Source organism: Pseudomonas sp. NA-150, from assembly GCF_044336365.1.
Taxonomy (GTDB): domain Bacteria; phylum Pseudomonadota; class Gammaproteobacteria; order Pseudomonadales; family Pseudomonadaceae; genus Aquipseudomonas.
This window is the reverse complement of sequence record NZ_CP172305.1, coordinates 5,933,187-5,982,500: the sequence shown is the minus strand read 5'-3', so window position 1 is coordinate 5,982,500 and position 49,314 is coordinate 5,933,187. Positions and strand designations below refer to the sequence as shown.

Below are 49,314 nucleotides of genomic sequence, written 5' to 3'. Positions count from 1 at the left end.
CGAAAGCGAGTCTTAATAGGGCGTCTAGTCGCTGGGAATAGACCCGAAACCGGGCGATCTATCCATGGGCAGGTTGAAGGTTGGGTAACACTAACTGGAGGACCGAACCGACTACCGTTGAAAAGTTAGCGGATGACCTGTGGATCGGAGTGAAAGGCTAATCAAGCTCGGAGATAGCTGGTTCTCCTCGAAAGCTATTTAGGTAGCGCCTCATGTATCACTGTAGGGGGTAGAGCACTGTTTCGGCTAGGGGGTCATCCCGACTTACCAACCCGATGCAAACTCCGAATACCTACAAGTGCCGAGCATGGGAGACACACGGCGGGTGCTAACGTCCGTCGTGAAAAGGGAAACAACCCAGACCGTCAGCTAAGGTCCCAAAGTCATGGTTAAGTGGGAAACGATGTGGGAAGGCTTAGACAGCTAGGAGGTTGGCTTAGAAGCAGCCACCCTTTAAAGAAAGCGTAATAGCTCACTAGTCGAGTCGGCCTGCGCGGAAGATGTAACGGGGCTCAAACCATGCACCGAAGCTACGGGTATCACTTAGGTGATGCGGTAGAGGAGCGTTCTGTAAGCCTGTGAAGGTGAGTTGAGAAGCTTGCTGGAGGTATCAGAAGTGCGAATGCTGACATGAGTAACGACAATGGGTGTGAAAAACACCCACGCCGAAAGACCAAGGTTTCCTGCGCAACGTTAATCGACGCAGGGTTAGTCGGTCCCTAAGGCGAGGCTGAAAAGCGTAGTCGATGGAAAACAGGTTAATATTCCTGTACTTCTGGTTATTGCGATGGAGGGACGGAGAAGGCTAGGCCAGCTTGGCGTTGGTTGTCCAAGTTTAAGGTGGTAGGCTGGACTCTTAGGTAAATCCGGGAGTCTAAGGCCGAGAGCTGATGACGAGTTGCCATTAGGCGACGAAGTGGTTGATGCCATGCTTCCAAGAAAAGCTTCTAAGCTTCAGGTAACCAGGAACCGTACCCCAAACCGACACAGGTGGTTGGGTAGAGAATACCAAGGCGCTTGAGAGAACTCGGGTGAAGGAACTAGGCAAAATGGCACCGTAACTTCGGGAGAAGGTGCGCCGGTGAGGGTGAAGCATTTACTGCGTAAGCCCATGCCGGTCGAAGATACCAGGCCGCTGCGACTGTTTATTAAAAACACAGCACTCTGCAAACACGAAAGTGGACGTATAGGGTGTGACGCCTGCCCGGTGCCGGAAGGTTAATTGATGGGGTTAGCTAACGCGAAGCTCTTGATCGAAGCCCCGGTAAACGGCGGCCGTAACTATAACGGTCCTAAGGTAGCGAAATTCCTTGTCGGGTAAGTTCCGACCTGCACGAATGGCGTAACGATGGCGGCGCTGTCTCCACCCGAGACTCAGTGAAATTGAAATCGCTGTGAAGATGCAGTGTATCCGCGGCTAGACGGAAAGACCCCGTGAACCTTTACTATAGCTTTGCACTGGACTTTGAATTTGCTTGTGTAGGATAGGTGGGAGGCTTTGAAGTGTGGACGCCAGTCTGCATGGAGCCAACCTTGAAATACCACCCTGGCAACTTTGAGGTTCTAACTCAGGTCCGTTATCCGGATCGAGGACAGTGTATGGTGGGTAGTTTGACTGGGGCGGTCTCCTCCTAAAGAGTAACGGAGGAGTACGAAGGTGCGCTCAGACCGGTCGGAAATCGGTCGTAGAGTATAAAGGCAAAAGCGCGCTTGACTGCGAGACAGACACGTCGAGCAGGTACGAAAGTAGGTCTTAGTGATCCGGTGGTTCTGTATGGAAGGGCCATCGCTCAACGGATAAAAGGTACTCCGGGGATAACAGGCTGATACCGCCCAAGAGTTCATATCGACGGCGGTGTTTGGCACCTCGATGTCGGCTCATCACATCCTGGGGCTGAAGCCGGTCCCAAGGGTATGGCTGTTCGCCATTTAAAGTGGTACGCGAGCTGGGTTTAGAACGTCGTGAGACAGTTCGGTCCCTATCTGCCGTGGACGTTTGAGATTTGAGAGGGGCTGCTCCTAGTACGAGAGGACCGGAGTGGACGAACCTCTGGTGTTCCGGTTGTCACGCCAGTGGCATTGCCGGGTAGCTATGTTCGGAATAGATAACCGCTGAAAGCATCTAAGCGGGAAACTAGCCTCAAGATGAGATCTCACTGGGACCTTGAGTCCCCTGAAGGGCCGTCGAAGACTACGACGTTGATAGGTGGGGTGTGTAAGTGCTGTGAGGCATTGAGCTAACCCATACTAATTGCCCGTGAGGCTTGACCATATAACACCCAAGCAATTTGCTTAGAGACAAGCAAATGCAGGTGTGAAGACGCAAACGACGAAAATTTGCAGCACACAGATTGCTATCACATACCCGATTTGCTGAAACGTTGAAAGACGTGTCAGTACCCGAATTTCTTGACGACCATAGAGCATTGGAACCACCTGATCCCATCCCGAACTCAGCAGTGAAACGATGCATCGCCGATGGTAGTGTGGGGTTTCCCCATGTGAGAGTAGGTCATCGTCAAGATTAAATTCCGAAACCCCTGTTTGCTAACGCGAACAGGGGTTTTGTTTTTGCGCGCGAAAAACCCTGAAATACCAAAATCCCTGTAGGCGCAACCGGTGCATTAGACCTGTAACATGTCGGCAATCAGTGTTCATTCATTTCATGAACCGTCTACACGCGACACGCTCTGACGGTATCGGTCAAGGAAGCAGCTATGCCGGCTACATCGACGCTCAGCGCTGGATTTATGGTGGTTCATGGCAATCGCCTGGACGAGTTGCGCAGTCTGGTGGTGTCCTGGATGCGGCGTTATCCGCTGGCGCCGCTGGAAAACGAAATCGCCCTGGTGCAGAGCAACGGCATCGCCCAGTGGCTGAAGATGGCCTTGGCCGAAGACCCTCAGGACGATGACCTCGGCGGCTGTGGCATCGCGGCGGCAGTAGATGTTCAGCTCCCCGGCAGTTTCATGTGGCAACTCTACAGAGTCGTGCTCGGCCGCGATGAGATCCCTGCAGCCTCGCTATTGGACAAAGCGCCGCTGACCTGGCGCTTGATGCGACTGCTGCCCTCGCTGATGGACCAGCCGCACTTCGAGCCACTGCAACGCTTTCTGACCGCCGACACCGATCTGCGCAAGCGTTATCAATTGTCCGAACGCCTCGCCGACCTGTTCGACCAATACCAGGTGTACCGTGCCGACTGGCTTGAAGACTGGGCTGCCGGTCGCCATCAACTGCGTAACGTCCGTGGCGAAGCCAAACCCCTGACCCCCGCCAATTGCTGGCAAGCAGAGTTATGGCGCGCCCTGCTGCTGGACGTCGGTGCCGAAGGCATGGCGCAGAGTCGGGCTGGGGTGCATCAGCGGTTTATCGAGCGCATCAATAATCTGACCGAAGCCCCGCAAGGTCTACCCTCTCGCGTCATCGTGTTTGGCATCTCGTCGCTCCCCGCTCAAGCGCTGGAAGCCTTGGCCGGGCTGGCTAAATTCAGTCAAGTATTACTCTGCGTACATAACCCGTGTCGTCACCACTGGGCCGATATCGTCGCCGATAAAGACCTGCTGCGGCACCAGTACAAACGCCAGGCGCGCAAGACCGGCATGCCCGTGGTCCTCGATCAGGATGCCTTGCACCAACATGCACATCCGCTGCTCGCCGCCTGGGGTAAACAAGGCCGCGACTACATCAACTTGCTGGACAGCTACGACGATCCCAGCAGTTATCGCGCCGCCTTCCGTGACGGGCGTATCGACCTGTTCAGCGACAGCGAACCGCACACGATTCTGAACCAGCTGCAGGACGATATCCTCGAACTGCGTCCGCTCAACGAAACGAGGGAGCGGTGGTCGGCTGTCGATCAAAACACAGATCGCTCGATCCGCTTCCACGTTGCCCACAGCGCGCAACGGGAAGTCGAGATCCTCCACGACCAATTGCTGGCTCGTTTCAGCGCAGACCCCCACTTGCGGCCTCGCGATGTCATCGTCATGGTTCCGGACATCGACAGTTACGCACCTCACATTCGCGCGGTGTTCGGCCAGCTAGAACGTGAAGACCGTCGCTTCATTCCGTTCACCCTGGCAGACCAGGGGCAGCGCGGTCGTGAGCCGTTGCTGATTGCCGTCGAGCATTTGCTGAAAATTCCTGACAGCCGTTTCCCGGTCAGTGAAATCCTCGACCTGCTGGACGTGCCCGCATTGCGCGCTCGCTTCGGCGTCGAGGAGCGCGACCTCGCCACCTTGCACCGCTGGATCGAAGGCGCCGGCGTGCGCTGGGGGTTGAACGCCGAGCAGCGTGCCGGTCTCGGTTTGCCCGATGAGCTGGAGCAGAACAGCTGGCACTTCGGTCTGCGGCGGATGTTGCTTGGTTACGCAGTGGGTGCTGGCGCCGCCTGTGATGGCATTGAACCCTACGATGAAATTGGCGGCCTCGACGCGGCGCTGATCGGTCCGCTGGTATCGCTGATTGACGCCCTGCAAGTGGCTCACACTGAACTCTCCCTTCCCGCCACGCCGCAGGTGTGGGGCGCGCGTTTGCAGGCGATATTGCAGTTGTTCTTCAAGGCCGACAGCGAGCATGACGACTACCTGTTGGGCCAGCTCGAACAGCTACGCGAAAATTGGCTGGAAACCTGTGAGTCAGTTGGCCTGCTCGACGAATTGCCACTCACCGTGGTTCGCGAGGCGTGGCTCGCCGGTCTCGATCAGGGGCGCTTATCGCAGCGCTTCCTCGCCGGCTCGGTGAATTTCTGCACCCTGATGCCGATGCGTGCAATCCCCTTCAAACTGGTGTGCCTGCTGGGCATGAACGACGGCGATTACCCACGGGCGCAACCGCCGCTGGACTTCGACCTGATGGGCAGTGACTACCGCCCCGGCGACCGCTCGCGGCGCGAGGATGATCGTTATCTACTGTTGGAAGCGGTGCTGTCCGCGCGCGATCAGCTGTACATCAGTTGGGTCGGTCGCAGCATTCGTGACAACAGTGATCGCCCGGCGTCGGTACTGATCGGTCAGTTGCGCGACCACCTTTCCAGCGGTTGGAAGCTGGCCGGCGCGGTCGAGCCCGAGGACGAGCATAAACACAATCCTGGCGAGCAACTGCTGGAAAAGCTCACCCTCGAACACCCGCTGCAACCCTTCAGTGCCCGCTATTTCCATGAAGGCACCGGCTATTTCAGCTTTGCCCGGGAATGGCAGATGCTGCACGATGTACAGGCTCCCACTGCCGAAGTCTCGGCGTTGTCGACCTACGAACAGGAAGAGCCTCTGAGCCTCGCGCAATTGCAGGACTTTCTGCGTAACCCCGTCCGGCATTTCTTCAGCCAGCGTCTGAAGATTTACTTCGAAGTGGCCGAAGCACCGCTGGCCGACGAAGAGCCTTTCGTTCTTGATGCACTTGAACGCTATAGCCTCAGTGACAGCCTATTGCACGCCGCTCTGGCGCGCCCCGACCAGGTCGACGAAGCCCTGCGGACCCAAGCCCGCCGCTTACAGGGCAGTGGCTTGTTGCCAATGGCTGGATTCGGCGCGCGCCTGCAGGAAGAGTTGATCGAGCCGTTGCCTGATCTACTCCAGCGTTACCACACGTTGCTGCAGCAGTGGCCGGAGCCATTGAACAGCGCGCTGCCGGTCAGCTTCAGCCACGGCAAGGTCAGTCTTGACGGTTGGCTCGGCGGTCTGCATAAAAATGCGCAAGGTGAGCTGCTAACCATAAGCGCGATTCCGAACGCCATCGGCTCGAAGAAAACCCGCAAATGGCATCGCCTTACGCGGCCGTGGGTCGACCATCTAGTCGCCTGCGCGTGCGGCATTCCGCTGAGCACCGCGGTGGTCGCCAGTGATGAAACGCTGTTCCTGGCTCCCCTGGGGAAAAGCACCGCCATCGACGTACTCAACAATCTGCTGATGACGTGGCAAATCGGCATGCAGCGCCCCTTGCCCGTCGCCGTCAAAACCGCCTTTGCCTGGCTCGGTCAAGGTGATGAAATCAAAGCCCAGGCTGCGGCCTGCAAAGCCTATGAAGGAGATGGTGTGAACACTGATGGCGAACGACGTGAAAGCACGGCCCTGGCCCGCCAGTTCCCGGACTTCGCCGCCTTGATCGACAGTGAAGAGTTCGTGGGTTGGTGCGATACCTTGTACCGACCGCTGTACGAAGCCGCCTGGCAATCCCTGTCCACCGAGGAGGCCGGCGCATGACTTCCCTTCCAAAAAATCAGCCGCTGGCCCTGAGTTTTCCGCTGCACGGCAGCCAGCTGATCGAGGCCAGCGCTGGCACCGGCAAGACCTTTACCATTTCTGCCCTGTACCTGCGCCTGGTGCTGGGGCATGGCGGTGACGCAGGTTTTGGTCGCGAACTGTTGCCGCCACAAATTCTGGTAGTGACCTTCACCGACGCGGCGACCAAAGAGCTGCGCGACCGAATTCGTACACGGCTGGCGGAAGCGGCGCGCTTCTTCCGTAGCGAAATCGCCGCACCGGATGACCTGATCAATCAATTGCGCGAGGAGTTCGGTCCCGAACAATGGGCCACCTGTGCCAGTCGCCTGGACATCGCCGCGCAGTGGATGGACGAAGCCGCCGTGTCGACTATTCACAGTTGGTGTCAGCGCATGTTGCGTGAGCACGCCTTCGACAGCGGCAGCCTGTTCACGCAAACCCTGGAAACCGACCACAGCGACTTGCTCAGTGAAGTGCTGCGCGATTACTGGCGCCGCTTTTGCTACCCGATGACCGACGACGTGCTGACCTGGGTCCGCTCCAACTGGGGTAGCCCGGCCTCTTTATTACCGAGGGTTCGCGCGTTGTTCGGCAGCGACCGAAGCCCGGCGACGCGGGAGCCGGCCGAGCTGATTACTGCCTCGTTGGCGGAGCGACGCGAAGCCTTGCAGGCCTTGAAAGCCCCTTGGCTCAACTGGGCTGCCGAGTTGCTGGCGATTTGCCTGGACGCCGTTGCCCTTAAAGCAGTCGATGGCCGCAAGATGCAGGAGCGCTACTTCAAGCCATGGTTTGAAAAGCTCAACGCGTGGGCGGCCGACGCCGAGCAAGAGCTGCTGGATCTTGGCACCGGCTTCACCCGCCTGACGCCTGACGGTTTCGCCGAAGCCTGGAAAGGTGACCCGCCATTCCACCCCGGGCTCGAAGCGATGCAGGCGCTCAAGGCCGCCCTCGACGCCTTGCCGACACCCGATGCTGCGGTGATCGAACACGCGGCGCAGTGGGTCGGTGCGCGCTTTGAAGAAGAGAAGCGTCGTCGCGCAGAAATGGGCTTCGACGACATGCTGCTTCGACTCGACGCAGCGCTGAAAAGCGCCGGCGGTGAACGCCTGGCAACGCTGATTCGCGAACAGTTTCCGGTGGCGCTGATCGATGAGTTCCAGGACACCGACCCGGTGCAGTATCGGATTTTCGACAGCATTTACCGCCTCGAACAAAGCAGCGACGACACCGGCCTGTTTCTGATCGGCGATCCCAAGCAGGCGATCTACGCCTTCCGTGGCGCCGACATTTTCACCTACCTGCGCGCCCGTCAGGCCACCACCGGCCGCTGGCACACACTGGGCACCAACTTCCGTTCCAGCCACGCGATGGTCAAAGCGGTCAACCACGTCTTCGAACGCGCCGAACAAAGCGCCACTGGACGTGGCGCGTTTCTGTTCCGCGAAGGCGAGAGCAATCCAGTGCCGTTCGTGTCAGTCAATTCCCAGGGACGCAAGGAAGTGTTCCAGGTCGACGGTCAGGTACTTCCCGCGCTGAACGTCTGGCAATTGCAAAGTGAGCAGCCGGTATCTGGAGCGATCTATCGCCAACAACTGGCCGCCGCGTGCGCCAGCGAGATCGTGCGTTTACTCAACGACGGCCAGCAAGGGCGTGCCGGCTTTGCCAAAGCGGGTGAACACCTTCGCGGCGTATTGCCGGCGGACATCGCGATTCTGGTCCGCGATGGCAAGGAGGCGCAGGCGATTCGGGGCGAGCTGTCGGCCCGTGGCGTGCGCAGTGTTTATCTGTCGGACAAGGACTCAGTGTTCGCTGCCCAGGAAGCCCACGACCTGCTGTCCTGGCTCAAAGCCTGCGCCGAACCGGACTCCGAGCGTACGCTGCGTGGCGCGCTGGCCTGCATCACCTTGAACCTGTCGCTGGCCGAACTGGAGCGTCTGAATCAGGACGAACTGGCGTGGGAAGCGCGCGTCATGCAGTTCCGTGGGTATCGCACGATCTGGCGCACCCAGGGCGTGTTACCTATGCTGCGTCGTCTGCTCCACGACTTCCATTTGCCGCAGGCGTTGATCAGTCGTAACGACGGCGAGCGGGTGCTGACCAACGTGTTGCACCTGTCCGAGTTGCTGCAGCAAGCCGCTGCCGAACTGGACGGCGAACAAGCCTTGATCCGCCACCTCAGCGAACACCTGGCGTTGTCCGGACAAGCGGGGGAAGAACAGATCCTGCGCCTGGAAAGCGACGAGCAACTGGTCAAAGTGGTGACCATTCACAAGTCCAAGGGGCTGGAATATCCCTTGGTGTTCCTGCCGTTCATTTGCTCGTCGAAACCGGTGGATGGCAGCCGACTGCCGCTGCATTTTCACGATGCCGATGGCACGGCGCAGATCAGTTTGAAGCCGACCGAAGCGCTGATCGAACAGGCGGACAATGAACGTCTCGCTGAAGACCTGCGTTTGCTCTACGTGGCGTTGACCCGTGCGCAGCACGCCTGCTGGCTGGGCGTGACCGACCTCAAACGCGGGCAGGGCAACAGCTCGGTACTGCACCGTTCGGCACTGGGTTACCTGCTCGGCGGCGGCGTGGCACTGGCTGAGTCAGTCGGGCTGGCCATCTGGCTGCGCGACCTCGCCGCCGGCTGCGAGGCAGTGAATGTTCTGACGCTGCCGGTGCCGACTACTGACACCTTCAGTCCGCCGCGCAACGAAGCCACCTTACTCAAGCCGCGTCAGCCGAAACGCCGTGCTGCCGAGAACTGGTGGATTGCGTCCTACAGCGCCTTGCGCATTGGTGACAGGCTGACTGATGGTGACGAATCGCCCGACAGCCCACAGGCGCAAAAACTGTTCGATGACGAACGCCTCGATCCCGACGCGCCGCGCGAAGTATTGGTCAGTGGTGGCGATATCCATCGATTCCCGCGCGGGCCGAATCCCGGCACCTTCCTCCACGGCTTGCTGGAATGGGCCGGTCGCGAGGGCTTTGCAGCTGCCGCCGCCGACCCGCTGAAGCTGGAAAAAGCCGTCGGCAGCCGTTGCAACCGACGCGGCTGGCAGGGCTGGATTCCGACGCTGACCGGCTGGATGCAGCACCTGCTCAACGTACCGATGCAATTAGCTGCCGATGAGCCGCCGATGTCGCTCAGTCACTTGGGCCAGTATCAGATCGAGATGGAGTTCTGGTTCGCCTGCCATAAAGTCGATGTTGCGCGCATGGACACCCTGGTGCGACGCCATACCCACGGTGGCATAGCGCGAGCGCCTGCCGAAGCGGCTTCGCTGAACGGCATGTTCAAAGGCTTCATCGACCTGACGTTCGAGTACCAGGGCCGCTATTACGTGGCGGACTACAAGTCCAACTGGCTGGGCGCAGACGATGAGTCCTACACCGAACAGGCAATGGTTACCTCAATTCTGGATAACCGCTACGACCTGCAATATGTGTTGTACCTGCTCGCCTTGCATCGTCAATTGAAGGCGCGACTGGCCGATTACGATTACGACCAACACATCGGCGGCGCGCTCTACCTGTTCCTGCGCGGCAGTCGTGCGTCGAGTCACGGCACGTATTTCACCCGCCCACCACGAGAGCTGATCGAAAGCCTCGACCAACTGTTCCAGGGCCAAGACGTGCCGCAGGATGATCTATTGCCAGGAGAGCTCGCATGATCCGCTCATTTGCCGAACTGTTGCCCACCCCATTGGATGCGCAAAGCCTGAGCGATCTGACGCCGCTGACCCGGGTCGACGACTTGCTGTTATTGCTGGAACGATGGGTCGAGCGTGGCTGGTTGCGCGCGCTGGATCGGGCGTTTGTGGCCTTTCTCAGTGAGCTGGACCCACGCGCCGATTCGCTGGTGTTGGTTGCTGCCGCCCTGACCAGCCACCAACTGGGGCACGGGCATGTCTGCCTTGATCTCTACGAAACCCTCAAAGAACCCGACTTTGCTTTGTCCCTGCCGCCGGAAGGTGACGTGCAGGCCGGACCGATGTTGCTGCCTTCGCAATTGCTCGAAGCGCTGAGCGGCGAGGACTGGTGCCGAGCGCTGGCGGCCAGTTCATTGGTGGCGCAGGCTGAAGATCACAGCGAAGCGGCAGGACAGAAACCCTTGGTATTGTCGGATCGGCGCCTGTACCTGCGTCGATACTGGACTTACGAGCGAAGAATCGACAGCGCGTTGCGTCAGCGCCTGGCCCTACAGGACGCCGCGCCCAACGATCTGGCGCAGCGTCTCGACGCCTTGTTCGGCAAGGCTGACTCGGCTCCGGATGCACTGATCGACTGGCAAAAACTGGCCTGCGCCCTGGCCACTCGCGGTGCGTTCAGCATCATCACCGGCGGTCCGGGCACCGGCAAAACCACCACCGTGGTGCGCTTGTTGGCTTTGTTGCAGGCACCGGCCGTGGAGAGCGGTCAACCGTTGCGTATTCGTCTGGCAGCTCCGACCGGTAAGGCCGCAGCGCGCTTGACCGAATCCATCAGCGCACAGGTGAAAAACCTGACAGTGCCTGAAGACGTCCGACAGAAAATTCCCAGCGACGTGACCACGGTGCACCGATTGTTGGGTAGCCGTCCGGGCACCCGACACTTCCGCCATCACGCGGGCAACTTGTTGCCGCTGGACGTGCTGGTGGTCGATGAAGCGTCGATGATCGACCTGGAAATGATGGCCAACCTGCTGGATGCCTTGCCGCCCCATGCACGCTTGATTTTGCTTGGCGACAAAGATCAGTTGGCCTCGGTGGAAGCGGGCGCGGTGTTGGGCGATCTGTGTCGCGATGCCGAAGCCGGTCGTTACAGCCCGCACACCCAAGCCTGGCTGCAGGCCGTCAGTGGTGAGGACCTTGGTAAAGGCGGGCTGCTGGCGGGTAACGAGAGCAATTTCCCGTTGGCGCAACAAGTGGTGATGTTGCGTTACTCCCGGCGATTTGTAGAGGGCAGCGGTATTGGCCATCTGTCCCGGCTGGTCAACCAGCAGCAGGTCGAAGAGGCCCGCGCCTTACTGAACGCCCGCAACTACAAGGATGTGCACGCACTGTCGCTCAAGGGTGAGCAAGACCGATCCCTCGAGCGTTTGTTGCTGGAAGGACTGGGCGATGGACCACAGGGCTATCGGCATTATCTGGGCGTATTGGCGCAGCAGCGTCCTGCTGATGAAACGGCGTTGGAGGACAGTCAATGGACCCAATGGGCACACGCCGTGCTTCAGGCTTTCGACGCGTTCCAGTTACTCTGCGCTGTGCGAAAAGGCCCGTGGGGTGTCGAGGCATTGAACCAGCGCATCACCCATGCGTTGTTCAATGCGCGGCTGATCGACAGCGATCAGCAGTGGTATGAAGGCCGCCCGGTGCTGATGACGCGCAACGACTATGGTCTGGGTCTGATGAACGGCGACATCGGCATCGCCCTGCGTCTGCCTGAAGTGGGTGAAACCGGGCGCTCTGTGCTGCGGGTAGCTTTCCCTCGCAACGATGGCAGCGGTGGGGTGCGTTTCGTCCTGCCAAGCCGTCTGAATGATGTGGAGACCGTGTATGCAATGACCGTGCATAAATCCCAAGGCTCGGAATTTGCCCACACCGCGTTGATCCTGCCGGATGTGTTGAATCCGGTGCTGACCAAGGAGTTGATCTACACCGGCATCACTCGCGCCAAGAGTTGGTTCAGCCTGATCGAACCGCGCCAGGGCGTGTTCGAGGATGCGCTGCGGCGCAAGGTCAAACGTCTGAGCGGGTTGATGTTGGGGCTGTAACAGCAACACATCCCACTGTAGGAGCCGCCGGGTTCGCAGCCTTCGGCAGCTCCTACAAGGTCAGGCGATTTGTATGACACCCCACATCAAGCCACCAACCCCATAAACTGCCGCACCCGATCTCCGGCATCGTGAGCTCGGATCACTTGTGGGGTGGCGTCGACCTGAATATTGCCGTCTTCCATGAAAATTACCCGGTCGGAAATCGACATGGCGAAGTCCATTTCATGGGTGACGATCAGCATGGTCATGCCTTCTTTCGCCAGGTCGCGAATCACATTCAACACGTCGCCCACCAACTCCGGGTCCAGCGCCGACGTTGGTTCATCGAACAACATGATCTGCGGGTCCATCGCCAAGGCACGGGCAATGGCGACGCGCTGCTGCTGACCCCCCGACAACTGATGCGGATACTTGTGGGCGTGGGCCAGCAGGCCAACTTTGTCCAGCAGCGCATAGGCGCGCTGTTCGCTCAATTGCTGAGTGCGACCGTGGTAACGCGGCGCCAGGGTCACGTTGTCGACGATGGTGCGGTGCGGGAACAGGTTGAAGTTCTGGAACACCATGCCAATGCGCTGCACGCCCCGGCGGATCTGTGCACTGTTGGGGGTTTCGCTGGCATGGATAAAGCTCTCGCCGAACAAAATGATTTCACCCTGGTCGATGCTTTCCAGTCCGTTGATGGTGCGAATCAATGAGGTCTTGCCCGAGCCTGACGGACCGATGATGGAAATCACCTGGCCGGAATTGATGTCCAGATCGATGCCTTTGAGCACGTCGTGCTGGCCGTAGCTCTTGTAGATATTGCTCAGTTGCAAGGCAGGCGCTGCACCCGGCCCTACGTGCTTTTGGGGTTGAGGTGTCGGCGGAGCCAGAGTGGCGCGCAGTTTGCGCATACCCAAGTCGTCGAGGGTTTGCGGCTTGCGGTTGTTCATCTCCAGATACTGTTCCAAACGCTGCAACAGCCAGCCAAACACACTGACGATCAGCACGTAATACACCGCCACCGCCGACAGGGTTTCCATCACCAGGAAGTTGGTCGCGTACAAGCGCTGACCCACCGTGAGGATTTCGGTCAGCGAGATCACCGATACCAGCGAGGTGAGTTTGACCACAGTGATGTATTCGTTGATCAGGGTTGGCAGGGAAATCCGAAAGGCTTGTGGGATGACGATCAGGCGCTGCATGCCGATCACGCCGACACCCAGCGCGCGGCCGGCTTCTTTCTGCCCCTTGGCCACCGAAATCAGACCGCCACGATGGATTTCCGCCATGTACGCCGCTTCGGTGACCACCAGGGCGAACAGCCCGGAATAGAAGGGGTTGGACAGCACATCGCGGGTCACCGGAAACAGTTGTGGCAGGTTATAGACGAACACCACCAGCACCAACAACGGCACGCTGCGGAAGAACCAGATATAAATTCCCGCCGGCACCCTCAACCAGCGCGAAGTCGAAAGTTTGGCCGACGCCAGCAGAAAACCCAGCACCATGCCGATGAACCAGCCCAAGGCGCTGAGCTCGATGACGGTGATGCAGGCTTCCCAGAAGTCCGACACGGAGAACAGAGAAAAAAAGTAGGACCAATCGAATAGCATGGACACCTCAAAACGCCGGCCTCGCAGGAAGCCGGCGGGTCAAACAGGGGATAAATCAGTTAGCGGTTGGTTCTTCGAGGTTGTACTTCTTCAAGAAGCGCTGCGTATTCGCCGCTTTTCTTGCTTTCGTCGAACGCTGTCAGCAGCGCCTTGTACAGCTCGTCATTACCTTTCTTGACGAAGATACCCAGGGTTTGCTGGTAGATCGAATGTTCAGTGCTGACCACCACGCGGCCTTTGGTGTGCTCGGCGATCATACCGGCGGCACCGTCGATTTCCACTTGCGCCTGGACGTTGCCCGACAGCAACGCTTGAGTCACCTCAGGGGCCGATGGGAATTCGCTGACAGCGATCGCGCCTTTATTGTTTGGCACGCAGTAGTCAGTCGACAGCTTGTTGAATTGGGCTACCCAGGTTGTGCCCTTTTCCAGGCCGACTTTCAGGCCGCAGAGGTCCTCCGGGACTTTCGGTTTTACCGGGCTGTCTTTGAGCACCATGATCGCAGCGCCGGTTTTGGCGTAAGCGATGGTCTGCGCCTGCGTCTGACGCTCGGGGGTGACGTACATGCCGGAAATGATCGCGTCGTAGTGGCCGGAGTTAAGGCCGAGGATCAGGCTCGGGAATTTGGTGTCAACGAATTCGGCCTTGTGCCCCATGTGCTTGGCCAGCAATGCCGACAGTTCAGGGTCGGAGCCGACCACGTTCTTGTCTTTGTCATAGGACTCGAAAGGCGGGTAGGTGATCTCCATGCCGACCTTGAGTTGGCCGGGTGTCACGGTAGTCGCCGCGTGCGCCAGAGTCGCGCCGAGGAGGGCGGTGGCCAGTACGGTCAAGCGGACTGCAGTGTTGTTTTTGTTGCGCATTGTCGGTGACTCCACGGTGGGGGAAAGACTGCATTGATCAATTGGAATGTTACGGCGCATCTGCAGCCTGGTTTTTCAGGTGGCCGAAGCTCGACGGTTTGCGGGCTTTTTCCGGCAAAGCGATCTCGCCGTTTTCCACGCGTTTGCGTAAGTACTGATAGGTCTGCAAGGCCTGGCCGAACATGTGCTCACCAATGGCGATCTCCTCGTAATCCGTGCCCGCTTGGGCGAACTGCGGCAGCGGCTTGATCTGAGTGTGGAAGTCGCAGGCGTAGAACAGCGGGAAGGAATAACGCTCTTCGCTCACCGTTCTGACCCGATGAGCAGTAGCAACGAACGTACCAGCGGTCATGACTTCGAGCATGTCGCCGATGTTGACCACGAAGGCGTCTGCCACGGGTGGCGCGTCGATCCATTGGCCTTGATCGTTCATAACTTCCAGGCCCGGTTTGTCGGCGAGCAAGATGGTGAAGCACTCGTAGTCAGTGTGTGCACCAATACCGGGCGCATCCTGGGCGGCGTCGTCGAATGGATAGTGGATCAAGCGCAATTTCGATGGCGGACGGGTGACCATCGCATCGAAATAGCCCTCTTCCAGGCCCAATGCCAGGGCAAAGCCGTCGAACAGGCGGCGACCCAGTGCGAAGATCGCCGCGTAATAGGCCTGCACCGATTCCTTGAAGCCCGGCAGCAATGGCCATTCGTTAGGGCCGAGCAACGGCGTGTTGGCCAGCACCAACGGGTCATTGGCGGGCACTTCGAAACCAACGTCGAAGGCTTCCTTGTGATCGGGTTTGCCCTTGGCGTAGACCTCTTCGCCCTCCGGCACGAAGCCTTTGTGGGTCTTCGAGGTGCCGATGTAATGCTGCATCTTGGTGTCGAACGACTGATCGAAGAAGTCCTTGGCTGCCTGATACAGGCCCTGGATCAAATGCGCTTCGATGCCGTGGTTCTTGATGTAGAGAAAGCCGACTTCGCGGGCGGCAGCGCCCAGTTCATTGGCGACTGCCTGACGCTGTGCCAGGTCGGCGCTGAACAGTCCCGCGATATCCACCACCGGAATGCTGTTGAAGTTAGCAGCGACTGGCGCGGCGGCTGTAGAGAGTTCGGACATGACGAAGCGCTCCTTAAGTGCGGGACGAATGAGTGAAGCGTTTGAAATGTTCGCGCTGAGCCTTGGCCATCCACACGTTCAATGACCACAGATCGGCCACCGGAACGTTGGTGAATGGTAGGTGATGCAAGTAACCGTCGGCGCCAAATTCAGGCGTCAGGGTGCTGACCTGGAAGCCGCGCGCCTGCTGCGAGCGCCAGATGGCTTCCCAGTGCTGCTGATGGAAAGCCAGCTCCTTGGCGTATTCCGGGGCAGCGGGGTGCGGGACTTGCGGACCTTGGTCATAGCCGACCCGAGCCTGGATGTGATGCACGCGATCAACGAAGGCGCTGAGGTCATCTTCGGGATCGTCGAGCAGGCGTTCGCAGGTGACGATCCAATGGCTAATGTCGCTGGTGAAGCGCAAGTCAGGCAGCTGCCGAATCAGTTCGAGGGTGACCCAGGGATTGAACAGCGAGCGTGAGCGATGGGTTTCAAAGCAGCAGGTTTGGCCGTGTTTTTGCGCCAGCTCCAGCGCCCGGCCAAAGAAGTCCACCTGTTGCGGCAACTGCCAGCGGTCATTGCCGGCCAGCACATTGACGAAACGCGGCGACAGCTCCGCGGCCCAGGCGAGCTTGTTATCGAGATCATCGAGGTGTTCGGCGACCGGAGCGGCCTGTTCGGGGAGGACGTTGTAGGCGGTGAAAACGGTACTGATGTAGGGCAGTCGGTTGCTGCGCAGAAAGGCGCCAAACTCCGCACGCTCACCACCTTCCAGCGGCAGACGCGCTTCCATGCCGTCGAAGCCGGCTTCGAGCAGCTCCTCCATCGCCTGGGTCTTGCTGGCGGTATAACCCCAAAGCGTACGAAAAATTTCCAGTTTCATCGGCGACCTCAATTCCTCTGGCTACGACACAGCACGACAACGGCCTAAGCCGGGTCGGGCAACAATGGGCAGCAGAAAAAGAAATCCGTGGGCCGATTCTCTGAGGATTCGGTCCCGTTATTGTTTGCTGATCTTAGGGGCGGCACGTCAGCGGGAAGAATAGGAAAGCTCAAATCGATAGTTCAGAGATTTCTGAAGTATTGAAACCGACGCACAAATCGCCTGTGTAGGCTGTATGAACTGCCATTACTCGGCAAACAGCATCTCCACCGAATTCCCTAACAAAAACGCCTGGTTCTGTTCCGTCACGCTGCGGATGTAATCCCACAACAGCGTAATCCGCTTCAGCTTGCGTAAGTCCTCCCGGCAGTACATCCAAAAATGCCGCGTTACATTCACTTCACTTTCCAGAACCGGCAGTAGCCTCAGATCCTGTGCCGCCAAAAAGCACGGCAATATCGCTAGCCCGCGCCCTTGCAACGCCGCCACGTACTGCGCGATCACGCTGGTACTGCGCAGGTTGGCGCTGGCGCCGGGTAATAAGTTGCTCAGGTACAGCAGCTCCGAACTGAAGGCCAGGTCGTCGACGTAGCTGATGAACTGATGATCGGCGAGGTCTGCACTGCGCTGAATGGGCGGGTGGCGGTCGAGGTATTCCTGGGTCGCGTACAGGCGCAGGTTGTAATCGCACAGCTTGCAGCACACGTACGGGCCATGTTCCGGGCGCTCCAGGGCGATGACGATATCCGCCTCGCGCTTGGACAGGCTGATGAAGTGCGGCAGCGGCAGGATGTCCACCGAAATTGCCGGGTAGGCCTCGAGAAAACGGGTGAGCTGCGGGGTGATGAAAAAAGTGCCGAAACCTTCGGTGCAGCCCATGCGCACATGCCCGGACAGCGCTACGCCCGAGCCCGACACCTGCTCGCACGCCAGGTGCAGGGTGCTTTCGATCGACTCGGCATACCCCAGTAAACGCTGGCCCTCGGCGGTGAGGATGAAACCGCTGTTACGCGATTTTTCGAACAGCAACGTACCCAGCGAAGCTTCCAGCGCATTGATCCGCCGCGATACGGTGGTGTAGTCCACTGCCAGGCGCTTGGCGGCGGTGCTGGCTTTGCGGGTGCGGGCGACTTCCAGGAAAAACTTCAGGTCGTCCCAGTTCAGCAGATTCAAAGAGGTGATGTTTTTTTGCATGTTGGTCCGGCTTTTATGTGCGTTCTTATTAGAAGTTTGCACACATATACTCCGATTCAGCCCATTGACCAACAGGCTTGCTCGCAACACCGAACACGAACGCTACATGCCATAACACCCTGCACAACAATAATAAGCGGAGGAGTTTATGAAGAACGCTACAACCGTGGACGCCGGTAATGTAAGTGCCAGCACCACTACCGCCACGCCAAAGAAAAGCAAATCCTATCGGCTCGCCGGCGCTGCCAGCATGGCCGGGACCACCATCGAGTGGTACGATTTTTTCCTCTACGGCACCGCAGCCGCGCTGATCTTCAACAAAATATTTTTCCCTGCCCTGGACCCGATCAGCGGTGTGTTGGCCGCGTTCGCCACCTATGCCGTGGGCTTTCTCGGTCGTCCGTTGGGCGGCATCATTTTCGGCCACTTTGGCGACAAGATCGGCCGCAAGTCGATGCTGTTGATGACGCTGATGATGATGGGGATACCGACCATCGTCATTGGCCTGATCCCGACCTATGACCAGATCGGTTATTGGGCCGCGCTGATTCTGGTGTTGATGCGCTTCCTGCAAGGCATGGCGGTCGGCGGCGAGTGGGGCGGGGCGGTGCTGATGGCCGTCGAACATGCGCCCGAAGGTAAGAAAGGTTTCTACGGCAGCCTGCCGCAAACCGGTGTTGGCGCAGGTTTGGTGCTGGCGTCGCTGGCCATGGGCCTGGTGGCCAAGCTGCCGGAAGCGGACATGTTGGCCTGGGGCTGGCGTCTGCCGTTTATCGCCAGCATCGTGTTGCTCGGTGTGGGTTGGCTGATCCGTCTGAAAGTCCCGGAATCACCAGACTTCGAGAAACTGAAGAAACAGAACATCGCCGTCAAAGTGCCGCTGTTCAAAGTTCTGCGCGAGCACCCACGGGAAACCCTGACCATCATCGGCGCCCGCACCGCGGAAAACGCCTGGTTCTACATGTCGGTGACCTTCGCCCTGGCCTACGCTGCCAACCAGCTGCAAATCCCGCGTGGCGACGTACTGAATGCCATCACTGCCGGTGCCGCGTTGTCGCTGATCACCATGCCGTTGTGTGGCCATCTGTCGGACAAAGTCGGTCAGCGTCGGTTGTATTTCGCTGGGCTATTGTTGCTGTGCGCTTTCGTTTATCCGTTCTTCGCCATGCTCGGCACCCGCGAGCCGCTGTTGGTCTGGTGGGCCATGGTGCTGGCGGTGGGCGTGGTGTTCCCGATTTTGTATGCGCCTGAGTCGTTACTGTTTGCCCGGCAATTCCCGGCGGAAATCCGCTACAGCGGGATCTCGGTCTCGGTGCAACTGGCCGGTGTGCTCGGCGGTGGCTTCGCACCAATGATCGCTACCCAATTGCTGGCCTACGCTCAAGGTAACCCGCATTACGTCATCGCTTATCTGATCGGCATGGCGGCGATTGCGCTGGTCTGCACCGCCTTGATGAAACCCGATCCGGCACGGCACCGCGCCGCCTGAGTGCGCACTAACCCTGAATTTTTCTGCCGCTTCTACCAAGAGCGCGCTCGAAACCTGGAGAACCGTAATGAACGCTTCACTCAATAAGAACAACACTGCTGTAGCCCGCGTGAAACTGCTGATCGGTGGTGAATGGATCGATTCGCAAACCAATGAATGGCGCGACATCGTCAACCCGGCGACCCAGGAAGTGCTGGCCCAAGTGCCTTTCGCCACCCCGTCCGAACTCGATGCCGCCGTGGCTGCCGCGCACACCGCGTTCCAGACCTGGCGCCACACCCCGATCGGTGCGCGGATGCGCATCATGCTCAAGCTGCAGGCGTTGATTCGTGAACACTCCAAGCGCATCGCCGTGGTGCTGAGCGCCGAGCAAGGCAAAACCATCGCCGACGCGGAAGGCGATATCTTCCGTGGTCTGGAAGTGGTCGAACACGCGTGCTCCATCGGCACGCTGCAGATGGGCGAATTCGCCGAAAACGTCGCGGGCGGGGTCGATACCTACACCTTGCGTCAGCCAATTGGTGTTTGTGCCGGGATCACGCCCTTCAACTTCCCGGCGATGATCCCGCTGTGGATGTTCCCGATGGCCATCGCCTGCGGTAACACCTTCGTCCTCAAACCGTCCGAGCAAGATCCGCTGTCGACCATGTTACTGGTGGAGCTGGCGGTGGAAGCGGGCGTGCCAGCCGGCGTACTGAACGTGGTCCATGGCGGCAAGGATGTGGTGGACGGCATCTGCACCCACAAAGACATCAAGGCGGTGTCGTTCGTCGGCTCGACGGCGGTCGGTACCCACGTCTACGACCTGGCGGGCAAACACGGCAAGCGCGTGCAATCGATGATGGGCGCGAAGAACCACGCCGTGGTGCTGCCGGATGCCAACCGTGAACAAACCCTGAATGCGCTGGTGGGTGCCGGTTTTGGTGCTGCCGGCCAGCGTTGCATGGCGACGTCGGTGGTGGTGTTGGTCGGTGCGTCGAAACAATGGCTGCCGGACCTCAAAGTGCTGGCGCAGAAACTCAAGGTCAATGCCGGCAGCGAGCCGGGTACGGATGTCGGACCACTGGTTTCCAAGCGCGCCAAGGAGCGTGTGCTGAGCCTGATCGAAAGCGGTGTCCAGGAAGGCGCCAAGCTGGAACTGGACGGCCGCGGGATCTCGGTTCCGGGTTTTGAAGACGGCAACTTCATTGGCCCGACCCTGTTTTCCGGGGTGACCACTGAGATGCAGATCTACACCCAGGAAATCTTCGGCCCGGTACTGGTGGTGTTGGAAGTCGACACCCTTGATCAAGCGATTGCGCTGGTCAACGCCAACCCCTATGGCAACGGCACCGGCCTGTTTACCCAAAGCGGCGCCGCAGCCCGCAAGTTTCAGAACGAGATCGATATCGGTCAGGTCGGCATCAATATTCCGATTCCAGTGCCAGTCCCGTTCTTCAGCTTTACTGGCTCTCGTGGTTCGAAACTCGGCGATCTGGGCCCGTACGGCAAGCAAGTGGTGCAGTTCTATACTCAGACCAAGACGGTCACCAGTCGTTGGTTCGATGACGACAGCGTCAACGATGGTGTGAACACCACAATCAATCTGCGCTGAGTTTTCAGGGAGAAACAACGATGAACATTGCATTTATCGGCCTGGGCAACATGGGCGCGCCGATGGCCCGTAACCTGATCAAGGCCGGTCATTCACTGAACCTGTTTGATCTCAACAAAACCGTGCTGGCCGAACTGGCTGCTTTGGGCGCCACTGCCAGCAGCTCGCCGAAGGACGCAGCACAAGGCGTCGAGCTGGTGATCACCATGCTGCCGGCCGCTGCCCATGTGCGCAGCGTGTACCTGAACGAAGACGGCGTACTGGCCGGCATCGGTCGCGGTGTTCCGGCGGTGGATTGCAGCACCATCGATCCGCAGACCATTCGTGACGTGGCGGCGGCGGCGGCCAAGCAAGGCGTCGTGCTGGGCGACGCGCCGGTGTCGGGCGGCACTGGCGGCGCGCAGGCGGGCACCCTGACCTTTATGGTCGGTGCCAGCGCCGAGCATTTCGAAGTGCTCAAGCCGGTGTTGTCGCAGATGGGCAAGAACATCGTCCACTGCGGCGATATCGGCACCGGGCAAATCGCCAAAATCTGCAACAACATGCTGTTGGGCATCTCGATGATCGGCGTCGCCGAAGCGATGGCGCTGGGCAACACCCTGGGCATCGATACCGGGGTGCTGGCCGGTATCATCAACAGCTCCACCGGACGTTGCTGGAGCTCGGAGATGTACAACCCGTGGCCGGGGATTGTTGAAACGGCACCGGCTTCGCGCGGTTACACCGGTGGTTTCGGTGCCGAACTGATGCTCAAGGACCTTGGCCTGGCCACCGAAGCGGCGCGGGTTGCGCACCAACCGGTGATCCTCGGGGCTGTCGCGCAGCAGTTGTATCAGGCCATGAGTTTGCGCGGGGAAGGCGGCAAAGATTTCTCGGCGATCATTGAGTCGTACCGCAAGCCGGAATAAACGCGGCAAACTGAAGGCCCCTCAATAGGCGGGATGATTGGTATCATCCCGCCTATTGGCATCACTCCGGCGCCTTCTTCGTACGTGCATACCCGAATGTCGTTGAAATTCTGGAAATCCATAGGCATCAAACACAGCCTCAAGCAGCGGATCGTTCTGGTCTTTGCGTTGATGAGCGTGTTGGTGGCCGGCTTTTTCGCGGTCGGTATCATTGCCACCGTGCACGTCGTCGAAAAAAAGCTGACCACGGCCAGTCTGGGTCGTGACCTGCGTCGGCTGCTGGTGATGGACTACGTCGATAACTGGAGCCATAAACCGGAGAAGGAAGAGCTGTTCTACGTCGAAGGCGGCAAGGGCGATTTGGCACTGGTCGACGACGTGAAAGACTTCGAACCCGGTTTCCATGAGCTGCACCGTGGCGAAACGGCGTACTACGTGATGGTCGAAGTGGTCTCAGGGCGCAAATATGTATTGCTGCGCGACCAGCGCAACTTCGAAGAGCGCGAACAGATTCTGTTCTCCATCGTGTTCGTCGGCTTCATTCTGAGCATCCTGCTGGCGATTCTGCTCGGGCGTTTGTTGGCGCGGCGAGTCATGGCGCCGGTGGTGACCCTGTCGCGTCAGGTGCGTTACCGCGATCAAATTCTGGAGATGGCCCCGGCGCTGTCGCCAAGCTATGCCAGCGATGAAGTGGGGGAGCTCGCGGTGTCGTTCGACGCCACCCTTGGTCGTCTGCACGCCGCCCTGGTCCGCGAAAAGATGTTCACCAGCGATGTCAGTCACGAGTTGCGGACGCCGTTGATGGTGCTCGCCAGTTCCTGCGAATTGCTCCTGGAAAACCCGGCCATCGATGAACGTTCGCGCAATCAGGTGCGAAGAATCTCACGCGCCAGTGCCGGCATGAGCCAATTGGTGGAAACCTTCCTGATGCTGGCGCGGGTTGAAGCCAACGAAGGGCGCAACGGGCCTCGCTCGACCCTGGCGGAGACCGCCGATGAGCTGATCGACCTGTGGAAAAAGCCCATCGCCGAGAAAGGCATTGAATTGATCTACGTGCGCGACGACAGCTCACCCACCCAATACAACGACACTTTGCTGCACTCGGTGATGGGCAACCTGTTGCGCAACGCCTGGCACTACACCGACACCGGCTTCATTCGCTTGACCTTGCACGCCAGCAGCTTCTCGGTTGAAGACAGCGGCATCGGGATTCCCGAAGAGATGCAACAAGCGATATTCAAACCGTTCGTCCGGGGCGATGAACAGCGTGGTGAAGGGCTCGGCCTGGGCTTGTCGCTGGTGCAGCGCATCTGTGAAAACCAGCACTGGCAGGTGTCGTTGCGCAGCCTTGAGCCGAATGGCTGCTGCTTCTCCGTGGAACTGGATCCTGCACCGACCCTGGCGCTGGCAAGTCCGCTTCGGGCTGAAGCCTGACGCGGACCATCAATTAGACTGCGAAGGCGGCGTCTCTGGCGCAGCGGATGCTGCTGTTTGGCTACCGAATACGGTGATGAAGATCCGGGAAGATGTCCTGTGCAAACCACACGGGGAAGCCTGGCATTACGGTCCGTGATTTTGGTGTTTCACTTTCGACCAGACCGATGTCGATCAGCTTGGTCAGTTGATCGATAGCGGGGCGGGGTGTCAGCCCCATGAACGACTTGAAGTCGTTGCGCGGGATTTTTCCCTGGAGAATAAGACTGTGGACTGCTTTCGCGGTTTCGGGGCGGATGCCTTGATCGAGAATGCGCTCATTGGTTTTGAATGCCCGGAGTACGCGGATGCTCAGCGACTCGGGATTGAGTGCCAACGTCATGTAGTCAATCTGGTCATTGCAGACATCGAGCATGAATTCGATGAACTCGAAGTAGTGCCTGCGCGACATTTGCCCGCGCCCATCCAGGTCGCCCCGACCTGGATCTCAGCTCCCCCGGTATCAGCAGTGTGCCGTCGCCAAGCTGACGGCCGGATCAAGGGGGCAAGTCGTCAGGCAGAATTGGATCAAGCCATGACTTGTGAGTGATGAGTGACATGCAATTGCCTTCCTGGGCGAAGCGCGAGATTGGAGCTTACACCTTCACATTTTTCTGCACATTTTAATTTTGCCGCTGACCTTCAAATACAGCGGTTTTAGGCGGGTTGTGCGCAAATTTTTTTATTATGTCTTCATATTTATTTACACAACTACCCCGCTATCGCTTCGTAGCAGATCTCGACTTCAGCCAACACAAACGCCCCCGCATTCGCCAAGGCTGTGTATCACAGTGTGTATCAGCACCCATGTGATACACGCGCGTGTTTTTCAGGTATGGGCAGGACACAGAGCAGATACACGCCTGCGTTTTACTTTGCTGACCGAATGGCGCTGCCGATTCCTCAGCACAACTTCTCAGGAAGGGCATTCACCGTCGGTTCATTCCTTTGTTCCCCAGGAGCTGACCATGAAAAGCAAATACGCCGCCCTCGCCGCCACTCTCGCACTGTCGCTGAGCGCCCTGGCTTCCACTGCCCACGCTGACGAAGCGCAGAAGCCGATGGAGAAGTGCTTCGGCGTTTCCCTCGCGGGCCAGAACGATTGCGCCGCTGGTGCTGGTACTTCTTGCGCCGCCACGTCTAAAGCCGACTACCAGGGTAACGCCTGGGTCCTGGTCGACAAGGGCACCTGCGTGCAGATCAAAACCCCCAAAGGCTACGGCTCGCTGATCGAAAAGTCGTAAGCAAACGCGTGTAACTCAGCGAATTTTTTCATTCACACCACCAGGTGCATAAGCCTGCGGAGATTCACCATGCGTTTTGTTCCGACCCTGGCCATGGCTGCCATGGCCTTTGCCGCGCCGATGTTCGCTTCGGCAGCCGACCTGCCGACACCGCCTGGCGCCAAGAATATTGTCATCGTTCCCGGTGAATTCACCGACGGCTCAGGCTGGCGCGTTGTGTCGGACATTCTGTATTGGAAGGGCTACAAGGTGACGGTCGTGCAGCCGTCGCACACCTCGCTGGAAGCAGACATCGCCGCCACCCAGAAAGAACTGTGGAAGCAAGTCGGCACCGTGGTGCTCGTCGGTCATGGCACCGGCGGTTCGGTGATCTCTAACGCCGGCACTCGCGGCAAGGTGAAGTCGCTGGTGTATGTCGCCGCTTTGCAGCCTGAAGTCGGCGAAACCTCGGGCCAGCTGTTGCGCTCGATGCCTCAGCCAAGCGATGACGTGAAGACTGACTTTGCCGGTTACAGCACCTTTGATCCGGCCAAATTCCATGACGATTTCGCCGCGGATCTGGAAGTTAATCGCACCAATTTCATGGCGCTGTCGCAGGTGCCGATCACCCAGGCCAACCTCGGCACGCCGAGCACCGCAGCGGTGTGGCGCAGCAAGCCAACCTACGGAATTGTTGCCACTGACGACCGCGCCATGAGTCCGGATTTGCAGCGCTGGATGTACACACGCGCCGGTTCGAAAGTGACCGAAATCAAGGCCAGCCACGCCGTGTACATCTCGCAGCCTGAGTTAGTCGCGAAAGTGATCGAAGAAGCTGCCATCAACGCTAAGTAAGCAATCCAAACCCTATAACTCTGGATAAAACACCATGACTATGTCGATGAAATCCCGTTTCAGCATCGCTGCCGCCGCTGGCCTGATCGCACTGGCTTCCGCGTCATTCGCCGCCTCTGCCAGCGCTGACGAAAAAGAAGCGCCAGGCCGTTGCTATGGCGTCAACAGCTGCAAAGGCCAAAGCCTGTGCGCCACCGCCAAAAACGACTGCAAAGGCCTCAACAGTTGCAAAGGCCAGGGCGTGATCGTCAAGACCAAGACCGAATGCCTGGGCGCTGGCGGTACTCTGACCGAGCCTAAGTAAGAACCCGGCTGCCGCTTTCATTGTAGGAGCGCGCTTGCTCGCGATCGGCTGCGCAGCAGTCGTAAACCCGGTTTTTCGGCTGTACCTGATATATCGCAATATCCGGTTTTGCTGCCGCTGTGCGGCAGATCGCGAGCAAGCTCGCTCCTACCGTTATTCCCCGCACCAAACCAAACAAAACGCCCCGCACTTGCGGGGCGTTTTGCTTTCCGCCCTCCCGTAAACCGGGTGTTTAAACGCTATGTATCACAGTGTGTACAGACACCCACGAGATACACGCGCTTGTTTTTTGGGGGAGGGCAGGACACAGAGCAGATACACGCCTGCGATTAACTCTGCATTACCGAATGGCGCTGCCGGTTCTCTGCACAACCGCTCAGACAGGGCGCTCACCTTCGGTTCAATTCTTTGTTAACTCGGAGCCGAACATGAAAAGCACATACGCCGCCCTTGCCGCCACCCTCGCATTGTCGCTGAGCGCACTGGCCTCGACTGCCCACGCTGACGAAGCACAAAAGCCGATGGAGAAGTGCTTCGGCGTTTCCCTCGCCGGCCAGAACGACTGCGCTGCTGGCGCCGGTACTTCTTGCGCCGCCACCTCGAAAGCCGACTACCAAGGCAACGCCTGGATCCTGGTTGAGAAGGGCACCTGCGTGCAGATCAAGACACCCAAGGGCTACGGCTCGCTGACGGAAAAATCGTGATGAGCCGCTTAGCTCTCGGAGTCAAAGCCGAGCGCCTGACCGGCTTGCTGCCCGACGCGCTGGTGCTGCTAGTCGCTCGAATCGGCATCGCTTCAGTGTTCTACCTCTCGGGCCGCACCAAGGTCTCAGGGCTGCTGACGATCAAGCCGACGACTTACGAATTGTTCCGTTCGGAGTACGCGCTGCCGCTGATCTCGTCTGATCTGGCTGCACATCTGGCGACCTACTCGGAGCATCTGTTCCCGATTCTGCTGGTGCTGGGCCTGCTGACCCGGCCCGCCGCGCTGGCCTTGTTGGGCATGACTGCGGTCATCGAGATCTTTGTGTACCCGGATGCGTGGTCGACGCACCTGAGCTGGGCCGGATTGCTGCTGCCGCTGATCGCGTATGGCGGTGGTACCTGGTCGCTGGATCACCTGCTGCGTCGCAAGCGTTCGTAACTGATACCGAATCTTTTCAACCACAACACCAGGCTGTTTGAGCCTGTGGAGAAGCACCATGCGTTTGATACCGACCTTTGCTCTGACTGCCCTGGCCCTTGCTGCACCGATGCTGGTGTCGGCCGCCGAACCTGCTGCGCCAGCCGGCGCCAAAAACATCGTGATCGTTCACGGTGCGTTCGTCGACGGCTCGGGCTGGCATGTCGTCCACGACATCCTGATTCACAAGGGCTACCACGTCAGCGTCGTGCAGCAACCGCACACCTCGCTGGACGCCGACGTCGCTGCGACCCGTGAAATCCTCGATCAGCAAGTCGGCCCAGTGGTACTGGTCGGCCACAGCTCGGGCGGCACCGTGATTTCCATCGCCGGTGTTCGCGACAAAGTGAAGGCGCTGGTCTACGTCGCCGGTCTGCAGCCGGAAGTGGGCGAGACCTCCGGCCAACTGCTGCGCTCCATGCCGTCGCCGAGCGATGACGTGAAGGCTACGCAGGATGGTCATCTGTTTTTCGACCGAGCCAAGTTCAACGCTGACTTCGCCGCCGACCTGACCACCAACCGCACCGACTTCATGGCCGCTTCCCAAGTGCCAGTCACGGCGTCCTCGTTCGCCACTCAGGTGTGGGCCGCAGCCTGGCACAACAAGCCGACCTACGGAATCGTCAGCACGGAAGACCGCGCCCTGAGCCCGGACTTGCAGCGTTGGATGTACAAGCGTGCCGGTTCGAAAGTGACCGAAATCAAGGCCAGCCACGCGGTGTACATGTCGCAGCCTGAAGAGGTCGCGAAAGTGATCGAAGAAGCGGCCCTGGCCGTTAAGTAAACACCCCAACTCCCTTTGCCACACCCCTTATCCATTCTGGAGAACACCATGACTATGTCGATGAAATCCCGTTTCAGCATCGCTGCCGCCGCTGGCCTGATCGCCCTGGCATCCGCTTCGTTCGCCGCTTCCGCCAGTGCTGACGAGAAAGAAGCGCCGGGCCGTTGCTACGGCGTCAACAGCTGCAAAGGCCAGAGCCTGTGCGCCACCGCCAAGAACGATTGCAAAGGCCTGAACAGCTGCAAAGGCCAAGGCGTGGTGGTCAAGACCAAGACCGAATGCCTGGGCGCCGGCGGCACCCTGACCGAACCTAAGTAATACCCGGCGACGGGTCTGATTTTGCGCAGGCCCGTCCCCCTTATTCCTTCAGCCGAGTACGCGCGATGACTGTTATCAATTCCGTTTTCTCCGGATATGGCCTTGGCCTGCGCAAGGAGCACTACCGCGACTTTCTCGAGACCACTGTCCCCGTCGATTTCGTTGAGGTCATCTCCGAGAACTTCATGGTCGAAGGCGGCCAACCCCGCCATATCCTGCGCCAGATCCGCGAGCGGCATCCGGTCGCGCTGCACGGTGTTTCCATGTCCATCGGCTCGGCCGATGGGCTTGATCGCGACTATCTGCGTCGCCTCAAATCGCTGGTCGATGAGGTCCAGCCACTGTTCGTCTCCGACCACCTGAGCTGGTCGCGGATCGACGGCTTCAACTCTCACGACTTGTTGCCTGTGCCCTACACCCAAGAGGCACTGGATATTGTCTGCGCCAACATCTCCATGGCTCAGGACATTCTTGGCCGGCCGATGTTGTTCGAGAATCCTTCCAGCTACCTGGCCTTCGCTGGCGCTTCGATGACCGAATGGGAGTTCATCGCGCAGATGGCCAAGCGCACCGGTTGCGACTTGATCCTCGACGTTAACAACGTCTTCGTTAGTGCGAGCAATCACGGTTTCGACGCGTTGGCGTTCCTCGACGGGATTCCGGCCGAGCGGGTGCGGCAAATCCACCTTGCCGGCCATAGCCAGGGCCGCGAGCTGCTGATCGATACCCATGACAGCCCGGTGTGCGCCGACGTATGGGCGCTGTACGCCAAGGCCATTTCCTTGCTCGGCCCGGTGGCGACCATGATCGAACGGGACGACGAAATCCCTCCGCTGGTCGACCTGCTCGACGAGCTGGCGATCGCGCGCAAGTTCGGTGCCATCGAAGCACAACTGCGTGTTGGGGAGGTCGCATGAGCCTCGCCGACATGCAGCGCGACTTTCAAGCCTGGCTGGTCAGTGCTTCGCACATCGCCGCTGTGCGTCTGGGCGCTACCACCATCGCCGGGCTCGAGGTTTATCAGAACAACTACCGGGCGCAGCTGATGGGCTGCCTAGAAGCGGCATTCCCGCAGGTGCGGGCGTGGATCGGCGAAGACGCGTTTCTCAGCGCCGCCGTGGCCCACATCGACAACCATCCACCGCATGCCTGGACACTGGACGCGTATCCCGAGGGCTTTCACCAGACCCTGCTCGAGGTGTTTCCGGACAACCCGGATGTACATGAGCTGGCGTGGATCGAGTCGGCGCTGAACGAATCGTTCGTCGCCGCCGATGCCGAGCCACTGACCGTGGAGGCGCTGGCGACCGTCGATTGGGACAACGCCAGACTGCACCTGACGCCGTCACTGCTGACCTGTGTCATCACCACCAACGCGGAAGACATCTGGTCGGCCTTGCAGGACGGCACGCAGCCGCCGGAAGGCCAAATGCTCGCGCAGCCCCATGGGCTGATCGTCTGGCGTCGCCAGTTGATGTCGCGCCTCAAGCAAGTGGATGCGCTGGAGCGTGAAGCCCTGGTGCATCTGCAACAGAACGGCAGTTTCGCCGAATTGTGCGACCTGCTCGTCGAGCGCCTTGGCGACGACGAAGGGGTGGCCCGGATTGGCGCGCTGCTCGCCAATTGGCTCAGCAGTGAGCTGATTACGGGTGTGGAACAAGCCTGACACATCGCCGCCCATCCACTGAGGACCATCCCCATGTTCGACCCTACGTTCAATCGCCGTCGCTTCCTGTTGTCCGCCGCCACCAGTGCCGCCGCCATTGCCCTTGCCGACATGACGCCTGCCGTTGCGGCCACCAGTTCCCCAGCTGAGGCGGCGAGTAACGGTGCATCGGGCAAGGTGCTTTCACGTTTCCCGATCCGTCAGGTCAGCACCGATCTGCTGGACATCGGTTATTACGAAGTCGGCCCGGAGGAGGGACGCCCGGTACTGCTGCTGCACGGTTTCCCGTATGACATTCACAGTTACGTCGAGGTCGCGCCGCTGTTGGCGGCCCAGGGCTATCGAGTGATCGTGCCGCATCTGCGCGGGCACGGCACCACCCGTTTTCTCGACAAGGCGACACCGCGTTCCGGCCAGCAAGCGGCGTTGGGCCAAGACATTTTCGACCTGATGAACGCGCTGCACATTCCCGAAGCGGTGCTTGCCGGCTATGACTGGGGTGGTCGCGCAGCGTGCGTCGCCGCAGCGTTGAAGCCAAGCCGTGTGGTGGGCCTGGTGTCTGTCAACAGCTACCTGATCCAGAACATCGCCAAGGCTGCCGAACCGCTGCCGGCGCACATTGAACATGGCCTTTGGTATCAGTACTACTTCCAGACCGAACGCGGCCGCGCCGGCCTCGAAGCCAACCGCCGCGACATCGCCAACATCCTCTGGAAGAACAACTCACCGACCTGGAACTTCGACGACACCACCTTCGAACGTGCCGCCGAAGCCTTCGACAACCCGGATTACGTCGACATCGTGATCCACAACTACCGCCATCGCCTGGGCCTGGCCGCAGGGGCTCCTGACTACGAAGAACAGGAGAAAAAGCTCGCGCTGATTCCACCGATCACAGTGCCAAGCATCACCCTCGACGGCATGGCCGACGGCGTGATTCCGGCCACCGATGGCTCCGGCCAGGCGGCCAAATTCACCGGCCCGCGCAGCCACCGACAGGTGCCGGGAGTCGGCCACAACCTGCCGCAGGAAGCGCCAAAAGTATTCGCCGACGCGGTCATCGAACTGGTGAACAACGGCAAGTGGCGGACCTGAAACGGCACGCCTTCCCACTTGGTTAGAGGAAAAAGACAATGACAACTTCTGTAATTACCCAAGCCACTGAACAGACTCCTGTGCAGCGTTTGCGCGTCGAAACCTACACCAACGGCATCGTCGGCCCGAGCCAGGCGATGCTCGGTCCGTTGGCCGACGGCGGCACCCTCATCACCGGTACTCCGCCAGGCTGCTGGGGCCCGATGATCACCCCGGCGTTTCAAGGCGGCCACGAAGTCACGCAACCAGTGGCCATCGTCGGCGCTGAAGTCGGTGATGCCGTGGCGATCAAAATCAAAAGCATGCGCGTGACGTCGTTAGCCACCTCTTCGGGGGTCATGAAGTTTGTCGAAGGCCGTTACCACGGCGATCCGTTCGTCTCCAAGTTCTGTTCGAAATGCGGCACCGAACACCCGGCCAGCCATGTCGAAGGCATTGGCGAAGAAGCGATCCGCTGCAACAACTGCGGTGCCGAGGTCAACGCGTTCCGCTTCGCCCATGGCTACGTCATCCTGCTGGACGCGGAGAATCAGGTCAGCCTCACCGTGAACCAGGAAGTCGCCAATCGCTTGGCCGGTAATGCTTCGGAAATGTCCGCGTTGCCGGAGTTCGCCGCCCAGCATTCGATCCTGTCCCTGGCCCGCGCCGACATGCCCGGCCTGGCGGCGCACATGCGCCCGTTCCTCGGCAACATCGGCACCACGCCCTCCCGCGATTTGCCGGATTCGCACAACTGCGCCGACTTCGGCCAATACCTGATCGACGCCCCGCACCGCTATGGCATGAGCCGCGAAGAACTGCACGCGCACAAAACCGACGGGCATATGGACACTAACTCCATACGCCAGGGCTGCATCCTGATTTGCCCGGTCAAAGTGCCAGGCGCCGGGGTGTACATGGGAGACATGCATGCGCAGCAAGGCAACGGCGAAATCGCTGGCCACGCTACCGATTGCTCCGGCGAAACCGAAGTGCAGGTCGAGGTCATCAAACACCTCACCCTCGAAGGCCCTATCCTTCTGCAAAACCTCGACGACCTGCCGCCGATGGCACGTCCGATGAGCGCTATACAACGGCAAAAAGTACGTGAACTGGGGGCGCTCTGGGGCCAGCACGAGATCGAAGAAAACGGTCCGATCACCTTTATCGGCAGCGGCGAGAACCTCAACCTCGCCACCGAAAACGGCCTTCGGCGTGCCGCCGAAGTGACCGGTCTGCCCTACGAAGAAGTGCTCAACCGCGCGACCATCGCCGGCTCCATCGAAATCAGCCGCCTGCCAGGCACCGTGCGCGTGACCATCCTCTGCCCGATGAACGTGCTTGACCGCATGGGCATTGGTCATCTGGTGCGTGAGAAATACGAGCTTTGATTCCCCTCAATTAACCCCCTCATAACGTGCCGCTCTTGGCGGCACTTTTCTTTACTGGAGCACCCCATGTCCCTTGAAAAAATTCTCTACACCGGCGAAACCATTGTCACAGGCGGTCGCGAAGGCCGCGCGGTTTCATCCGACGGAATGCTCGATGTGCAGCTCTCCAAACCTGTCGAACTTGGCGGTGAAGGCGGCATCGGCGCCAACCCGGAACAACTGTTCGCCGCAGGTTATTCGGCATGCTTCCTCAGCGCGCTGCAACTCGCCGCCGGTAAAGCCAAAATCGAGTTCCCGAAAGCGACCAGCATTACCGGCAGAGTCGCCATGGGCATGGGCCCGACGGGTTACGGCCTGGAAGTGGAATTGCGCATCTGCATGCCAGGCCTGTCCTATGAACAAGCAGAAACCCTGGCGGAACACGCGCACCAGATCTGCCCGTATTCCAATGCCATTCGTGGCAATGCGGATGTGGCGTTGGTGATTGTGGATTAAGAAGTGGTTCGCGATGGCGGTGTGTCTGGCACACCGCATCAAGCCATTCGCGCAATGCTGATGTCAGGCACACATCTTATGTAGGCGCTGCCGCAGGCTGCGATCAATCTATACCGCGAAGGCCGTTCCGGCCTTATCGCAGCCTTCGGAAGCTCCTACGGGAACGGGGGCAATTTCCGATTTCAGGCCACCGGCGGTCTATACCTCGCAGGTCAAACTGCCGGCGTCGAACCATTCCCCAGATTCAACTCCGCACACAACCCACCCGCCTCACGATTGCTCAAGGTCAGCGAACCGCCTATCGCCGAGGCCAGTTGTTGGGCGATGGCCAGGCCGAGGCCGGTGCCGCCGGTGCTGCGGTTGCGGGAGCTTTCTACGCGGTAGAAGGGTTTCATGACTTCGGCCAGTTCGGCGTCGGGAATGCCCGGGCCGCGGTCGAGGATCAGGATCGACAGGCTGCCGTTGGTTTTTTGTTCGACTTTCAGTTCTACCGCGCCGGCGAATTTCAGCGCGTTGTCGGTCAGGTTGACCAGTACCCGGCGCAGGGCGTGGGGGCGGGTGTCGATGACGGCGGCGTTTTTGCCGCTGAGCAGTACCTGTTTGTCCATGTCCTGGTAGTCGAACACCAGGCTGTCGAGGAAGGCGTCGAGGCTGATCCGTTGGCTGGCTTCGGTGGCGCCGTGGACGCTGCGCGCATAGGCCACGCCTTCGCGGACGAGGTGTTCGATTTCGCCGAGGTCTTGCCAGAGTTTGTCTTTTTCCAGGCAGTCGTCCATGAATTCGGCACGCAGTTTCATGCGGGTGATGGGGGTTTGCAGATCGTGGGAAATGGCCGCAAGGATCTGCATCCGTTCCTTCAAATAAGCGGCGATGCGGTCCTGCATGGCGTTGAAAGCGGCGGCCGCATGGGCGACTTCGGTGGGGCCGCTTTCGTCGAGGTGGACGCTATGGCCGTTGGGGTCGAGGGCTTCCACGGCGCGGGACAATCGTGTCAGTGGGCGCACGGCGATTCTCACGGCGAGCCAGGTGCAAATTAGTAGCACCGCCAGTTGCGCGAGCAACACCAGCCGCAGCCATGGCGACATCGGCATCAGTGCGGGCCGCACATCAATGGTGATCGGGCTGCCATCGGTGAGGGTCAGGTGGCCCTGAAAATGCGGCAGCGGACCAGCGATGCTGGTGAAGGTCATTGGATAGTCGTCGCCGATGGATTTGCTGATCGAACTCGCGGCGTCCGGTGCGTCATCCAAATTCAAGGGCGTGCCCGGCTGACCGGTGCCCAACTGATAGTTGTAGTTGCGCCGCTCGATGCGCGGCAGCCAGAGATGGCGTTCAGCGGCTGGCAAGCGGTTGAGGATGGCGATGGAGGTCGAGACGTCGAATTCCAGGTTACCGAGCATGGTCATTTTCGCGCTTTCGTAACGCTCGTAGGACTGCACGCCGAAGGACAGACCTTGCGCGATCAGCAGGCCGACTAGAAATATCATCGAGAGTTGCGAGGCCAGGGTTCGTGGCCATCCGAGTGAAAAGTTCATGCGTGTGCACCGAGTGTTTCGACCGGGAAGGAGAACACGTAGCCCTCACTGCGCACGGTCTTGATGTAGGCCGGGCTGCGCGAGTCATCCAGCAGTCGTTGGCGCAGACGGCTGACCAGCAGGTCGATGGAGCGGTCGAACAGGTCGGCGTCGCGGCCTTGGGTCAGGTTGAGCAATTGATCGCGGTTGAGCACGCGTTGCGGGTGGTCGAGAAACACCCGCAGCAGGCGATATTCGGCGCCACTGAGGGCGACCATGGTGCCGTCTTCGTCGAGCAAGTGCCGCGCGGTGGTGTCCAGGCGCCAGCGGCCGAAACTCACCAGCCGGCTGTGGTCACTGGCTTGCAGGTTGGGCGGCAGCATTCGCGTGCGGCGCAGCACGGCGTTGATCCGCGCCAGCAGCTCTCGGGCGGCGAAGGGTTTGATCAGGTAGTCGTCGGCGCCCATTTCCAGGCCGATGATGCGGTCGGTTTCGTCGTTGCGCGCGGTGAGCATCAAGATCGGGGTGTTCTTGTGTTTGCCGGCGCGCAGTTCGCGGCACAGGATCAAGCCATCGTCGCCGGGCATCATGATGTCCAGCACGATCAGGTCGACGGGCGTGGACTCAAGCAAGGAACGCATCTGACGGCCGTCAGCGGCAACGGTGGCGCGCAGACCGTTCTTCTTCAGGTAGTTGCCGACCAGTTCCCTGATCTCGCGATCGTCATCGACGACCAGAATGTGGTCCACATGTTCCATGGCTCAACCCTCGCAAACGTTGGATGTTCGCAGTCTATAGGGCTGAAACCGGGTTAATCGTAGCGCTTTGTATTGCACTGTATCTGACGGGATATGGACACACAGGCACACAAAAAAGCCGGTTTTTGCGGTGATAGGGATCGCCCCGGCTTGCTTCTGCCGAAGGCGTAGGCGCTGCCGAAGGCTGCGATCTGGCGCGTAGCGGCAGTAAAACCAGATCACGCGGAGTGTCAGGCATAACCGATTGCTTGGGTTTGCGACTGCTAGGCAGCCGATCGCGAGCAAGCTTGCTCCTACGCCCTCTGGGCAGGATCAAAAGCGGATTAGATCTCTAGCGACAATGTCGCTCCTCGTCAGAGGTGAGGGGCACTTAGCAGCGTTGGTCGATGCAATTGCAGTTCGGCACACAAGCCGCCACCCGAACGATTGCTCAGCCGCAGTGAACCGCCGAGGGCAGAGGCCAGTTGCTGGGCGATGGCCAATCCGAGCCCGGTGCCACCAGTGTTGCGATTGCGCGAGTTTTCCACGCGGTAGAAAGGCTTCACCACCTGCGCCAGTTCTTCTTCGGCGATGCCTGGGCCACGGTCCATGACCTTGATCGACAGGCCCGCGTCGGTCGTGGTGCTGATCTCGATTTCCGCCGCGCCGGCAAACTTCAGCGCGTTGTCGATCAGGTTGACCAGCACCCGGCGCAGCGCGTGAGGGCGGGTGTCGATCACCGCGCCATTGTGGCCGCTGAGTTGCACGTCCTTGCCCATGTCCTGGTAGTCGAACACAAGACTGTCGAGAAAGGCGTCGAGGCTGGTGCGTTGGGTGGCTTCGGTGTTGCCATGAACGCTGCGCGCATAAGCCACGCCTTCGCGGACCAGGTGCTCGATTTCACAGAGGTCTTGCCAGAGCTTGTCCTTTTCCTCGCAGTCGTCCATGAACTCGGCGCGCAGTTTCATACGGGTAATGGGGGTTTGCAGGTCGTGGGAAATCGCCGCGAGCATCTGCATCCGATCTTTCAAATAAGTGGCGATCCGCGCCTGCATGGCGTTGAAGGCGACGGCGGCATGAGCCACTTCGGTGGGGCCCGTTTCGTCCAGGGCAACGCTGTGGGCGTTGGGGTCGAGGGTCTCCACGGCGTGGGACAAACGGGTCAACGGGCGTACGGCAATTCGTACGGCCAGCCAGGTGCACGCGATCAGCACCACCATTTGCCCGAGCAGCACAAAGGGCAGCCATGGCGAAACAGGAATGCCGGTGGGCATGACATCGATGGTCACTGGGCGGCCATCGTCAAACTTCAGGTGTACTTGGAAATGAGCTTTCGGGCCGGGAAGGGTCGTGTAGGTCTGCGCGCGCTCGGGGCCGATGGCGTCCCTGATCGAGGCCGCTGCCATGGGCGCGTTACTCATGTCCATCGGTACGCCTGCGGAGCCTTCGCTTAACAGATAGCGATAGTTGCTGTGATCGAAGCGTGGCAGCCAGGCGGCGCGCTCGTCGGGCGGCAAGCGGTTGAGCACGGCGATGGTGGTGCTGACATCATTTTCCAGGTTGTCGAGCATCACCGCTTTAGCGCTTTCGTAGCGCTCGTAGAACTGCACGCCGAAGGACAAACCCTGGGCGAGGATCAAACCGATCAGAAAAATCAGCGACAGACGAGAGGCCAGCGTCCGTGGCCAGCGCAACGGAAAGATCATGACTCTGCGCCGAGGATTTCCACCGGGAACGAGAACACGTAGCCCTCGCTGCGCACCGTCTTGATGTAGGCCGGGTTGCGCGAGTCGTCCAGCAGGCGTTGGCGCAGACGGCTGACCAACAGGTCGATGGAGCGGTCGAACAGGTCGGCGTCGCGGCCTTGGGTCAGGTTGAGCAATTGGTCGCGGTTCAGCACCCGTTGCGGATGGTCGAGGAATACCCGCAACAGGCGGTATTCGGCGCCGCTGAGGGCAACCATGGTGCCGTCTTCATCCAGCAGATGACGCGCCGTGGTATCCAGACGCCAGCGGCCGAAGCCGACCAGACGTCCGCTTTCCATCACTTGCAGGTTGGGCGGCAGCATCCGGGTGCGACGCAGTACGGCGTTGATCCGTGCCAGCAGTTCACGGGCGGCGAAAGGTTTGGTCAGGTAATCGTCGGCGCCCATTTCCAGACCAATGATGCGGTCGGTTTCATCGTTGCGTGCGGTGAGCATCAGGATGGGAGTGGATTTGTGTTTGCCCGAGCGCAGTTCGCGACACAGCACCAGTCCGTCGTCGCCGGGCAGCATGATGTCCAGCACGATCAGGTCCACCGGGGTGGACTCGAGGAACGAGCGCATCTGCCGGCCATCGGCGACGACCGTGGTGCGCAGCCCGTTCTTCTTCAGGTAGTTGCCTACCAGCTCTCGGATCTCGCGGTCGTCGTCCACGATCAGAACGTGGTCTACGTGTTCCATGTGTAATACCCCTGAGTGTGCGGACGTCGCGCATTCTAACCAGCCGCTGCGTGCCTTCCGCGTGTCTTTGTATTCCAGTGTATCTGGAGATGCCCTGTATACATTAAGACACAGTACGGTGCTTTTTGCGGGGTCTTGTATCGCTCTGTATCCAGCCACCGATCCTACACATACGGATTCGATCAAGGCCGTTTTCGACACATTGGAGATACCTCACGGGCTTCAAATAGGTTCCATCGAGGCAACGCCACACCGCCTCACACCATTCTTGATGACGTACCTATTAACCCTTGAGGAAACCACCATGAAATCGAAAGCCATCTACGCTGCCGCTCTGTTTGCTGCCCTGAACATCTGCACCTTTGCTGCCCACGCTGACAGTCATGCCAACGCTGAAACCTACGCCTACGGCACCCATCTGGACATCAAGAAAGTGCTGTCGTCGGAACAGGACGAGGGGCCTAACTGCGGGGTGGTCATGGCTCGCTTGACTTACCTGGACTCGAAAGACCAGACCCGCGCGCTCGACTACTTGAAAGTTTCTGACGTCTGCCGCAGCCAAGGCAACTAAAAGGAACGCGTTATGAAAACCTTAAAAAGCTATCTGACGGCTGCGTTCCTGACCTTGGCGGGGGTTGCGGCGGATGCCGCTGCCTCAACAAAAAAGCTCAATTGCGACAACAGCGTGTGTTTTCAGTTGGCGCCTTTGGCGGACAACAACAACGCGAGCAAGCTGAGCCAAGTGTGATGCGATGCAGTGCATATGCCTGAAATGAATCATTTTTTCGCACTATCAATTTCAACGATATCCGCTAGCAATCCGATTAACTTCTTAATAATCGGGCGCGGCGTAGAATCAAACCCATACCCACTTACAACTTCTAAAACATTGCGGAGCACCAACATGAAAACTTCTAAACTCATCTTCGGTCTGGCGTTTTCGGTACTGGCTGGCGCTACTTTCTCAATTCCAGCGTTCGCAGAAAACGGTTCGGCTCATATTCACTCTGCTCATGTAGCGGCTGATGGTGCAGATCATGTTGGTGCGAACCGTGTAGCGGCTGACGGTGCAGATCACGTTGGCGCAAATCGTGTAGCGGCTGATGGTGCAGATCATGTTGGTGCGAACCGTGTAGCGGCTGATGGCGCAGACCACGTTGGTGCAAACCGCATCAGCTAAGACGTCCCCTGCTTCAAACCCAGCCCGGCCTTAGTCGGGCTTGATTTTGGGCGATACAAAAGCCGCAGATGCACGCGATCCCTGTAGGAGCTGCCGAAGGCTGCGATAAAGTCGGCACGACTTTCCAGCCATTTAATATTCACCACCGTTGCCAGCGCTCCGCACTGGATCGCAGCCTGCGGCAGCCCCTACAGGTGATGTGTCGTGCTCGCTTACAGCCGAAACTTCATCCCATCCACGGCAAACTTCAAATCCCCCTGGTAATGCTGACGAATCGACAGCGTCACGGCGTTGCGCGCTTCGTCGATGGTCGGCGACAGGTGGCTGAGCAGCAGGCTGGAGACTTTCGCCGCACCGGCGATCTTGCCGATGTCGCTGGGCGAGGTGTGCAGCGTGTACAGAATCGGCGGCGAGTTTGGTGGGTCGAGCACCACAGCGTTGAACACCAGTAGCTCCGAGCCTTGGGCGATCCGGCTCAGTGCCGCATGCGCGTGGGCGTCGATGTCGCCGCTGAAGGTGATGCTCTTGCCTTTGTAATCGACCCGATAAATGACCGATGGCGCATCCCGGTGGTGGCCCTTCACGGCACTGATTACCAGTCCATCCTGGCTAAGGATCACCTGAGGCGTGGCGTTGTCGCCATCCATCGCCCGGCTGACGAACAAGTCTGTGGTGTCGAATTTGACCGTGCCGGCGAAGTCCTGCAGGTAACTGAACGCACCGTCGCTGCCGAACAGCAGGTCGATGTAATGGCGGGTGGAGGGGAAGTGCGCGGCTGGTTTGCCGTCGTCGTCGGTATCCGCATTGCTGCCACCGGGGCCGAACACCTGAAAGTGAATATCCGTACGCGAGCTCACTGCTCGCGCCTTGATGATGCCTGGCAGTTCACCCACGTGATCCACATGCAGGTGCGTCAGCAGCACGATATCCAGCCCACGAATGTCCAGCTTCGCTTCGCCCATTCGCACAAAGGTCCCCGGGCCGGCATCCACCAGAATCCTGGGCTTGCCATCCAGCAGCAGGGCATAGCCAGCCCCCGCGCGGCCGGTGGCGCCTGGTCCGCCGGAGCCGAGCACCACCATCTCCAGCGCTGACACGTTGGTATCGGCGGCCTGGGCAAAACCAGCACTCACGCTCAGCAGCGCGGCGCACATCAGCCTCGCAGGATGTTGCAGCAGGCAACGTAGGAAAAGCATCATCAGTGAACCCTCGCAATAAGGGTTCAGTGTAGGCAGGCCCGATTAAATCGGGATGAGGCCTTAGCGAATGTATCTCACTGTATCCGACTGCCATCCAGACACTTTCCGACTTAACACAGACCCTTCTCGACACATCCGAGATACCTCGCGGGCATTAAATAGGTTCCATCGAGACAACACAGACCGCCTCGATCAAATGATCCGCTCAGTACCGATATCGCTCCAGACTCCCTTTGACCTTGTGCAGGTGACGCCATGCTACTCATAGCCTTTCTGGGCGGGATTCTGACGATCCTCAGCCCTTGCATCCTACCGGTAGTACCTTTCCTGTTCGCCGGTGCGAATCGGTCCCGGTCCTCGGTGTTTCTTACCCTGGGTGGCATGGTGTTGACCTTTGCGCTGATTTCGAGCCTGGCCGTGGTCAGCAGCGATTGGGTGAGCAAAGCCAATATCGCAGGACGCCAGGTGGCGTTGCTGGTGATGGTGTTGTTCGCGCTGTCGCTGATTTCGGCGCGGGTTGGCACCTGGCTGGCACGACCTTTTGTGCTGTTGGGCAATCGCATCGATCCCGCTGCGAGCACCCTGTCCGGCCCGGCTGCTTCGGTGTTGGTCGGCGTCGCTACCGGTTTACTGTGGGCACCCTGCGCCGGCCCTATATTGGGTGTCATCCTCACCGGGGCCATGTTGCAGGGCACGAACGCCGGGACCAGCCTGTTGCTGGTGGCTTACGGTCTGGGTAGCGCGCTGTCGCTGGGTACGCTGATTTTCGCCGGTAAAGGGCTGGTCAGCCGACTGAAACCTTCGATCCCCGTCACAGGCTGGTTGCGACGCGGTGCTGGTTTTGCGGTGTTGATGGCTGCGGCGGTGATTTTCACCGGTAGCAACAGCGCACTGTTTGCCGGAGCTTCGTCGCAAGGCGTTACCTCGATCGAGCAGGGGATTTTGCAAGGCGTGCCCAAGGCCGTCGACTATGTCATCAGCAAAGTCAGTGCGGGCACCTTGGACGAGTTGCGATCACAGGGCGATATGCCGTCATTGTCCGGCGCAGTGCAATGGTTGAACTCGGCACCGCTGAGCAGCGAGTCACTGCGCGGCAAAGTAGTGCTGGTGGATTTCTGGACCTTCGACTGCATCAACTGCCAACACACGCTGCCGTACGTCAATGACTGGGCGAAGAAATACGAGAAGGACGGGCTGGTGGTGATCGGCGTGCATACCCCTGAGTTCGCCTTCGAGAAGATCATCGGCAACGTTCAGCAGAAGGTCAAAGAGTTGGGCATCGGCTACCCGGTGGCGATCGACAACAACTACACGATCTGGCGCTCGTTCGATAACCAGTACTGGCCGGCGCACTACTTGATCGACGCGCAGGGCAAGATTCGTTACACGCACTTCGGCGAAGGTGCCTACGACACGCAAGAGAAGGTGATTCAGAAATTGCTGGAAGAGGCTAAGGCGCAAAAGCCACTGTGATCCTCTCGCTTCCAGGGTTCATGATCGGTAGTCAGGAAGGTAAAGGCGGTTTGCGTTCGGCAGCCGCCTTCCCGGTGAAGCGTCTTATCAGGCAAACACAAAATACTTACGCACAGTTTCAACCACTTCCCACGTCCCTTTCATGCCCGGCTCGATGATGAATTTGTCACCGGCGCGCAAGTGAATCGGGTCTTTTCCTTCTGGGGTGATGATGCAATATCCTTCCTGGAAGTCGCAGTATTCCCACTTCACATATTCCACATACCACTTGCCCGGCGTGCAGATCCAGGTGCCCATGATCTTGCTGCCGTCCTCGGAGGTGTAGGCGTTGAGGTTGACGGTGTGCGGGTCACCTTCAAGCTTTTCCCATTTGCAGGCATCGACCACGGGCAGCGGATGAGTGTCGCGAAGAACGGTAATTGGCGAAGACATGAGAACTCCAGATCAGGGGGCAAGGCCGACACCATAGGTGGGTTGAGTCGGTGTCAGTTGTCTGTGCTCGACATCGGGGTATCCAGAAACGCTGAGCCAGGCCTAAACCGGCGTATTTTGCTGAAGCCATTCAAGCAGCGTGTCCGTGACGAACGAGGGGTTTTCCAGGTTCGAGATATGACCGGCCTCGGGTATCAGCACGTACTTGCAGCCAATGATCTCGGCCATTCTGAACGTTTCCTCAGGGGGCCGAGCCATGTCCAGCGCGCCACACATCAGCAGCGTGGTTGCGGGATTGAGCCCGGCCAGTTGTGATGTGGTGTCGGGGCGTCCGAACACGATCCTGCCCAACGGCACGACTGACTGCCGCAGCTGATCGGCCGAGAAACGGCTCAACTCATGTCTGAAACGGCTGTGTACCTCTTGGTCCAGCGCCGAGCCCGCGTGAAAAAATAGCGGCAGGATGGCGTCGAGCATGGGCGCTGGAATGGTACCCAGGGCGCCGATGGCGTCGAGCATCTGGAAGTATCGCGTGTGACTGGCTTCAGGCTCTGCATCCAGTGACGTATCCATCATGATCAGTGCTTTGATGCGCTCGGGTTCACGCAGCGCAAGTTCAGCGCCCCACATGCCGCCAACCGATAAGCCGATGACTGCGCACTGCTTGATATCAAGGGCATCGAGCAGGGCGCTCACATGAGTGGCCAGGTCGCCCAAGGTCTGGGTGCCCTCTGGAAGCGGGCCGGACTGCCCATGCCCCCAGAGGTCCGGCACGATGACTTGATAATGCTCGGACAAGGCTTCTATTTGCGGCGCCCACATGGTCGAGTCCCACAAATAGCTATGCCCCAGCACTATCGGGAAGCCCGTGCCGTGGATCTGGTAATGCAGGGTTTGCTGTTCAATCGTGATGAATGGCATTTTGTTTTCACGTCAGTATGGAGAGAACGGGTTAGGCCTAGGATGCGTCAGGCCACGATAGTGTTCCACTGTTACCCTCAGGCGCTTCACCCGTGCCCAAGGCTTCGAGCAATGCCTTGGCATATCCCGGCAGCGCGGAAAAGTCGGTCGCGCACAGCAGTAGTTTTCGTACCGCCCATGGATCGCTGAGGGCGATGCTGTTGAAGGCTTGCCGCGAGGGCCAGCGATCGATCGAGGCCTGCGGCACAATACTGACCCCGGCACCGCGCGCCACCATGCGCATCACCCCGTCGTAACCCTCGGCACGAACCCGGATGCGTAGGCGCTTGCCGCTGTGCAGCGCTTGTTCTTCGAGGTAGATACCCATGGCACTGTTGATCGACAAACCCACGTATTCGTAGTCCAGCGTCTCGGTAAAGCGTGCAGAACCGAGGCTGCTCAGGGGATGCCCCAGCGGCACGATCAGGGTCAGCGGGTCGTCGCGAAAGGGCCGGGTTTGCAGGCCAGTGGCGTCCACAGCGTCGGAAATGATGCCGATATCGGCAGCGCCCTGACGCACGGCGTGCAGGATGCGCAGACTGGGGTGCTCTTCCAGATCGATATCAATGGCAGGATTTTTTACCAGGAAGTCCGCCAGCAGCTCCGGCAGGTATTCGGTCAGTGCCGAGGTGTTGCACAGCAGGCGCACCTGCCCCTTGAAGCCCTTGGCATAGTCCGCCAAATCGAACTGCATGCGTTCGACTTGCTGTTGAATCAACCGCGCATGTTGCGCCAACGCCTTGCCCGCCGGGGTGGGCGTGACCCCACGACGCCCGCGCTCCAGCAGCGCAATACCCAGCGAGCCTTCCATCGCACGCACCCGCGCACTGGCGGAGGCCAATGACAAATGGCTGCGGCTGGCACCAGCGGTGATGTTGCCGCTTTCAATGATTTTCAGAAACAGCCGAAGGTCGATCAGGTCAACGTGCATGATTATTCACTTTTGGGGTGAGCCTCTGTCCCTTACTAAGGCTGACTCAAGATATCGCAGATTTTCAGATCTGCCGAACCGGTCCAGAGTAGGTCTGTGAAAACATTAACAGGTTTAGGTCTGTCGCCATGAATACGCTCTTCGAACTCTATCAAAACCTCGGTATCACTTTATCCGCGCTGGTCATCGTGACCTTTCTGATGGCGGGCATGGTCAAGGGCGTCATCGGCCTCGGTTTGCCCACGGTCGCCATGGGCTTGCTCGGCCTGGCTATGTTGCCGACGCAGGCAGCGGCCTTGTTGATTATTCCGGCGACCGTGACCAACGTTTGGCAATTGGTGGCGGGTGGCGAGTTACGGGCCTTGGTTCGGCGCTTGTGGCCCATGCAACTGATGATCTTTGTCGGCACCGGGTTGGGCACATGGTGGCTGGGCATGGGCTCGGGGCCGTCAATGACGCGGGCGTTGGGCGGGGCATTGTTGCTGTATGTGCTCAGTGGATTGTTTCTGCCGCCACTGCGTATTTCCGCCAAGTGGGAACCGTGGCTCGGGCCGTTCTGTGGCGTGATCACGGGTGTGATCAGTTCGGCAACCGGCGTGTTTGTGATTCCGGCAGTGCCTTATTTGCAGGGCCTGGGGCTGAACCGCAATCAACTGGTGCAGGCGCTGGGGATGTCATTCACCACCTCGACCCTGGCCTTGGCCATTGGCCTGTTCTGGCGCGGTGCGCTGGGCGGCGGCGAGATGGGTGCGTCGTTGCTGGCGCTGATCCCGGCGATGCTCGGCATGATGTTCGGGCAATGGTTGCGGCAGCGGATCAGCGCCGTGCTGTTCAAGCGGGTGTTCTTTATCGGCATGGGTTTGTTGGCGTTGCACTTGTTGATCGGTTGATTAAATTCGCCGGTGTACTTCCCGTTCCACAAGGCTAACGTGTTCCTCGGCGAAGGTTTTTGGCGCCTAAAAGCGGCTGCTTTGCAGCCGATCGCAGCCGTCGGCAGGTCCTGCAGGTCCGCTTTTTGTAGGCGCTGCCGAAGGCTGCGATAAGGTTGGAATAGCCTTCAGATGCTGGCTGTTTTTTGCTCAGAATATGGCTAATATCCAGCATGTTTTGAGCAGGGGACAAAAGTGAAAGCCAGGTCAGACGAGCTACAAGTCTTTGTATCGGTCATTGAAAGCGGTTCGATTTCAGCGGCAGCAGAGCAGGTGGGGCAAACCCCGTCGGCCATCAGCCGCACCCTGTCGCGGCTTGAGGCCAAGCTCGACACCACGCTGATCAACCGCACCACGCGGCGCATGGACCTGACGGAAGAGGGCAAGTTCTTCCTCGAAAAGGCCAAGCAAATCCTCGCGCAAATGGACGACCTCGAAGAGCGTCTGGCGATTCGCCAGCAATCCCCCGCCGGGCGTTTGCGAATCAACGCGGCGTCGCCGTTCATGCTGCATGCTGTGGTGCCGTACATAGCCGAATTCCGCACCCTGTACCCCGATATCCACTTGGAACTGAACAGCAACGACCTGATCATCGATCTGCTGGAGCAGAGCACCGACGTGGCGATTCGCATCGGCACGCTGGCGGACTCGACCCTGCACGCGCGTTCGCTGGGCAGCAGCCCGCTTAATATCCTCGCCAGCCCTGCCTATCTGAAAAAACACGGCACGCCGACCAGCGTCGAAGCCTTGGCCGAGCATGCCTTGCTTGGATTTACCCAGACCGAAACCCTGAATCACTGGCCGTTGCGTCATGCCCAGGGCGACCGCCTGGAAATCGATCCCTCCGTGTCAGCCTCCAGTGGCGAAACCTTGCGGCAGTTGGCGTTGGCGGGGGAAGGCATCGTCTGCCTGTCGCACTTCATGACCCACGAAGACATTCGACTCAAGCGTTTGCAGGTCATCCTGCCGGAAGCCAACAGCGGTTATCGGCAGCCGATTAACGCGGTGTACTACCGCAACTCACAGCTGGCGCTGCGTATTCAGTGCTTCCTCGACTTTATTCAAAAGAAGCTGGCGCGTTACGCATCCTGAGTATTTGTAGGGATTTACTGATTATTTACTGTGAGTTCTTCCTTGTCCGGCGTCGGGCCGGGTAGTCTGCGGGTTTATCGTTGCGCAACCTGATACGGATGAACCTGTGAGCCTTATGACCCTTCAAATTCGCCCTTGGCTGGCTACCGGTTTTTTGCTTGGCAGCTTGGCAATAATGTCCGGTTGCGCGGGTGATCCGCCGGACCCGCGAATCAAGTTCGACGAGCAACTCAACGTGGACCTGAGCACGGCCTATCAGCCTTCCCGCAGCGAAACCGCCAAATGGGACGCCACCTGGCAGTTCGACAAGCAATCGGTCGACGTCGCCTTTATCGCGCCTGTCACTCATGAACGAGTACCGCTGATCATTTACCTGCCAGGCCTGGGGGAATCTGCTTCAGCCGGCGAGGAGTGGCGTGCCAGTTGGGCGCAAGCCGGGTACGCCGTGCTGTCGATTCAGGGGCAGGCCTATGGCACGGCCGTGTTTGCCACGCCTCTGGCGCAGGCGGGCGATTTTCGGGCCATGGCGGGCAACGGTTATTCCAAAGCGGCCTTGCGTGACCGGTTGAGCATTGTGCAAAAAGTGGTGAGCGAGGCTCAGGCGCGTGCGGCGAAGGGTGATACGCAACTGGCCGCTATCGACTGGAACCAGGTGGTGGTGGCGGGCTTCGACCTGGGTGCACAGACTGCGGCAGTGATGGTCGGCGCCCACGAGCCCGGCATCACATCCGGTGTTTCCGTACAGCCCAAAGCTGCGCTGTTGTTGAGCCCTTACGTGGAAGCGGGCGCCAATCGGGAGCTGTTCGCGCAGATTAGCGCACCGGTATTGTCGATCACCGGCCCTGACGATGAAGACCCGTTCAACTGGGTCAGTTCCTATCGGCAGCGCCAGGTACTGGGTGAGTCGGTGACCGTAGCCGGCAGTTATCAGGTCGAGCTGAATCGGGCCACGCACAAGACGCTGTCCGGCACCGAGCTGGTCAGCCGTCCTGTAACCCATGAGCCCAAAGCGCCAGAGCCTAACGAAACGACGAGCAGCAAACACACCAAGGGCAAACATTCGTCTGGCGGGGCGCACGGACCTGCGGCCGATGAACCGGCGACCGATCCGAAGCAGGTCGCGGCCATTCGCTCGATCAGCCAGGCGTTTCTCGACAGCCAGCTCAAGCACAGCCCTGCGGCCAGTGATTGGCTGCACAAGAACGCTACAAGTTGGTTGAGTACTGCTGGCCGGATGCAGGAGCAGATCGGCGCTCGCTAACCTTGATGTGTAATGGGTGATTCGTGATTCTGGCGCAAGAGTCATTTGGGCTTGCGCGTCTTATTCACGGGTAATAACTCCTCAATACTGGGCCTACAGTCTTTACACCCTTTGAGGAGTCACCCATGAATATTTTCATCACCGGATCCGCAGGTTTTATCGGTGGCTCCATTGCCACCGCGTTGGTCAAAAAAGGCCATCAGGTCACCGGCCTGGTACGCAGTGCCGAACAAGCTGAAGAAATGAGCGCACTGGGTATCACCCCGGTGATGGGCACATTGGACGACAGTGCGCTGCTGACCGAGCAGGCACGCAAGGCCGACGCGGTGATCAACGCCGCCAGCAGCGATCATCTGGGCGCGGTCAAAGCCTTGATCGCCGGCCTTGAAGGCTCGAACAAACCCTTCCTGCACACCAGCGGTTCGAGCATCGTTGGTGATGCGTCCGGCGGTAAAGCCAGCGATATTATTTATTACGAAGGTCAGTTGCCTGAGCCTACGGCGGACAAGGCAGCTCGCGTGGCGCTGGATACCTTCGTGCTGGATGCCGCCAAGCGTGGTGTACGTTCGGCAGTGATCTGCAACACCTTGATCTACGGTCACAGCCTTGGGGTGAAACGCGACAGCGTTCAGTTGCCGCGTTTGCTGAAACAGGCGCAGAAAAGTGGCGTTGTTCGTCATGTGGGTCCAGGGCAGAACATCTGGTCCAACGTACACATTGAAGACGTGACCGAGCTCTACGCGTTGGCGCTGGAGAAGAACCCGGCAGGCACCTTCTACTTCGTGGAAAGTGGCGAAGCGGCGTTTGTTGATATGAGCAACGCGATTGCGCAGGCGCTGGATTTGGGCAAGGCGCAGGACTGGCCGTTGAAGGATGCCGAAGCAGAGTGGGGTTATGAAATGGCCAACTATGGCCTGGGTTCCAACAGTCGCGTGCGGGGTAAGAATGCCCGCGAGTTGCTGGGCTGGGCGCCGAAGCGGACCTCGGTGATTGATTGGATCATTAATGAAATGATCTAACACCCTTGTAGGAGCGGGGTTGCCCGCGATGGCGTCTGATATGACCCACCGCTATCGCGGGCAAGCCCGCTCCTACAGGATGTGGTGTTAGTGATGCTCGCGCGTCGCGCGGAATTTCACATCAGGCCAACGCTCTTCCATCAAGGCCAGGTTGACTCGGGTCGGTGCCAGGTAGGTCAGGTGACCACCGCCATCGACCGAGAGGTTTTCCACGGCTTTGATTTCGAACTCTTCCAGCTTTTTCTTATCGCCGCATTCGATCCAGCGCGCTGACCACACAGTGATCGGCTCGTAGGCGCATTCGACTTTGTATTCTTCTTTCAAGCGGCTCGCGACCACATCGAACTGCAGCACACCCACGGCGCCGAGGATGATGTCGTTGCTGCGCACTGGGAAGAACACTTGGGTCGCGCCTTCTTCGGCCAGTTGCTGCAAGCCCTGACGCAGTTGCTTGGACTTCAGCGGATCTTTCAGACGCACGCGACGGAACAGTTCCGGGGCGAAGTGCGGGATACCGGTGAAACCCAGGTTCTCGCCTTCGGTGAAGGTATCGCCGATCTGGATCGTGCCGTGGTTGTGCAGGCCGATGATGTCGCCGGCAAAGGCTTCTTCCAGTTGCTCACGCTCGGAGGAGAAGAACGTCAGCGCATCGCCGATTCGTACTTCCTTGCCCAGGCGCACGTGGTGCATTTTCATGCCCTTGTCATAACGCCCCGAACAGATGCGCATGAAGGCGATCCGGTCGCGGTGTTTCGGGTCCATGTTCGCCTGGATCTTGAAGATGAAGCCGCTGAATTTTTCTTCGACAGGTTCTACGGTGCGCTCGTTGGCCACCCGCGCCAATGGCTTCGGCGCCCAGTTCACCACGGCGTCGAGCACGTGATCGACACCGAAGTTGCCCAGTGCGGTCCCGAAGAATACCGGGGTCATTTTGCCGTCGATGAATTCCTGCTGGTTGAACTCGTGGCAGGCGCCTTGCACCAGCTCCAGTTGATCAACAAAACGGTCGTACTCGTCACCCAGGTGGGCGCGGGCTTCGTCCGAATCCAGTTTCTCGATGATGCGCACGTCGGTACGTTCGTGGCCGTGACCGGCGGTGTAAACAATGATGTAGTCGTCGGCCAGGTGGTACACGCCCTTGAAGTCGCGGTAGCAACCAATCGGCCAGGTGATCGGCGCCGCCTTGATCTTGAGCACGGCTTCGATCTCGTCAAGCAATTCGATCGGGTCGCGGATATCACGGTCGAGCTTGTTGATGAAGCTGACGATGGGCGTGTCGCGCAGGCGGCAGACGTCCATCAACGCGATGGTCCGTGGCTCAACCCCTTTACCGCCGTCGAGCACCATCAAGGCCGAGTCCACTGCTGTCAGGGTGCGGTAGGTGTCTTCGGAGAAGTCTTCGTGGCCCGGGGTGTCGAGCAGGTTGATCATGTGATCGCGATACGGGAACTGCATGACCGACGTGGTGATGGAAATACCACGTTGCTTTTCCATTTCCATCCAGTCGGATGTGGCATGGCGGTCGGACTTACGCGATTTCACCGTACCGGCGATCGAAATCGCCTTACCCATCAACAACAGTTTTTCGGTGATGGTGGTCTTGCCCGCATCGGGGTGGGAAATGATAGCGAAAGTGCGGCGTTTCGCGACTTCGGCGGCCTGGTTGGTCATGGGAAATCGCCTGGAAGGTGATCAAAAAAGGGCGCAGATTATAGCGCAAGTGACTGCAATAACCGAACCGTTCAGTCGATGCGCGGTGGCCAATTACTATCTTTTGTGGGAA

41 protein-coding genes, 2 rRNA genes and 1 pseudogene (1 of these 44 cut by a window edge) are annotated in these 49,314 nt (G+C 59.3%); 29 read left to right on the top strand and 15 right to left on the bottom strand.

Annotated elements, in window-relative coordinates; all coding sequences use genetic code 11:
* From ACF0H7_RS28020 to recD, 5 genes are all read left to right on the top strand, one after another.
* A 23S ribosomal RNA gene (locus ACF0H7_RS28020) occupies nt 1-2,272 on the top strand; it begins 619 nt to the left of the window's first position.
* 136 nt (nt 2,273-2,408) lie between these two features.
* Nucleotides 2,409-2,524: ribosomal RNA gene (rrf, locus tag ACF0H7_RS28015) — 5S ribosomal RNA — on the top strand.
* A gap of 193 nt (nt 2,525-2,717) precedes the next feature.
* A complete protein-coding gene (recC, locus tag ACF0H7_RS28010) occupies nt 2,718-6,203 on the top strand; it encodes an exodeoxyribonuclease V subunit gamma (protein WP_397450054.1) in 3,486 nt (1,161 codons plus the stop codon).
* On the top strand, nt 6,200-9,889 hold the full coding sequence (recB, locus tag ACF0H7_RS28005) for an exodeoxyribonuclease V subunit beta (protein ID WP_397450053.1): 3,690 nt from the start codon (nt 6,200-6,202) through the stop codon (nt 9,887-9,889). Before recC ends, recB begins: the two co-directional genes overlap by 4 nt.
* Nucleotides 9,886-11,970, top strand: a complete 2,085-nt coding sequence (gene recD / locus ACF0H7_RS28000) for an exodeoxyribonuclease V subunit alpha (RefSeq protein WP_397450052.1) — start codon at nt 9,886-9,888, stop codon at nt 11,968-11,970. The genes recB and recD overlap by 4 nt, the downstream gene beginning before the upstream one ends.
* Nucleotides 11,971-12,056: 86 nt before the next feature.
* Here the strand turns inward: recD and ACF0H7_RS27995 are convergent, their stop codons facing one another.
* From ACF0H7_RS27995 to ACF0H7_RS27975, 5 genes and pseudogenes are all read right to left on the bottom strand, one after another.
* Nucleotides 12,057-13,568, bottom strand: coding sequence for an amino acid ABC transporter permease/ATP-binding protein (locus ACF0H7_RS27995; protein ID WP_397450051.1), 1,512 nt, complete (start codon nt 13,566-13,568; stop codon nt 12,057-12,059).
* Between the two features lie 55 nt (nt 13,569-13,623).
* Nucleotides 13,624-14,431, bottom strand: a pseudogene (locus ACF0H7_RS27990) (ABC transporter substrate-binding protein).
* A 49-nt stretch (nt 14,432-14,480) separates the two neighbouring features.
* Complete coding sequence (locus ACF0H7_RS27985; RefSeq protein ID WP_397450050.1) at nt 14,481-15,545, bottom strand: isopenicillin N synthase family dioxygenase; 1,065 nt, start codon at nt 15,543-15,545, stop codon at nt 14,481-14,483.
* A gap of 13 nt (nt 15,546-15,558) precedes the next feature.
* Entirely contained in the window at nt 15,559-16,410 is an 852-nt protein-coding gene (locus tag ACF0H7_RS27980; RefSeq protein ID WP_397450049.1) for a sugar phosphate isomerase/epimerase family protein, read from the bottom strand.
* A 246-nt stretch (nt 16,411-16,656) separates the two neighbouring features.
* On the bottom strand, nt 16,657-17,604 hold the full coding sequence (locus ACF0H7_RS27975; RefSeq protein ID WP_397454043.1) for a LysR family transcriptional regulator: 948 nt from the start codon (nt 17,602-17,604) through the stop codon (nt 16,657-16,659).
* 148 nt (nt 17,605-17,752) lie between these two features.
* Here ACF0H7_RS27975 and ACF0H7_RS27970 point away from each other — a divergent pair, with 148 nt between their 5' ends.
* From ACF0H7_RS27970 to ACF0H7_RS27955, 4 genes are all read left to right on the top strand, one after another.
* Complete coding sequence (locus ACF0H7_RS27970) at nt 17,753-19,093, top strand: MFS transporter (RefSeq protein ID WP_397450048.1); 1,341 nt, start codon at nt 17,753-17,755, stop codon at nt 19,091-19,093.
* Nucleotides 19,094-19,160: 67 nt separating this feature from the next.
* Nucleotides 19,161-20,687: a CoA-acylating methylmalonate-semialdehyde dehydrogenase gene (locus tag ACF0H7_RS27965; protein WP_397450047.1), complete on the top strand. Its 1,527-nt coding sequence runs from the start codon at nt 19,161-19,163 to the stop codon at nt 20,685-20,687.
* A 20-nt stretch (nt 20,688-20,707) separates the two neighbouring features.
* Nucleotides 20,708-21,595, top strand: a complete 888-nt coding sequence (mmsB, locus tag ACF0H7_RS27960) for a 3-hydroxyisobutyrate dehydrogenase (protein WP_397450046.1) — start codon at nt 20,708-20,710, stop codon at nt 21,593-21,595.
* Nucleotides 21,596-21,715: 120 nt separating this feature from the next.
* Nucleotides 21,716-23,029 carry a sensor histidine kinase gene (locus tag ACF0H7_RS27955; RefSeq protein ID WP_397454042.1) on the top strand — a complete coding sequence of 438 codons (1,314 nt, stop codon included), beginning with the start codon at nt 21,716-21,718 and terminating at the stop codon, nt 23,027-23,029.
* 61 nt (nt 23,030-23,090) lie between these two features.
* Here the strand turns inward: ACF0H7_RS27955 and ACF0H7_RS27950 are convergent, their stop codons facing one another.
* The gene (locus ACF0H7_RS27950) at nt 23,091-23,480 is read right to left on the bottom strand and encodes a hypothetical protein (RefSeq protein ID WP_397450045.1); all 390 of its coding nucleotides are present in this window, start codon (nt 23,478-23,480) and stop codon (nt 23,091-23,093) included.
* Nucleotides 23,481-24,036: 556 nt separating this feature from the next.
* Between ACF0H7_RS27950 and ACF0H7_RS27945 the strand changes: the two genes are divergently transcribed.
* From ACF0H7_RS27945 to ACF0H7_RS27890, 12 genes are all read left to right on the top strand, one after another.
* Entirely contained in the window at nt 24,037-24,312 is a 276-nt protein-coding gene (locus ACF0H7_RS27945) for a DUF2282 domain-containing protein (protein WP_397450044.1), read from the top strand.
* A gap of 69 nt (nt 24,313-24,381) precedes the next feature.
* Nucleotides 24,382-25,146, top strand: a complete 765-nt coding sequence (locus ACF0H7_RS27940) for an alpha/beta hydrolase (RefSeq protein ID WP_397450043.1) — start codon at nt 24,382-24,384, stop codon at nt 25,144-25,146.
* A gap of 34 nt (nt 25,147-25,180) precedes the next feature.
* A complete protein-coding gene (locus ACF0H7_RS27935) occupies nt 25,181-25,450 on the top strand; it encodes a hypothetical protein (protein WP_397450042.1) in 270 nt (89 codons plus the stop codon).
* A 428-nt stretch (nt 25,451-25,878) separates the two neighbouring features.
* On the top strand, nt 25,879-26,154 hold the full coding sequence (locus ACF0H7_RS27930) for a DUF2282 domain-containing protein (protein WP_397450041.1): 276 nt from the start codon (nt 25,879-25,881) through the stop codon (nt 26,152-26,154).
* Nucleotides 26,154-26,594 (top strand): DoxX family protein, encoded by a 441-nt coding sequence (locus ACF0H7_RS27925; RefSeq protein ID WP_397450040.1) that lies wholly within the window; start codon nt 26,154-26,156, stop codon nt 26,592-26,594. Before ACF0H7_RS27930 ends, ACF0H7_RS27925 begins: the two co-directional genes overlap by 1 nt.
* A 58-nt stretch (nt 26,595-26,652) precedes the next feature.
* Nucleotides 26,653-27,417 carry an alpha/beta fold hydrolase gene (locus ACF0H7_RS27920; RefSeq protein ID WP_397450039.1) on the top strand — a complete coding sequence of 255 codons (765 nt, stop codon included), beginning with the start codon at nt 26,653-26,655 and terminating at the stop codon, nt 27,415-27,417.
* 48 nt (nt 27,418-27,465) lie between these two features.
* Nucleotides 27,466-27,735 carry a hypothetical protein gene (locus ACF0H7_RS27915; RefSeq protein WP_397450038.1) on the top strand — a complete coding sequence of 90 codons (270 nt, stop codon included), beginning with the start codon at nt 27,466-27,468 and terminating at the stop codon, nt 27,733-27,735.
* Nucleotides 27,736-27,800: 65 nt separating this feature from the next.
* Complete coding sequence (locus ACF0H7_RS27910) at nt 27,801-28,652, top strand: DUF692 domain-containing protein (protein ID WP_397450037.1); 852 nt, start codon at nt 27,801-27,803, stop codon at nt 28,650-28,652.
* Nucleotides 28,649-29,401 carry a putative DNA-binding domain-containing protein gene (locus ACF0H7_RS27905; protein WP_397450036.1) on the top strand — a complete coding sequence of 251 codons (753 nt, stop codon included), beginning with the start codon at nt 28,649-28,651 and terminating at the stop codon, nt 29,399-29,401. The genes ACF0H7_RS27910 and ACF0H7_RS27905 overlap by 4 nt, the downstream gene beginning before the upstream one ends.
* A 33-nt stretch (nt 29,402-29,434) precedes the next feature.
* Nucleotides 29,435-30,496, top strand: coding sequence for an alpha/beta fold hydrolase (locus ACF0H7_RS27900; RefSeq protein ID WP_397450035.1), 1,062 nt, complete (start codon nt 29,435-29,437; stop codon nt 30,494-30,496).
* A 38-nt stretch (nt 30,497-30,534) separates the two neighbouring features.
* Entirely contained in the window at nt 30,535-31,866 is a 1,332-nt protein-coding gene (locus ACF0H7_RS27895; RefSeq protein ID WP_397450034.1) for an acetamidase/formamidase family protein, read from the top strand.
* A gap of 66 nt (nt 31,867-31,932) precedes the next feature.
* A complete protein-coding gene (locus tag ACF0H7_RS27890) occupies nt 31,933-32,361 on the top strand; it encodes an organic hydroperoxide resistance protein (RefSeq protein WP_397450033.1) in 429 nt (142 codons plus the stop codon).
* Between the two features lie 212 nt (nt 32,362-32,573).
* On the opposite strand, the gene ACF0H7_RS27885 is transcribed toward ACF0H7_RS27890, so the two are convergent.
* From ACF0H7_RS27885 to ACF0H7_RS27870, 4 genes are all read right to left on the bottom strand, one after another.
* On the bottom strand, nt 32,574-33,896 hold the full coding sequence (locus ACF0H7_RS27885) for a sensor histidine kinase (protein WP_397450032.1): 1,323 nt from the start codon (nt 33,894-33,896) through the stop codon (nt 32,574-32,576).
* Complete coding sequence (locus ACF0H7_RS27880; RefSeq protein ID WP_397450031.1) at nt 33,893-34,633, bottom strand: response regulator; 741 nt, start codon at nt 34,631-34,633, stop codon at nt 33,893-33,895. The genes ACF0H7_RS27885 and ACF0H7_RS27880 overlap by 4 nt, the downstream gene beginning before the upstream one ends.
* A gap of 353 nt (nt 34,634-34,986) precedes the next feature.
* The gene (locus ACF0H7_RS27875; RefSeq protein ID WP_397450030.1) at nt 34,987-36,318 is read right to left on the bottom strand and encodes an ATP-binding protein; all 1,332 of its coding nucleotides are present in this window, start codon (nt 36,316-36,318) and stop codon (nt 34,987-34,989) included.
* Entirely contained in the window at nt 36,315-37,055 is a 741-nt protein-coding gene (locus tag ACF0H7_RS27870; RefSeq protein ID WP_397450029.1) for a response regulator, read from the bottom strand. Before ACF0H7_RS27870 ends, ACF0H7_RS27875 begins: the two co-directional genes overlap by 4 nt.
* Nucleotides 37,056-37,359: 304 nt before the next feature.
* Between ACF0H7_RS27870 and ACF0H7_RS27865 the strand changes: the two genes are divergently transcribed.
* From ACF0H7_RS27865 to ACF0H7_RS27855, 3 genes are all read left to right on the top strand, one after another.
* On the top strand, nt 37,360-37,626 hold the full coding sequence (locus tag ACF0H7_RS27865; RefSeq protein WP_397450028.1) for a DUF2790 domain-containing protein: 267 nt from the start codon (nt 37,360-37,362) through the stop codon (nt 37,624-37,626).
* A 12-nt stretch (nt 37,627-37,638) separates the two neighbouring features.
* Nucleotides 37,639-37,803, top strand: a complete 165-nt coding sequence (locus ACF0H7_RS27860; RefSeq protein WP_397450027.1) for a hypothetical protein — start codon at nt 37,639-37,641, stop codon at nt 37,801-37,803.
* Nucleotides 37,804-37,959: 156 nt separating this feature from the next.
* Nucleotides 37,960-38,235, top strand: coding sequence for a hypothetical protein (locus ACF0H7_RS27855; protein WP_397450026.1), 276 nt, complete (start codon nt 37,960-37,962; stop codon nt 38,233-38,235).
* Nucleotides 38,236-38,447: 212 nt separating this feature from the next.
* On the opposite strand, the gene ACF0H7_RS27850 is transcribed toward ACF0H7_RS27855, so the two are convergent.
* Complete coding sequence (locus ACF0H7_RS27850) at nt 38,448-39,434, bottom strand: MBL fold metallo-hydrolase (protein ID WP_397450025.1); 987 nt, start codon at nt 39,432-39,434, stop codon at nt 38,448-38,450.
* Nucleotides 39,435-39,689: 255 nt separating this feature from the next.
* Here ACF0H7_RS27850 and ACF0H7_RS27845 point away from each other — a divergent pair, with 255 nt between their 5' ends.
* Complete coding sequence (locus tag ACF0H7_RS27845; RefSeq protein WP_397450024.1) at nt 39,690-40,907, top strand: cytochrome c biogenesis protein DipZ; 1,218 nt, start codon at nt 39,690-39,692, stop codon at nt 40,905-40,907.
* A gap of 87 nt (nt 40,908-40,994) precedes the next feature.
* Here ACF0H7_RS27845 and ACF0H7_RS27840 read toward each other — a convergent pair whose 3' ends face one another.
* From ACF0H7_RS27840 to ACF0H7_RS27830, 3 genes are all read right to left on the bottom strand, one after another.
* The gene (locus ACF0H7_RS27840; RefSeq protein ID WP_397450023.1) at nt 40,995-41,339 is read right to left on the bottom strand and encodes a cupin domain-containing protein; all 345 of its coding nucleotides are present in this window, start codon (nt 41,337-41,339) and stop codon (nt 40,995-40,997) included.
* Between the two features lie 102 nt (nt 41,340-41,441).
* Entirely contained in the window at nt 41,442-42,260 is an 819-nt protein-coding gene (locus tag ACF0H7_RS27835; protein ID WP_397450022.1) for an alpha/beta fold hydrolase, read from the bottom strand.
* A 37-nt stretch (nt 42,261-42,297) separates the two neighbouring features.
* Nucleotides 42,298-43,230: a LysR family transcriptional regulator gene (locus ACF0H7_RS27830; protein WP_397450021.1), complete on the bottom strand. Its 933-nt coding sequence runs from the start codon at nt 43,228-43,230 to the stop codon at nt 42,298-42,300.
* Between the two features lie 128 nt (nt 43,231-43,358).
* Between ACF0H7_RS27830 and ACF0H7_RS27825 the strand changes: the two genes are divergently transcribed.
* The 4 genes from ACF0H7_RS27825 to ACF0H7_RS27810 all read left to right on the top strand — a co-directional run bounded on the left by ACF0H7_RS27825 (nt 43,359) and on the right by ACF0H7_RS27810 (nt 47,531).
* Complete coding sequence (locus ACF0H7_RS27825) at nt 43,359-44,120, top strand: sulfite exporter TauE/SafE family protein (RefSeq protein WP_397450020.1); 762 nt, start codon at nt 43,359-43,361, stop codon at nt 44,118-44,120.
* Nucleotides 44,121-44,354: 234 nt separating this feature from the next.
* Nucleotides 44,355-45,251: a LysR substrate-binding domain-containing protein gene (locus ACF0H7_RS27820; RefSeq protein WP_397450019.1), complete on the top strand. Its 897-nt coding sequence runs from the start codon at nt 44,355-44,357 to the stop codon at nt 45,249-45,251.
* Nucleotides 45,252-45,366: 115 nt separating this feature from the next.
* Complete coding sequence (locus ACF0H7_RS27815; protein ID WP_397450018.1) at nt 45,367-46,512, top strand: alpha/beta hydrolase; 1,146 nt, start codon at nt 45,367-45,369, stop codon at nt 46,510-46,512.
* A 125-nt stretch (nt 46,513-46,637) separates the two neighbouring features.
* On the top strand, nt 46,638-47,531 hold the full coding sequence (locus ACF0H7_RS27810; protein ID WP_397450017.1) for an NAD-dependent epimerase/dehydratase family protein: 894 nt from the start codon (nt 46,638-46,640) through the stop codon (nt 47,529-47,531).
* A gap of 87 nt (nt 47,532-47,618) precedes the next feature.
* Here ACF0H7_RS27810 and ACF0H7_RS27805 read toward each other — a convergent pair whose 3' ends face one another.
* A complete protein-coding gene (locus ACF0H7_RS27805; protein ID WP_397450016.1) occupies nt 47,619-49,202 on the bottom strand; it encodes a peptide chain release factor 3 in 1,584 nt (527 codons plus the stop codon).
* Between the last annotated feature and the right edge of the window lie 112 nt (nt 49,203-49,314).

Excerpts from the sequence above, each read along its gene's own strand:
- ACF0H7_RS27830 (WP_397450021.1), bottom strand. The coding sequence starts at position 43,230 with ATGCACGTTGACCTGATCGACCTTCGGCTGTTTCTGAAAATCATTGAA.
- ACF0H7_RS27845 (WP_397450024.1), top strand. The coding sequence starts at position 39,690 with ATGCTACTCATAGCCTTTCTGGGCGGGATTCTGACGATCCTCAGCCCT.
- ACF0H7_RS27985 (WP_397450050.1), bottom strand. The coding sequence starts at position 15,545 with ATGTCCGAACTCTCTACAGCCGCCGCGCCAGTCGCTGCTAACTTCAAC.
- recB (WP_397450053.1), top strand. The coding sequence starts at position 6,200 with ATGACTTCCCTTCCAAAAAATCAGCCGCTGGCCCTGAGTTTTCCGCTG.
- ACF0H7_RS27855 (WP_397450026.1), top strand. The coding sequence starts at position 37,960 with ATGAAAACTTCTAAACTCATCTTCGGTCTGGCGTTTTCGGTACTGGCT.
- ACF0H7_RS27850 (WP_397450025.1), bottom strand. The coding sequence starts at position 39,434 with ATGATGCTTTTCCTACGTTGCCTGCTGCAACATCCTGCGAGGCTGATG.
- ACF0H7_RS27935 (WP_397450042.1), top strand. The coding sequence starts at position 25,181 with ATGACTATGTCGATGAAATCCCGTTTCAGCATCGCTGCCGCCGCTGGC.
- ACF0H7_RS27895 (WP_397450034.1), top strand. The coding sequence starts at position 30,535 with ATGACAACTTCTGTAATTACCCAAGCCACTGAACAGACTCCTGTGCAG.
- ACF0H7_RS27810 (WP_397450017.1), top strand. The coding sequence starts at position 46,638 with ATGAATATTTTCATCACCGGATCCGCAGGTTTTATCGGTGGCTCCATT.
- ACF0H7_RS27945 (WP_397450044.1), top strand. The coding sequence starts at position 24,037 with ATGAAAAGCAAATACGCCGCCCTCGCCGCCACTCTCGCACTGTCGCTG.
- ACF0H7_RS27930 (WP_397450041.1), top strand. The coding sequence starts at position 25,879 with ATGAAAAGCACATACGCCGCCCTTGCCGCCACCCTCGCATTGTCGCTG.
- ACF0H7_RS27950 (WP_397450045.1), bottom strand. The coding sequence starts at position 23,480 with ATGTCGCGCAGGCACTACTTCGAGTTCATCGAATTCATGCTCGATGTC.
- ACF0H7_RS27970 (WP_397450048.1), top strand. The coding sequence starts at position 17,753 with ATGAAGAACGCTACAACCGTGGACGCCGGTAATGTAAGTGCCAGCACC.
- ACF0H7_RS27900 (WP_397450035.1), top strand. The coding sequence starts at position 29,435 with ATGTTCGACCCTACGTTCAATCGCCGTCGCTTCCTGTTGTCCGCCGCC.
- ACF0H7_RS27840 (WP_397450023.1), bottom strand. The coding sequence starts at position 41,339 with ATGTCTTCGCCAATTACCGTTCTTCGCGACACTCATCCGCTGCCCGTG.
- ACF0H7_RS27815 (WP_397450018.1), top strand. The coding sequence starts at position 45,367 with ATGACCCTTCAAATTCGCCCTTGGCTGGCTACCGGTTTTTTGCTTGGC.
- ACF0H7_RS27980 (WP_397450049.1), bottom strand. The coding sequence starts at position 16,410 with ATGAAACTGGAAATTTTTCGTACGCTTTGGGGTTATACCGCCAGCAAG.
- ACF0H7_RS27925 (WP_397450040.1), top strand. The coding sequence starts at position 26,154 with ATGAGCCGCTTAGCTCTCGGAGTCAAAGCCGAGCGCCTGACCGGCTTG.
- ACF0H7_RS27865 (WP_397450028.1), top strand. The coding sequence starts at position 37,360 with ATGAAATCGAAAGCCATCTACGCTGCCGCTCTGTTTGCTGCCCTGAAC.
- ACF0H7_RS27995 (WP_397450051.1), bottom strand. The coding sequence starts at position 13,568 with ATGCTATTCGATTGGTCCTACTTTTTTTCTCTGTTCTCCGTGTCGGAC.
- ACF0H7_RS27880 (WP_397450031.1), bottom strand. The coding sequence starts at position 34,633 with ATGGAACATGTGGACCACATTCTGGTCGTCGATGACGATCGCGAGATC.
- ACF0H7_RS27860 (WP_397450027.1), top strand. The coding sequence starts at position 37,639 with ATGAAAACCTTAAAAAGCTATCTGACGGCTGCGTTCCTGACCTTGGCG.
- ACF0H7_RS27975 (WP_397454043.1), bottom strand. The coding sequence starts at position 17,604 with ATGCAAAAAAACATCACCTCTTTGAATCTGCTGAACTGGGACGACCTG.
- ACF0H7_RS27885 (WP_397450032.1), bottom strand. The coding sequence starts at position 33,896 with ATGAACTTTTCACTCGGATGGCCACGAACCCTGGCCTCGCAACTCTCG.
- ACF0H7_RS27870 (WP_397450029.1), bottom strand. The coding sequence starts at position 37,055 with ATGGAACACGTAGACCACGTTCTGATCGTGGACGACGACCGCGAGATC.
- recD (WP_397450052.1), top strand. The coding sequence starts at position 9,886 with ATGATCCGCTCATTTGCCGAACTGTTGCCCACCCCATTGGATGCGCAA.
- ACF0H7_RS27905 (WP_397450036.1), top strand. The coding sequence starts at position 28,649 with ATGAGCCTCGCCGACATGCAGCGCGACTTTCAAGCCTGGCTGGTCAGT.
- recC (WP_397450054.1), top strand. The coding sequence starts at position 2,718 with ATGCCGGCTACATCGACGCTCAGCGCTGGATTTATGGTGGTTCATGGC.
- ACF0H7_RS27910 (WP_397450037.1), top strand. The coding sequence starts at position 27,801 with ATGACTGTTATCAATTCCGTTTTCTCCGGATATGGCCTTGGCCTGCGC.
- ACF0H7_RS27805 (WP_397450016.1), bottom strand. The coding sequence starts at position 49,202 with ATGACCAACCAGGCCGCCGAAGTCGCGAAACGCCGCACTTTCGCTATC.
- ACF0H7_RS27890 (WP_397450033.1), top strand. The coding sequence starts at position 31,933 with ATGTCCCTTGAAAAAATTCTCTACACCGGCGAAACCATTGTCACAGGC.
- ACF0H7_RS27915 (WP_397450038.1), top strand. The coding sequence starts at position 27,466 with ATGACTATGTCGATGAAATCCCGTTTCAGCATCGCTGCCGCCGCTGGC.
- ACF0H7_RS27940 (WP_397450043.1), top strand. The coding sequence starts at position 24,382 with ATGCGTTTTGTTCCGACCCTGGCCATGGCTGCCATGGCCTTTGCCGCG.
- ACF0H7_RS27965 (WP_397450047.1), top strand. The coding sequence starts at position 19,161 with ATGAACGCTTCACTCAATAAGAACAACACTGCTGTAGCCCGCGTGAAA.
- ACF0H7_RS27875 (WP_397450030.1), bottom strand. The coding sequence starts at position 36,318 with ATGATCTTTCCGTTGCGCTGGCCACGGACGCTGGCCTCTCGTCTGTCG.
- ACF0H7_RS27825 (WP_397450020.1), top strand. The coding sequence starts at position 43,359 with ATGAATACGCTCTTCGAACTCTATCAAAACCTCGGTATCACTTTATCC.
- ACF0H7_RS27920 (WP_397450039.1), top strand. The coding sequence starts at position 26,653 with ATGCGTTTGATACCGACCTTTGCTCTGACTGCCCTGGCCCTTGCTGCA.
- ACF0H7_RS27835 (WP_397450022.1), bottom strand. The coding sequence starts at position 42,260 with ATGCCATTCATCACGATTGAACAGCAAACCCTGCATTACCAGATCCAC.
- mmsB (WP_397450046.1), top strand. The coding sequence starts at position 20,708 with ATGAACATTGCATTTATCGGCCTGGGCAACATGGGCGCGCCGATGGCC.